This window comes from Virgibacillus ihumii (genome assembly GCF_902726655.1).
In the GTDB taxonomy this organism is placed as follows: Bacteria; Bacillota; Bacilli; order Bacillales; family Amphibacillaceae; genus Lentibacillus; species Lentibacillus ihumii.
This window is the reverse complement of record NZ_CACVAN010000001.1, coordinates 2479872-2536912: the sequence shown is the minus strand read 5'-3', so window position 1 is coordinate 2536912 and position 57041 is coordinate 2479872. Positions and strand designations below refer to the sequence as shown.

Genomic DNA, 57041 nt, shown 5'->3' with positions numbered 1-57041 from the left:
TTTCATAGTTTCAGGCAGGATTTTGTCTCTCGGTGTCGAATAATATATTAACGAGGAGGGGGAAATTAATATGTTGAAAAAATGGCTTGCAAGTGCAGGAATTGGTAATGCAAAGGTTGATACACAGCTTGATAATGATCAGCTGATTCCGGGTGAAGAAGTAAGCGGGAAAATTGTTATTGAAGGCGGCAATGCGGAACAGCAGGTGGATCAGATAAATTTATTTCTGATGACGGAAGCAGCCCGTGAAATTGATGATAAAAAAGTATATGAAAAGTTGAAACTGGAAACGTTTACGATTGGAAATTCGTTCACGATTGGTGTGGGAGAGAAAAAGGAGTTGGACTTCGACTTCACGCTGCCTGTTCATACTCCGCCTACTGTTGGAAAAACCGGAGTTTGGATACAGACGGGAATGGATGTGCCGAATGCCGTAGACCCGAAAGACAGGGACTTTATCAAGGTGGCACCACACCAGAATATGGAAACGATACTGGAGGCGTTTACCAGCCAACTTGGCTTCCGTCTGAAAAGCGCGGAAATGGAGTACTCCAAACGCTACCGGTATGTACAGGAGTTTGAATTCCTTCCGGGTGGTGAATTCCGCGGTGACCTGGATGAGCTGGAAGTGATGTTCTTTATGCATGAAAACCGGGTCGACCTTGTCGTTCAGGTTGACCGTCGTGCAAAAGGACTGGGAGGATTGTTTGCGGAAGCTTTGGAAATGGATGAAAGTTTTGTACGTGTTTCTTTCACAGATACAGAAATCAATCAGGGTGTCCGTTCGATTGCGGATAAACTACGGAGTGCAATTAGACAGTTCAGTTAAGCAAAAATCAGGTTTGGAAAAGTTGCCATGACGCTATTTTCCGAGCATGACTATGATGTGTATAAGAGAGAACTGGCAAAACTGTAAAGTCTCTGTTAATTGGGTTCTAACTGTTCACAGGTAATGGTATAATTATTTCGAATGAAAAACTTTTAAGAAGAAAGGGAGTCACTGTATGTTAAAAAAGTTTGCTTCAGATGCGTTGGGGTTATCAGATATCGGTAAAATTATCGAGCCAAAGGATTACGATAAAACAGATGCCGATGATTATGTAAGACATGAGGATAATGAACAAATATACTTTCTGATTAAGACTAAAATGGATGAGTACTGTTTCACAAATCTGGCTATGATTCATGTCGATGGTGAGAAGGCGTCTTCTTCCAAACGTACATTAAGACGTTTCCCTTATTCCCAGTTTGCGATTTCAGATGTACTGCTTGAAACAGCAGGTACGATTGATATGGATATTGAAATTAAATTTGCACTTGGCAACACCCTTATTAATATCGATGTTCATAAAGATGAGATTGATAAACTGAAAGACTTGTATAAGGCCCTGCTTTATATTTCCGAAACAACACACGAGAACAATATTATTATGGATAAAGCGGAGCAAAGTCTTGATAAAGCAGCAGCAATTTTGCATAATTCACGTACATCTGAAGCAAATACAGCTGATCAATATAAAGCATTGACCGAATTCAGCTTTGAATGGTTTAAAAATGCCCGTGAACAATACCATGAAAAAGACTTCGGGGCAATTTTTGAGAAGTATATAAATAACTAATAGGAATAAATATATAAACCGGACGGTGCTGTTGCGCCGTCCGGTTTTTTGGTTTGGCAGTTACACTGGAAACTTTTCCATTCGAGCAGGATATATGGCTGGTTTTGTCGAAATGAATCTAATGAGTAAAAAGAAGGGGTGGGATTTTTAGTATGGATCGTTACGGTCCTGGTCCTGAGTTTTGGGTGAAACTGTTCGGAATGCTTGGCGGGCTTGTACTGATAATCTTTTTATTTAATATCATCATGCGAAAAGTGCTTCATGTTGAGCGGAAGAAGCCTTTTTCGTACAATCATATCAATGAAACTCACAAGAAAGCGGATTGGACATTGCGGATAATATACATAATTCTTGCCATTGTTTCTATAATTGTCTTCAGTGTCAATTATCAACTCATGAAATATTCAGCAGCGGTATCATTGGGTTTAACTGTGGTGTTTCTTATTTTGGAAGAAGCACTTCGGGCAGTTATGGAATTTAAGTATAAAAAAGGGAAAAATGATTACTTGCTCACTATCAACCAACTTGTATTTGGACTTGTTGTCATGTACTATACGTTGAGTTCAGAAGGATTTGGGATGTTTGATTTGTGGTAAGCACTGATACGGAGGTTACATAAAATGTACCATACAAAAGTAGGCATCGATGCCGGTGGAACACTTATAAAAATTGCTTATCAGAAGAATGGAAGGATAAACTATCAGTCGTTTCCATCACATGCTTTGGATGAAGTTTGTACATGGCTGTCCAATCAATTTGAAAGCCCTAATGTATGTATAACTGGCGGGAAAAGTGCATTGCTGATGGAAAAATGGCAGATACCCGCTAAGACTGTAGTTGAGTTTGATGCGACGACAAAAGGTATAGCATTTCTTGCAAAACAGTATGAACATACACTTGAAGACCCTTTTTTATTCGTTAATGTCGGTACGGGAACATCGATTCATGTTGTGAATGGGGGCAAACAGGAGCGGATTGGCGGTTCCGGCATTGGCGGTGGAACAATAATCGGGCTTGCTCAATTAACGACCGGCATCAATGACTACGAAAAAATTGTTCAGCTTGCCGGCAGCGGTAACAGGGGAAATGTGGATCTCAAAGTAAAGGATATCTTTGAAGGCACACTTCCTCCTATTTCGGGTAATCTGACCGCCAGTAATTTTGGTAAAACAGAAAAAATACTGGAAAACGCTGCTGCAAGCCCGGACATAATAGCTTCGATTATCGGGATGATCGGGGAAGTGATTGTGTCAATTACAATTCCAATGGCAATGCAATATAACGTAAATCATGTCGTGTATATTGGTTCATCATTCCGTTCGAACCCGCTTTTGAGGGAGATTGTCAGTACATACACTAATATGTTGGAAAAGACCCCGATTTTCCTCCAGAATGGTGAATACAGTGGTGCGCTTGGTGCGATGCTTTCAATTGATTAGCGTTTACATTAGATCTAAATCAAAACAATGAAAGCAACAAACATGGCAGAAAGTGAAATCCGCCATGCTTGTTGCTATTATTATACAGCGCCCAAATATTGCTCAAGGGTTATATTTTGGCGATCAATGGCTTGAGCAGCTTCCTTTCCAACATAACGAAGGTGCCAAGGCTCATATTGATAACCGGTGATTGCTGTTTTTCCTTTTGGATAGCGGATAATAAATCCGTATTCGCTCGCATGTTTTTTAACCCATTTCCCTTCATCAGTGTTGGCAAACGCTGTTGTCAAACGATAGTTTATATCAGGACTTGTGACATCCATTGTCAGCCCTGTCTGGTGTTCACTTTCACCTGCCTGCGCACTGAACTGATTGGCTGCTTCTCTGCCGTGTTCACGGGCATTTGCGGCAAAGATTGCTTCCTGCCGGTCGTACGAACGATACCCGGATTGTGCAAACAGATCAACTCCGTCCTGGTCGGCAGCATGAAACATGTTTTCCAGTGCATTTGCTGCGACTTGGCGCATTTGTCTTTTCGGCAAATCCGCATTAAATGGAAAACGGACATTGGGAACAACAAGATTTTTAGGGATATAATTTTCCGGCAGCCGGTTATTTTTGTTTACGAGTACCAAAATACTTGATGGATTGGAAACAACCTGGGACTGATTTTGATTGTTTCGCTCGTTCTCATTGCTATTTTCATTCGTATCGTTGTTCGTCTGATCAGTACTATCAGCCATGCCGCTTCCCGGGTTTACGTTGATTTTTCCATTAACTGCTTTTTTTATATATTTTCTCGTTTCCGGTCCATAAATACCATCCGTCTTTAGAGCAGGAAACTGTGCCTGAAAATCTTTGATTACCCAAACCATCGACCAGTCGAATTTGCTGTTTAATGATAGCGAATATCCTATTTTGTTTAATGTCTGTTGAACTTTTTTTACCTCACTGCCACTATCGTCAAGTTCAAGAATTACATCCGGAAGCAGTTTTTCTTCGCTTTTATGCTTATTTCCGCTCTTGTCCTGGTTTTCCGGTTCTGCAGGTTCCGTATTACTGTTCTCTTTACTGTTTTCGCGATCTGATTCCTTGGAAGAATCTTCTCCATTATCACTGTCTTTCTCATTCTTATCCCCGCTATCAGATTTACTGGAAGAATCGTTTGCTTTATCCGGATGATCTGATTGTGCTTCTTTTTTGTTTGACTGATTCACATCCGAATCGTTTTTTTCTTCAGCCGTTTCTGTGTTCTCCTCGTCACTTGCGGTTTGCTGATTCGAGTCACAGGATGCTAAAAACAGACAAACAAGAACTGTGACAAACAGTAACCCCAATCTTTTAAAATACATTGAATTCACTCCTCTCACCTGGTGTTGGATGATTGCCTGTTTAAGTTTTCAATGGTTCTGTTCTGGATAATCCATTTGTTATTTTGATATTGATAGGTTATGGACAAACGGATTTTTCCGGTTAATTGCGTTTCCTGTGTTTGAGTTAAACTATATTTTTTCGCATTGATTTTTGTTAAATCATAAGCTGCGTCAAAATGAACTGTAGCCGGCCCGTCTGTTGCGATTAACTTCCAACCTTCATCTGTTTTTCGGAAAAACTGATCTGCCATTTGAACGGCTAAGTCACGACTCATAATGTCGGTAAAGGTCTCAATCAGTTCCTGTTTCGAGTTGTAGTTCACCACTTGCGATTGCGTCGAATCCGGTTTGATCAAATTATTATATTGGCTTTCCAGATCTTCCACCGGAGGTTTCGTAGGAGTAATTTTCTGTATTTTGGCAGTTTGATCGGGCGCTTCAACTGTTGATTGAAAGGCTATATATACCGGAATCAAAAACAATAGCAATAGTGCAGCTGTACCTAGTATTCGTATACTCCAGATTGAAAATAAACTTTTTCGGTTTAACGTTGAAATCCGTTCCATTACCTGATTACGGCTCTTATTGGAAAAATCAATCCTGTTCAGCGTTGATTTTTTCGAAAATTCATCGAGTCTATTTTTCATTTCCAGTCTCCCTCCAGTTTTTCCTGCAGCATCAGACGGGCTCTTCTTAATCTTGACGAAACTGTTGGAACCTTTAAATTAAGCAAATCACTTGTTTCCTGGATTGATAGTTCCTGAAAGTAAAAACAAATAATGACTTCCCGGTATTTTACTGGCAAAGAGAGGACTTGTTTTGTCAATTCGTCGTGTTCATTCCTTTTTGATAATTCTTCTTCGGGAGACGGAGCTGTACTTTTAAGCCATTTCGAGAAGTCTACATTCATACGGAGCCGTTTTATCCACCCGCTTCGAAAATGGTCTTTGCACTTGTTCACGGTAATACGGAAGATCCAGGACTTAACCGCAGATTCCTTTTGCAGATGGTGCATTTTTTTGTAGCATTTAATGAAAACTTCTTGGGTGATATTTTCCGCTGTCTGAATATCTTTGACATAGGAATAAGCCAGTCTGGTAACTTGTGATCCGTACTCTGTCATCAATTCCTGGATCAGCTGATCTCTATCGATTTGGTTGTTTTGACTGTTCAACAAGCTCATCCAACGTAACCATCCTTCATGTGGTTTGTTTCTTTCAGTATATAAGACGAAATAAACGATGAAAAAATTCATTTTTGATTATTTTTTTAAGAGAATTCACGAATATTGGACGAACGAAGATACGTATGAAGAATAAAGAAGTTGCCGGGGGAAAGCTGAAGATAACACTTTCGATAGATGTTATTGCGGATTGCTGTAATCATATCAATACTTGTTCACTAAAAGAAGTACGAAGCGGAAGTTGCAGAGATTTTAATCCCAAAACAATAAAAGCACCTTTCCACAATAGAAAGGTGCTCCCATTCAATATCTGTCTGCGTCGTGCCCTTTGTCAACTGCCTGTTCAGGCGCTTTTTCACTGTCTTTATTGCCCAGCGGATTTTTGCTGGATCCGGATTGTTCTGCGTGTTCCAGCCCCTCTCTTAGACGTTTGCCGTATTCGTCATCCGCCTCTTCAGCAAGGGCAACCATTTTTTCCTGAATCCGTTTGTCACATTCAGCAAGGTCACCGACAAGATTGGAAATCAGCTCATCTTTTTCCCAATCCTTAAATTGCCGATACGTTTCGCCTGCCTGTTTGGTGTTGCTTTGGCGGTCGATGGACTCACGCACAAGATTTCCTTCAATTTTTGGCGTATATTCTTTTCCGGATTGTTCTGCTTCTTTTAGTCCGCCAGTTGTTGACGGTTCATAATTGATATGTGGATTATGTTTGGAAGACTTTTCTGACTCATAACGCATTTGTCCGCCTTCCTGATTTGTTGCTACTCGTTTTTTGGCTGCATTAATCGGGAGCTGCAAGTGGTTTGCCCCAGTACGATAACGCTGTGTATCAGAATAGGAAAACGTTCTTCCCTGCAGCATTTTGTCATCAGAAAAATCGAGACCGTCAACAAGTACACCCGTTCCGAATGATGCCTGTTCCACTTCGTTAAAAAAGTTCTCCGGATTTTTGTTCAACACCATTTTTCCGACCGGCAGCCATGGGAACTGATCTTCCGGCCACAGTTTGGTGTCATCCAGTGGATCAAAGTCCAATTCCGGGTGTTCATCATCGCTCATAATCTGTACGAACAGCTCCCATTCCGGATAGTCGCCTTTCTCAATCGCGTCATACAAATCCTGTGTTGCATGATTGAAGTTGGTTGCCTGAATCTCATTGGCTTCTTTTACTGTCAGGTTCTTAATTCCTTGCTTCGGCTCCCAGTGATATTTTACAAGTACTGCTTCACCATCACTGTTTACCCATTTATATGTGTTAACACCAGAACCCTGCATCATCCGATAGTTTGCTGGAATTCCCCACGGTGAATACACAAACGTAACCATATGAAACGTTTCCGGGGAGCTTGAGCAAAAGTCAAAGAAACGTTGACTGTCCTGAATATTGGTGACCGGATCGGGTCTGAAGGCATGAATCATATCCGGAAACTTCATGGCATCACGGATAAAAAAGATTTTGATATTGTTTCCAACCAGGTCCCAATTTCCATCCTCGGTATAAAATTTAATGGCAAATCCACGCGGATCACGAACTGTCTCCGGGGAGTGACGTCCATGTACCACCGTTGAAAAACGAACAAAAAGCGGTGTTTGTTTTCCTTTGTCCTGAAAAACTTTTGCCCTGGTATATTTAGATGCCGGTTCATCACCGACCGTTCCGTACGTCTCAAAATAACCATGTGCCCCGGAACCGCGGGCGTGAACAATTCGCTCAGGCACTTTTTCGCGGTCAAAATGACTTATTTTTTCAATGTAATCATAATTCTCCAGTGTTGCGGGGCCGCGGTTTCCAACTGTCCGGAGGCTTTGGTTGTTCGTCACCGGATGCCCTTGTCTGGTCGTTAAAGTGTCATCCTTTTCATTATTTGTCTTTTTCTCATCAGCCATTTCTTTTTCCTCCATTTCCAATAAATGTTGAGCATAAAATGCATACTAAAAATAGTCTTTCCAGAAATGACCAGGATAATCACAGTTATTGGATTTTTGTGTGTTTGTCATTTATCGAATCGGGAAATATATGGGTATTAACGAATAGGAGAAAAACTATTTTTTTAAAATCATAACCGAGGCTTTCACAGAATGGGAGTTTTATATTTGAAACAAATATCAGTCGGTCTAATCCCCGCTCCTGAGCTGCCTGAGGATATTGTCAATAAGCTAGTTGGAAGACTGGCAGCTGTATTTTCCAAGCAAATTGACAGTGATATTTCATGGAATGTTGAGGTTGTTCGTGATCAACTAACGGGTGCTTCAGGTAGGGGCGATGAAATTATAGAACGAGCAGTAACATTAAAAAAGGAGAACGACTGGCATTATGCGGTATGTCTGACGGACATGCCTATCTTCTCAGATAAAAAGGTTGTGCTGGCAGAAGATGATGACCGATATGGTGTTGCACAGATTTCTTTGCCGGCGTTTGGCGCGTTCCCCTTAAAGACCCGTGTTAAAAAAGCGATTATACAAATGGTCAGCGAATTATATTTTCGTGTGAATGGCGGTAATGGACAGTTTACGATAAAGAATAATAATAAGCTGTTAAGAAGTGATGTTTCTTTATCACCAATAAAGAAAATTTTGCCAAGCGAGCGAAATACCGGTGTTCGGTTTGTCGTGGTACCGAGGATACACGGAATTTTCCGGCTGCTGGCGGGGATGACGTATGCCAATCAGCCATGGAAAATTATCCCCTCTTTTAAAAGTGTGGTTGCAATCGCTTTTGCTTCCGGTGCATATGGACTTGTTTTCACTACACTATGGAGTATTAGTGCAGCATACGGATATTTGCGATTTATTGTACTTATGCTTGTTGCCATGGCCGCGATGGTAATCTGGATCATTTTTGCGCATAATTTATGGGAGAATAGTTCCAGAAGAGTCAGCCGGAAGTTAACAATGCTCTACAATATGATAACAGTATCCACATTAACCACCGCAGTAGTGGCCTATTATATCGGGATGTATGTTTTGTTCCTGATGGCAGTTGCCTTCTTTGTTCCGCCGGATCTGTTTGCAAGCACGGTTGGACTTGGGAAAGATGTGACTGCCGGCCATTTCTTTCAGCTTGCATGGCTCGTCACATCTGTTGCGACTATTGCTGGAGCGATCGGGTCCGGTCTTGAAGATGATAAAGCGGTACGGAAAATCATGTACGGACATCGTCAATGGCAGCGGTATAAAGAAACAGAACATAACGAAGATTTTTTTAAGGATTGACTGGTTAATAAAGAGGCTGGGACAAATCAAAAAGTGTAATTCAAAAAACGAACAATTATAGAAACTAGCGGAGGAAATATGCGTAGACTCCTGCGGGAGGACAGGCCTAGATGAGACCCCGCAGTGCGTAAGCACGAGGAGGGCTCAACAGCCGCCCGCGGTAAAGTAGACACAGCGAAAGTGATTTTCTTGAGCTGATGTCGCACTTATGCTCGAAAGTGAAAGCGAAGTATATTTCCGGAGCGGTTGAACCCACCATTTATTTTGTTTTTTCTTTTGTTAAATCACTTTTTGTCCCAGCCTCTTAATTGGAATGATCACCCTTCTCCCGATTACATAATATACGAAAGGGGAGCAGCCATGACAGATAAGTCCATCGGTTTTTTCATACTCATTTTATTAGTGATTAATCTATCTGGTTGCGGATCAACTTTAAAGGAGGACAGTTCCATGTCTGATAAACTGGCATTCCACACGATTAAAAAAGATGCTGCACCTGATAATGTTCAGGAATGGATTCGGCAAAACGAATCAAAGGAACAAAATAAAGTGTTTCGTCAACAGGGGAAAACATATGCGGTTATTCTGCTGGGTCAAAAGACAACAGGCGGTTATAAAGTGGAAATTGAACAAATCCGGAGGGAAAAGACAGAAACCGGAAATAACATCAATATTGTTACCTACAGTGTGACAGAACCTGAAAAAGGCTCCTTCAACATACAGGTACTCACATACCCTATGGCAATTGCGGGATTAGATGGTGAAGTGGAAGGGGAATTCCGATTCGTGCGAAAAGGCGAGGAAAATTAAAGGATTTTGGCATCTTCCTGCAGAATATATACGAATGAATCCATAATTTTATCCTGGAGGGAATATTAATGGCTAAGAAGATACTGATTATTGCTGGTGATGCGGTAGAAGCGCTGGAAATCTATTATCCGTATTTCCGCTGTCTGGAAGAAGGCTATGAAACGGTGATCGCAGCCAGTTCCGCCAAAAAGCTTCATACCGTTGTCCATGACTTTGTCGGCTGGGAGACATATACCGAAAAAGAAGGCTATCAAATTGATGCGACAGCAGGTTTTGATGAAATCAATCCTGAAGAATTTGATGGACTGATTATACCTGGGGGACGTGCGCCGGAGCATATTCGTCTGAATGAACATATTCCGGCTATTGTCAGTCACTTTTTTGAAACCAATAAGCCGATTGCAGCCGTTTGTCATGCCAGCCAGGTTTTAACGACAGTCAAGGAACACCTAAAAGGACGGGAAATGACTGCCTATATTGCCTGCAAACCGGAAGTGGAAGCAGCAGGATCAACGTATATTGAAGAAGCAAACCACACAGATGGAAACCTCGTCACCGGGCACGCCTGGCCGGATGTTCCGGGTCTGATGAAAGAATTTATTAAACAGGTTAATCGTCAGTAATATTTCAGGCAGCCTAACGCATGTTAGGCTGCTATTTTTAGCAGTTATGATGTTCCAGTATATGATTGAAACTTCATTGGTTTTTGATAGTATTGATTGTAGATTAAATTATAGAAAAATTTACGTGACAGGGGATAATTCAAATGACGGAAAAGGTACATGCAATTCAGGACGAGTATGCGGATGATTTTGCCCATTGCTATGGATGCGGCAGGCTTAATGAAGAAGGATATCATCTCAGAACAGGCTGGGATGGAGATCAGACGGTAACAGTTTATACACCGAGACCCGAACATACAGCAATCCCCGGGTTTGTCTATGGCGGCTTAATAGCATCGCTAATTGACTGCCACGGAACAGGGTCCGCTTCACTTGCGTTGCACCGAAAAAATGGTTATGAACCTGGTGATGGTGTGGAGCCGCCAAGATTTGTAACAGCCTCACTGGAAGTGAAGTTCGTGAAGCCGACTCCAAAGGATGTACCGTTGAAAGCAATCGGTACTGTGGAAGAAGTCCATCCGAAAAAGTTTAAGATCCATACACAGGTTTTTGCTGGTGATGCATGCTGTGCGAAAGGCGAAGTTGTTGCAGCGGTAATGCCTGCAACGTTTGGAGAAAAATAAAGGGTACAGTCGACCTGTTATTTTTAGGAGAGCTTTCCCGAAGTTCTCCTGTATTTTTTGCTTTAATTGTTAACTTTAAATATAATATGGTTTACAATTAGGGTATATTTTATTATAATCTTAATCAAAACAGAAAGGGGTAATCAATTGTGAACCAACAAAGCAATAAATTACGAGCGATTCTTCATTGCGCCATATTTGCCGCAATAACAGCTATACTGGCACAAATTGAAATACCGCTGCCATTAGTTCCAATCAGCGGACAAACACTTGCTGTAGGTATTACCGCCACTATTCTTGGCAGTAAAAAGGGTGCGGTATCCATGGTATGTTATGCAGCGATAGGGGCTATTGGCCTTCCAGTGTTTGCGGGTTTCAGCGGCGGTCCACAAGTTCTTATCGGACCAACTGGCGGATACATATTCGGCTTCATTTTCGCAGCCTTTTTAACAGGATTCATTTTGGAAAAAACCAGGTTTACAATCCCGATGGCAATGCTTGCTAATATCGTAGGGATGGTTGTTATTTTAGCTTTCGGAACAGTTCAGCTTAAATTCATTATTGATTTAAGCTGGAATGAGGCTCTTGCAGCAGGTGTTTATCCATTTATAGCAGTTGGCTTAATAAAAGCTTTTCTAGCAAGCTGGATTGGTATTACAGTACGTAACCGGTTAATAAATGCGAATCTTCATAAGGATTTTGGAAATGTTGCCTGAAGGTAAGCTGGAGTAGTTGAAAGTAAAAATAAGTTCATGTATGAATAGCAGCTTTTGAGCTTGGGTGTCCGGTTCCTGTATGGCGGGGGTCGGATATTTTTTTGTAAAAAGGACTCCAGGCAGGATTTATGACGAGCCAGGTCGAATGGTATAAGACAGGAGGTGGTCGGAATTTCTAAAGGTATTCTGTATGATTATTACGCTGAAAAAGTAGGTGCGGGTGAACCGATTATTTTTCTTCCAGCTGCGGGATTCCCCGGAAATGAAGGACTGAATATAGCTGAGTATCTGGAAGAAGACTTTGTAACACACATGTTGGATTTGCCTGGTTTGGGGAAAAGTATGGGGATCCAGGCTCGTCAGATTACTTCTTTGGAAATGGCCAACTGGGTGAAAGAATATCTGGATCAGCAGCAGATCGATAAAGTGTCTGTTATTGGTCACTCATTAGGGGGTTCACTGGCGTTGGCATTTGCCATTCACTTTCCTTTCAGGGTGAACAAACTTATCCTGCTTGATCAGGGACATAAACCATTTCCACGTATTCCCACACGTGAATTTGGGTTATTCGCATATGCTGTTCCTTTACTGAACATTGCAGGAGCACTGTTTGGAAAGCAAGTTTTTAAATTAGTGGAGCCGGTGTTTTCGAACGAGGACAACTTGGAGGAAAGGATCAAACGATTTTGTGATATTTTTTCCATTGAAGAAAACAGATACATACGAAAGGCATATGAACGAAATATTGATTTTTCGTTGGATATGCTTAACCTTTACTTTGGATTTTATCGGTTAAATATGCCAAAGCTGCTTTCTCAAGTTAATGTCCCGACATATTTGGCTTATGCGACATTTAAAGGTGTAGATGAACAGGAGTGTGAAAACACATCGGAACATGTGGAAAAGCTTCAACAGCATACCTGGCTGCCAATTACATATCGCCCTGTTGAGAGCGGGCATTATGTGCATTGGAGTGATTCTGCTTTATTAGCTGATATTAAGTTGTTTTTAGAAGTGCCGTGAAATAGTAAACATCGCCCAAACAAACACAGGGATTCGTCGTCAAAGTAGTTTTACGCACACATATCACTGGCGTTCGCACGTTTGGGTAGTGACTTCGCACGTTTGCAGGGAGGTTCGCACGTTTGGGTGGTGACTTCGCACGTTTGCAGGGAGGTTCGCATGTTTGCAGGGAGGTTCGCACGTTTGGGTAGTGATTTCGCATGTTTGCAGGGAAGTTCGCACGTTTGGGTAGTGATTTCGCATGTTTGCAGGGAAGTTCATACGTTTTTTAATAAACAATTTTGGCAGAAGCTGCGTTCAAACGATTACTCAGTACCGCCTGGAAATAAACTAAATAAACTTACTAACGAGCTTAAAGGGTTCCTTGGTGAACCGGTGCTGCGGGATAAAATTGCCTATCCGATTCTCAGCACGTGGTTGAACTGGGGCCCCCGGATGCGGGAGGGGCATATGAAACCAGCAATACCATTTTACTCGCTGATCAATATTTTAATACCAAGTGTTTTGGTGTATTGGAGAAAATATTCAAAATGGTACTTGCCATTTCAATACCTGTTAACAGTCACAATTGGCAATAGTATTGCTTTGCTTATGGTTTCACTGGTAACGAATGCCGACTTTGTGTTTTGGCCAATCCTGGTTTTGAATATAACCAATTTGATACTAGGGTGGTTTCCGGTACTGATTGTGGTAAAAATTATTAAATCTATCTTTGAATTTATGGACAATCGGAGCAGTTAGAATGTTAGCGTACAATCAATTTTTCTCAATCGTCCACACACGATCATGATTCGAGTTTTGCGGAAATTTTTCTCCAGACTCCAGTTTAACGATTTTTGGATCACTGACACTTGTTCCGGTTTCACCAATTTCTTTGTACACACCGTTTTTTGGTGCTTTTTGTCCGAAACGAAAATGACTGTATTCACCCATTGATAAACACTCCTTTTTAATATGCTCTGTGATTTATTATAGCCATTCATAAAACAGTTATTCGAAAAGAAAGGATGATTATTATGCCCACTGAAGAAAAAAAGCAAATAGTTGAAACATGGTTCATGGAGGCCTTTACGAAAGGGGATTTGTCCGTGATTGATCGGATTGCATCCAAGGATATGATCACCTACTCGCAAGGCCATGATGAAGGGTTTAAAGGCAGGGAAAATTTTAAAAATTGGCTGGCTTGGTACTGTGAATCGTTTGTGGACCGTAATTGGATTGTTCATGACATTATAGAAGAAGGTGACAAAGTTGTTACCCGTTATACAGGTCATAGCATCTACAAAGGCGGATTACTCGATATTCCATCAACAGACCAGAACGTTAAGGAAACGGGAATTATTATTTTTCGAGTCAACGATGGAAAAGTGGTCGAGCAATGGTGCGAAATGAGTGATTTGCAGGTTGTCCAGCAGCTTGGTGCTAAGATTGAAGTGAACTTTTAAGTTTTAATCGCTTTAAGACGGGAAGTCTTCAAACTCGATCGGCAACCCCCTAGCTCGATCGAGGAGCACTAAAACTCGATCGGGAAGCTCCCAAACTCGATCGATATCCACCCGAAATCATGCAAGCAGCTTTCTAAATAACGTACCAACTGAAAAAACCGTACGGCATTCGTCGTGTCGCACGGTTTTTAACTGTATTTCTATTCTTTTTCACCAACAACAGTAAAACGCCCATTAATATGTTTTGGATCTTCAATTTCATCCACTACTGCTACAGCAAAATCGGCATAGCTGATGTAGCTGTCGCCTTTTGAATTAACCAGAAGCTGATCTTTTCCTGACTGATAATTTCCGGTTCTTTTTCCTTCAGGGTCAAATATTGCAGACGGGCTGATAAACGTCCAGGTGATACCGTCTGTCTCCTGTAATTCTTTCAAGTTCCTGGCCTGTCCGTTTGCAGTCGGTTTAAAAGCATCAGGGAAGTCCGGTGTATCGATTACTTGCGTTGTTTTTCCTTCATCCACATACAGACTTCCGGCACCGCCGACGATGACTGCTTTGGTGCCTGTTCCTTTTAATGCTTCGATTAGTGCGTGACCGGCATCAACATGTGGCTGTTCTTCTCCGAGTGGAGCACCGAATGCGTTGACTACGGCGTCATATTGTTTAATATCTTCTGAGGTCAGGTCGAAAATATTCTTTTCAACAACTGTTACGCTCTCATCGGTGATTTTAGCTGCATTGCGTACAATTGCCGTAACATCATGTCCTCTTTTAGCTGTTTCTTTTAAAATAAAATTGCCTGCTTTTCCACTTGCTCCAATAATGCCTATCTTCATCAAAATCATCTCCTTGTGTATGATTTGTAACAATAATAGTTACATTTAAGTGGTGAAAAAATCCCTTTTATGAAAGCACGGTTAATTCAGATGGGTGACAGTTGTCAACATAATCAATTAATAGAGCCCTTTTCAAAGAGATCTTCCATGACATCAGCCAATGTTTGATTCGCTAATTCATTTTCCATTGCCTGCTGTGCTGCAGCAAACTTTTTTTCAAGTGTATCCTGAATTCGACCCCCGACCAGACAATTTGGATTAGGATTTTCGTGAACAGCAAAAGATTGTCCGCTCTCATCGACTGCCTTATAAACATCCAGTAACGTGATTTCAGCAGGGTCTTTTGTAATGCCTACCCCCGGAATGCCTGCCTGTGAAGTTAATAATCCCGCTTTCTTCAGCATACCGCTGATGCGGCGGATGACTACCGCGTTTGTGTTCACACTGCTTGCAATAAATTCAGAAGTGAGGTAATCCCTTGATTGGCTGTATGTCAATGCCAGAATATGAACTGCAACAGCAAATCGACTGTTTTTCATTATTTTCACCACCGTTTGTAACCAGTATAGTTACATTTGTATTGGAAATCAACTGGAAGGGTTTTTGCATTTTAAATGTGGACGTGCAATATCACCAGGGCTCATCTCATTAAATAATAAAACAAGCACCCCATTAGTATGGAATGCCTGTATTAAATCACTTTTAATGTCGCTTGTTAAGCCATAACACACCTGATTTGGCCAGGCGTGGAAGATACCCCGTGACAGATCGGGTCATCATTTCGCCGAATCCTTCTGAGCTTCCCAGCGAACCGAGCGTTCCTTTTAATTTTATCTCTTTCGGATTATCCGGTTGTTTTCCGTTTAAAACAGCAGTAAGAATTGGCGCAATTCGCTCTCCTTGTTCACCAGCAAGCTGTCCGCTCGGTGAATGTTCGGATGAAGCACAATCTCCGACAACATAAATGTTAGGCGACTCAGGGATTTGGAAAAATTCATTGACAACTAGTTTTTCCTGTCTGTCTTTTTCAAATGGTAGTGAACTTGCAATATGGTTAGGCTTAACTCCGGCAGTCCAAACGGTTACATCGTTCATGTAACAGATGCCATTGTTGCAGACGCCATCTTGTTCCACATATTCCACGTTCGCATGGTGAACTACTTCTACATCTCTTTTCATAAACCAGTCTTCCACATAGTTTTGAATTTTTTTATCAAATGCTTTCAATACGGAAGCACCGCGGTCAAGAAGGCGGATGTTCAAATCCGGTCTGCTTTCCCTTATTTCAGAGGCTACTTCAATACCGCTCAGACCTGCACCTACGATCGTTGCTTTTCCATAGGCTTTCAGATTGCCGATGGCCATCCCGGCACGACGGGCGGCGCCAAATGTTTGAACGCTCTCCGTAAATTTGGATGCACCTTCAATTCCATGATAGTCATCTTCACAGCCGAGCCCGATGACGAGATAGTCGAATGGTACCGGCTCGCTTCGATCGTGGAAAATGATCTGTTGATTTTCGACTTCAATTTCATTAATTTCAGCATAAATATAGCTGACTTTTTCATGTTCTGGAAACGCCATGCGGACATCTTTATCAGCAGATGTTCCGGCAGCAATTGTGTAAAATTCTGTTTTTATTGAATGGTACGGGTTGCGGTCGATGACGGTGATATGAACATCCTCAGGGAGGTTTTGTTCAATGAGTGATACTACAATTCGAAGGCCGCCATAGCCACCGCCTAAGATGACAAGATTTTTCATAGTAAAAACCCCTTATGTACATATAAATGCTCTCACTGTTAAGATTACCAAAAGTTACACCAGAAGACTAGGAAAAGCTTGGAATTGTTGTTTTTTGTCGGATAATGGTAAATTATAGACGGGTTAAAAATGGAGAAAGGAACTGATTGAAATGGAAAAATTAACGTTAGGATCGCTGCTGGACGTGATTGGGGAATTGTTTTCCGATGAAATTTCAATTGCCGTTTCTAATACGAACGAATATATATATTACCGTCCCAGCAAACGGGTAGATTTAAAAATCAGAAGGGGTGATCCTGTCAAAGACGGAACGATTGCCCATAAAGCGTTGCAAACCGAACAAAAGGTGTCTGAGTTTATTAACCGTGATGTGTTTGGTGTGCCCTATCATGGAATGGCTGTTCCATTTCATTATGATGGCGCGCTGCAGGGCTGTGTAACAGCAATTTATCCGGCGTTAACGGAAGGGAAGTCGGTCGTAACGGTAAAAACTGAGGACGGATGGAAACCAATTCCATTTGATGAGGTGAAATATCTGGAAGTCAAAGAAAGAAAAACACATGTATATGCAGCGGAATATATTGGAACCAATAAAAAGGCTCTTCAGGATTTTGAATACATGCTGCCGAAGGAGTACTTCATTCGTTGTCATCGGTCTTTTATCGTTAATGTGAATCATATTGCGGATATTTTTCCTGACACCCATTCCACGTTTTTGCTGTCGATGAATAATGGTGCACAGATTCCTGTCAGCCAGTCCTATTCAAGTTATTTTCGGAAATTGCTCGGATTTTGATGCAAAAATGCTGCTTTAAACATAAATATCCACCTTTCGTAACTCGGATTTTCTATTCACGTCCTAAAAATCCTGCAGCTAAACTTTTTACGATACAATTATTTGTAAAGTTATGAAAGAGGGATGTCATTATGAGTACTACTGCTTATGACCGTATCAGAGCCCCTCATCTGCAGGATCGGGTTGTAACAGCCAAAGAAGCGGCTTCCTGGATTACAGATGGAATGACATTGGGCATGAGCGGATTTACACGTGCAGGAGATGTGAAAGCGGTGCCAACAGCGCTTGTTAACCGAGCTGAAACGGAATCCTTTAAAGTGAATGTATTTACAGGAGCCTCAATGGGTTGTGATATTGATAAATTGTTTGCCGAAGCAGGGATAGTCAATAAGCGATTGCCGTTTCAGGCAGATCCGTCCATGCGAAAAAAAATTAATCAAGGTGAGCACTTATTCGTCGATCATCATTTATCACATACTTCGGAGCTTGTTCGCAGTAATGTACTGGAAACGATTGATTTCGCCATTTTGGAAGCGATTACTATCTCAGAGGACGGTTTAGTAATCCCATCCACCTCAATTGGCAATTCACTTGTTTTTGCTGAACATGCGGAAAACGTAATCATCGAAATCAATCTGGCACAATCGGAATTGCTGGAAGGAATCCATGATCTGTACAGTCCGGGCAAACAGGGTGAGCGGAATCCTATTTCGCTGACTAAGCCGGATGACCGTATTGGCACAGAAGGAATCGCCGTGGCTCCTGAAAAGATTAAGGGGATAGTGTTCACTAATCAGGAGGACTCACCATCAACGATTGTAAAACCGGATGAGGAAACGAAAATCATGGCTGATCATTTACTTGCTTTTCTGCGTGATGAGGTAAAATCCGGAAGACTTACGGAACGTCTTGCGCCTATTCAATCTGGAATCGGTTCTGTAGCAAATGCAGTATTGCATGGTATGGTCGACTCGGAGTTCGAGCACCTTGATGTCTATTCCGAAGTGCTGCAGGATGCGGTGTTTGACCTGATTGATGCAGGGAAAGTGGATTTTGCATCATGCTGTTCGATTACGTTGTCTGATGAAAAAATGAAAACGGTTTTTTCCAATTTTGAAAAGTATAAGGACAAATTGATTATGCGGCCGCAGGAAATTACCAATCACCCGGAAGTTATCCGCCGTCTTGGACTCATTTCCATTAATACGGCACTGGAGTTTGATATTTATGGAAATGTTAATTCCACCCATGTGTCAGGAACCAAAATGATGAACGGAATTGGCGGATCAGGTGATTTCGCTCGGAATGCGAGACTGGCTGTGTTTGTGACCAAATCGATTGCCAAAAACGGGGATGTTTCGAGTATTGTACCGTTTGTGCCGCACGTCGATCATACGGAGCATGACGTGGACATCGTTGTAACCGAACAGGGGTATGCGGATTTGCGCGGGTTGGCGCCGCGTGAACGAGTACCTTTGATCATCGAAAATTGTGCGCATCCATCGTACCGCAAGCAGCTTTGGGACTATTACCAGGAAGCACTGGAACGCGGCGGTCAGACACCGCACGTACTGGAAAAAGCATTATCCTGGCATACTAACTTCAAAGAAAATGGTACCATGCGCGAATTAGTCGCAGAAGAAATGTAATAGAAGAAAAACCCACGTTCCTATGGAGCGTGGGTTTTTAAACTTATTACTGGTTTTTAATGACTTTTTCCATGGAATGAATCCGACCCAGATGGTTTGCTTCATGGAAAGCCGCCATAACAGCCAACTCTCCAACAGTCTCATTCCCAAGTACAGGTTCCGGTAATTTTTCACCGAATTGCTTCGCGGGAATGGCATTAAGCCGTTCAAGTTGCTCTTTCAATTGCGTTTCTAATTTTTCCACCGACGGCACATTATCCGACCAGTCAGCAGGTTTTGACCCTGGTCCAAATAAATCCTTATAGTTGGCCGGAATGTTATCAGTATTTTCCGGAAAGCCAAACATAAATTGTTCGGTTACTGTTAGAATGTGACCGAGCTGCCAGTGGATTGAGTTGTTGAAACCAATCGGCTGGACATCAAGATTTTTTGGATCCAAGTCGCTGATTTTTTTCAAAAGCATATTTCTTGTTGTGTTGAACTGCGTGTACATTAATTCACTCATCGTAATTCCTCCCTTTCTGTCTATCACACTAATTCCTTTCCTATGACAAGTTAAAACATCTTGACCAGGGCAAAATAAAGTCATATAATATAAACAAAAGTTTTAATGGTAAACAAAAGTTTAAAAAGAGGAGGTGGGTTGTGTGAATGAACGGGAAAAAAAGCTGCTGACGTTAATCAGGAAAAATCCGTACGTCTCTCAGCAGGAACTTGCTGATATGCTGCAGATGTCGCGTCCGTCTATTGCAAATCTCATATCTGGTCTTGTTAAACAAGGATATATTCGTGGTAAAGCATATATTTTAAATGACAGCAAACCTGTTGTTTGTATTGGTGGAGCAAATGTCGACCGGAAATTTTTTGTGAAAGATAAGTTGCAGATGGGGACCTCCAATCCAATCCGCGTGAATCAGACAGTCGGTGGTGTTGCACGCAATATTGCGGAGAACTTTGGCCGGCTTGGAATGGATACAACTTTGCTTACAGCTGCCGGCAGGGATGCTGAGTGGGAATTAATCGAAGAGGCATCATCTCCGTTTATGACACTTGATGATGTGATTCATTTTTCTGATCAAAACAGCGGGTCTTATACAGCCATTTTGGATAAGCATGGTGAGTTGGCAGTCGGGTTTGCCGACATGGATATTTTTGACCGGATGGATCCGGAGTGGCTGCAAAACTGTGCTCCAATAATAAATCAGGCTAAATGTATAGTGGCTGATTTGAATTGTTCGAAAGACACGTTGCATTTATTGGCTCAGCTGACGAATGCGCAGGATATTCCGCTTGTACTTGTAACCGTATCGGCTCCCAAAATGCAAAATATGCCGGATTATTTGGAAGGACTGACATGGGTTATAACCAACGTCGCTGAATCGGAAGCATATTTTAACTGCGGGTTGACAAAGGAAGAGGCAGTTCAGAAATGGCTTAACGCCGGTGTGGAAAATGTTGTGGTCACAGAAGGAAGTGATGGGGCGGCCGTCGGCAATCATGCGGTTGGTGTTCACCTTGTCCCGGCACTGAAGATCGATGAAGTAGCGGATGTAACTGGTGCCGGAGATGCGTTTTCAGCGGCGGTAACGTATACATGGATGGAAGGTGAGGATATCTTAAGTGCAGTAAAGGCCGGAATAGTCAATGCGAGCAGAACGTTGCAATCCTCATATACGGTTAGGCAGGATTTATCAGCAAAAAAATTACGAGAAGATATGGAGGAAATGATATGAGGGAATATTTATCGTTATCTGAAGAAGTTATGGAAGCCAAGGAACATGGGAAGCCGGTTGTTGCATTGGAGTCAACCATCATTTCGCATGGGATGCCGTATCCGCAAAATGTACAAACTGCACGGGAAGTCGAACAGATTATTCGTGACCGTGGTGCAGTTCCGGCGACTATTGCAATCCTTGACGGAAAAATAAAGATTGGTTTGAGTGATGAGGAACTGGATGATTTTGGCAAAAGTGAAGGAGTGGCAAAAGCATCAAGGCGTGATTTGCCATATCTGTTGGCGACCGGACAAAAAGGCGCAACAACAGTTGCTGCAACAATGATTTGTGCTGAGCTTGCCAGTATCCGTATTTTTGTAACAGGAGGAATTGGCGGGGTGCATCGCGGTGCTGAAACATCGATGGACATTTCTGCTGATCTGGAGGAATTGGCTAAGACGAATGTTGCGGTTGTCTGTGCTGGTGCTAAATCGATTCTGGACCTTGGCCTGACAATGGAATATCTTGAGACAAAAGGTGTACCCGTTATAGGCTACCAGACGAATGTTCTGCCGGCTTTTTACACACGAACAAGTGATTTACCAGTGAATTTCAGGGCAGATGATCCCGACACAGTTGCCCGGACATTGGCAGCAAAGTGGGATTTGCATCTTAACGGTGGAGCGGTGATTGCCAATCCAATTCCGGAAGAACACGCAATGGACGAGCGGGAAATTTCGGCCATTATTGGTACGGCGTTGCAAGAGGCAGCAGACAATAATGTCTCAGGCAAAGAAGTAACACCTTTTCTCCTTGCCAAAGTTAAAGAGCTGACCAACGGCAAAAGCTTAGATGCCAACATAGCATTGGTCAAGCACAATGCTGAGGTTGGAGCGGATATTGCTGTAAAACTTGGTAGATAAGCGGCTGAAGTGCGGGCTTTCTGTCCCACCATACGCTGTATAATTCGCAAAAGCCGCTGTATTTTTAGCGGAACCCGCTGTACAAGGACTGATCTGCGCTGTACTTTGTGTTTATCCCGCTGTATTTTGAACCAAACCCGCCGTACCAAACGGAACTTTGCTTAATACAGATAGCGGGGCAGATGCAAGATCGAATTGCTAATCCCTTGATCTCATACCAAAAAGCCACCCCATAGTTTGATTAACAACTTATAGGGTGGTTTTCTTACTGCATAGGTGCAACTGAAGGCTTGGCGATAAGACAAGTTTTCCAATGTTAATACGCTTTATTCCATTAACTCACTGACAATCTCGTACGACCGTTTACGCGCTTCATGATCATAGATTTGTGCGTTTACTATTAATTCATCTGCCTGTGTTTCCTCAATGAATTTTTCCAAACCGGCTTTAACTGTTTCCTTGCTGCCGACAATGGTCGCGCTTGATTCAATTGATTTTGCGACGGCTGCCTTTTCCATTTCAGACCAGACACTGTCAATGTTTTCAATCGGTGGCTGCAGTTTGGTCGGCTGACCTCGGCGGATACTTAAAAATTGCTGCTGTTGTGAAGTTGCAAGATACTTGGCTTCTTCATCCGTATCAGCGGCTATAATATTGACACCAAGCATGGCATACGGCTTTTCCATTTTGTCGGATGGTTTAAAGTTATCGCGGTACAAGTTCACTGCAGGGATGGTGTAATCCGGGGCAAAGTGACTTGCAAATGAAAACTGCAGTCCGAGTTCTGCGGAAAGTTGCGCGCTGAATCCACTTGAACCAAGCAGCCAGATTGGAATATCCAGTCCTTCCCCGGGAACTGAGCGGACCCCGGCTGTTCCTGCAAAATAGTTCTGTAGTTCTTCAACCTGCATTGGAAAATCCTCGACACGCTGATTTAACGTACGGCGCAAAGCGTATGCTGTAGCCTGATCACTCCCTGGTGCACGTCCAAGTCCGAGGTCAATGCGTCCCGGATAGAGACTTTCCAGAGTACCAAACTGCTCGGCAATTACAAGCGAGGCGTGGTTTGGCAGCATAATTCCTCCTGATCCTACGCGGATATGATCGGTGACTCCAGCGAGATGCCCGATAAATACGGATGTTGCTGAGCTGGCAATTCCCGGCATATTATGATGCTCAGCTACCCAATACCTGTTAAATCCAAATTTTTCTGCAGCCTGTATTAAATCAGCACTGTTCTTAAAGGATTCAACGGGTGTGCTTCCTTCCAAAACAGGAGCCAGATCGAGTACAGACAATGGTATATTTTGAAATGTTTTCATGAAAATTCACTCCTTATGAAGAAATGATACGTGCTTTCAAATGGATGTTCCAATTTTTTGCCTGAAGGGAAAATATAATGTCGTACTATCTCCATATCACATATTAACTCTTTCATTTGCCACATTGCGACTCATCCATTAATATAGTACAATATAAGAATTGTAACGTTTGAAATGAGGGTAAGCACTATGAGTAAACCATCCATTTATGGAATGACATATGAAAAGTTGACTGACTGGCTTTTGGACTATGGTCAACGCCGCTTCCGGGTTGATCAGGTTTGGAACTGGTTGTATAAAAAGCGAGTGGCATCATTTGCTGATATGAAAAATGTCAACAAAGAGACAATTGAACTACTGGAAGAAAATTTTGTTCTGCATACACTTGGTGAAGAAATTAAGCAGGAGTCATCTGATGGTACGATTAAATATTTATTCAGATTGGCAGATGATAATGTAATTGAAACGGTATTGATGCGGTTTAATTATGGCCTTTCGGTTTGTGTGACAACACAAGTTGGCTGTAATATCGGATGTTCTTTTTGTGCAAGCGGCCTTTTGAAAAAAAGCCGTGATTTATCCGGTGGAGAGATTGTTGAACAGATTATGAGTGTTCAGAAGCACCTGGATGAAAAAGGAGAAGGGGACCGTGTCAGTCATATTGTAGTGATGGGTATCGGTGAGCCTTTCGATAACTTTAACAACTTAATGGACTTTATCAATGTGGTGAACGATGATAAAGGACTTTGCATAGGTGCCCGGCACATTACCGTGTCAACAAGTGGACTTGCCCATAAGATTTATGAGTGGGCGGACACTGGTACACAGGTTAACCTGGCAATATCGCTGCACGCGCCAAACAATGAACTCAGAACACAGATTATGAAAATAAATCGGGCATTTCCGATTGAAAAATTAATGGCTTCGGTTGATTATTATCTGGAAAAAGTGAACCGTCGGATAACGTATGAATATATCATGCTGAAAGATGTGAACGATCATAAGTCGGAGGCACGGCAATTAGCCAAATTGCTTCAGGATAAGCGACATCTGAGTTATGTGAATCTGATCCCATATAATTCGGTAGATGAGCATAACCAGTACCAACGAAGCGATTCTGCTTCAATTCAGGCGTTTTACGAAACACTGAAGGAAAACGGTATAAATTGCGGCGTCCGCTGGGAGAATGGTGCAGATATTGATGCTGCATGCGGACAGCTTAGAAGTAAGCAGATAAAAAAGAAGAATGCAGTATAAGAAAAAAGGCGCCTGATGATCGGGCGCTTTTTTAGCAGTTAAGAAAGTATAAAATCCTTTCTTACTGCATAAGTGCAACTAAGGCTGTCACCCAAAGGCTTGGTGACAACCAAGTTTTCTAATGTAGATAGGAAAGTATAAATCTTTCCTATCTACATGTTTGTCACTACAAATTTTGTCGAATTCCAACGTTCTATCATAACGTTGGAAGGTATAAGGTAAGGATTTCTTTATAAGACAAACTTCGACACTCGCTATAGGAGGAGATAAATGCCGAAGTTTTTCTAATGTTGTCAGCGGCCCAAATTTTGAAGTTATTTATAGTTATGTGACCAATTATGCGGTTCGATGCAAAATATCGCATTCCTATGAAGAAAGACTGCTATAAAGCCTTCTGTCGTTGTTCTTCAGCAAATTTTTTAATAATTATTCCACTTTATCTTTGATCTATTATATATGGAAACTTTTTATATCCCCTTCATTTTTAAAATTCTCGTCAATTACTCATCCAGTTTTCTTAAAGTTTTAATTAAAAATAATTGCACTATTTTTATTCAAATAGTAAATCATGCTCCAAAACATTTGTACACAATTATGTTTTCTTGCACACATATATGTTTACAAATGTACACAAAACTGTTTTCTTGTATACAAAAAAGTACGCATACTGTTTTAATAGCGTTTACGTTAATGTATACAAGTTTACAAAAAAGAATGCGCTTAAAGTCTGATTGCAATTTTGTATACAATCTATTATTCTGAGATAGAGATTATATTTTTGAGAGGAGAATTATGATATGGCAAAATCAAGAATCGCTGCAGTTGATGTTGGAAATGATGCATTAAAAGCGAACTTTGGAAAAATGGAAAACAGTGTTTATATACCAAATGTAATTGCAAGAGACATTGAAGATCGCCCGGTAATCGGGATAGAAGACCTGGACGAGAAAGAACCATTAGACAATCTACATATCAGGGTTCATTCCCCTGCCCTGGAAGAAAATAATGCAATCTACCGTGTCGGGAATCTCGCCACAAAAACGAATAACTCTACAGAACTTGATCCGGGAAGCAGCAAATCAGAATCAGATCAGACGCTGATTATGTTATTTGCATCCATTGCATTAGATGCAGTCAGTGGAGAAACATTCAAAGCTGGGAAGAATGATGTGATTGATGCAAATTACACATTGGGAACTGGACTTCCACTCAGAGAAGTTAAAGAAGGAAAAGATGTCGGATACCGTTCACAATTACTCGGGTCTGTTCATCAGGTTGAGTTTTTGGTAACACCAAAACACCAAGGTAAAAAGGTCAACATTAAATTTGATGAAGTGAAAGTTTATCCGGAAGGCTTTGGTGCATATGTCAATTTAATTATGGACAATGAACTGAACGTAATTAATAAGGATCTGATTGATAAGCAAATTTTGATTCAGGATATTGGCGGCCTTTCCACAGATATTGCCGTAATCCGTAACCGTAATGTCGATGATGATAAGGCACAAGGCTTTCATTTGGGTGTCGCTGAATCATTGGAGGAGATTCGTGAAGAAATACGTTCCAAACATGGAGTTGAACTGGATAGCAGGCGCGATGTAGTCGATATCATAACCAGAAAAAATGATCGTCACCATATCATGGTAAAAGGAAGTCGGACAAACGTACACGATATTACTGATCGGATTTTGCTGGAACTTGCCAAGAAAGAATACAGATATCTTCGCAATGTATGGCAAAAGAATTCCCAATCGGAAATCTGCTATTTTGTCGGTGGTGGATCAGCAGTTCTTAAAGATTATATAAAGGCTCTTAATAATAAACTTGATGGCTTCAATATCGACTTTTTTGAAGATGAAAATGAAAGCATCTGGATGATGGCGAATGCGTATTATAAGCTAATTACACAGCTTATCGGGCAAAGTGCCCCTCAAGAGGAGACGAAGGGGAAAACAGCAGCATCAAAGGAGAAATAGGGTGATGTGGTATGCGTGAAGCGAAAAAGAGTATTGAACGGGGGCAGTCAATAACCTTTCGTGTCCCGTCAGATACACCTGATTACCTGTTAAAGCAATTGCAGAAGTTGAAGGAGACGGAGCGACGCAATTTTTCCAGTGAAATAGCCAAATTTGTGTTGCGCGGTGTGAATGAAACTTACACGAAAAAGAAGGAAACACTGACTGTTCCTCTTCCGAAACAACTGACAAAAGAGCAAAAAAGCTGGCTGAAACATGAACATTCCGAAGCGATGATTGGAACCATTTTATATCAGCTGCTCCAGGATCCAATCCGTGCCACTTCGCTGCTGGCATCTTTTAGCAGTGATTCTCCGGTAATGGATATGCCTTCACTTGACCAATTTGATGACCAGACTGAAACTGCAGCAGCCGTGGAAGAAAGCAGCAGTTCGATGAATCTGGATGATGTCAATCTGGATAATATGGAGGATATACACGTAAAGGATGAAGAAGAGCCGGAACAGGAAGAAGAGAATCCGCTCAGCGATTTTTTCTCCAGAATGAATAAATAAAAAAGGAAGTCCATTGTGGGCTTCCTTTTTTATTGAGTAATGAAAAGAATCGATTTTAATGTAAGATACCAATCGTTGATTCACGTCTGGATAAAGCGGCTTTCCTTCTACATAAGAAAGAAACCGGCTGCGAGATAGCCAGCGATTGATATACCTGCACCAATCGCGCAAATTTTCAACTTATAGCGTGCATATTCGACAAGCGGCATTTCCAAAATGGATGCGGTAGTGATGGTCGTATCGCCAAGCGGGGAAGTCATTGCCCCAAATGAGCCACTGGCAAATACCGCTCCGACCGTCATTGCAACGGATGCATCCGCGGAGACTGCCAAAGCAATGCCGAGTGGCATAATCAGGCCCCATGTACCAAAGGATGAACCGATGAAATAGCTTACAGTAGCCCCAATTGCAAAAATGATAGCTGGTATGGTAAAGTCCGGCAAAAATGATCCGAGTGTTGAGCTGATAAATTTGGAAAAACCCAGATCCTCAGCGACAAGTGACAACGACCAAACGAGAACAAGCAGAATAATTGCCTGCATTAGCTGATTCCCTCCATCGAAAAAGTGAAAAATCAGCTCGTCCAGCGGCTGCCGCCGAATGACATAAAAAACAAATGTGATAATAAGGGTAATGAAAATCGCCAGCAGCATGACAAAGGTGGCATCTGCCTGCGAAAAGGCTTCAAAGACTGTATTTGCCCCATTGGATATGCCATCCTCCCAAAGCAGATAGAGGGTTAAAACAAGAATCAGGAACAGTGGCACAATCAGGTTCCATGGCTGCGCTTTTACCATGGACAATTCTTTTTTGATTCCTTTTCGGTGCAAGTCCTGCTTTTCCTTCCCCTTGTCCTCTTTCTTCTTTTTGTCCTTTTCGGAGGAAGACTTGAATGTCCAAATTAACCCGATAATCAGCATCGCAATGGCGTAGAAATTAAATGGGATACTGAGTAAAAATACCTGATATGGATCCAGGTCAAGATTATATTTTTGGATACCCCCGGAAATAAGTGAAATCATGAAGCCGACAAATGCAGTTGCTACAGGCAGAAGAACAATAACAGAACCGGTTGAGATGTCCATGGTGAAACCGACTTTTTGTTTGCTCAGCTTCATTTTTTCCATCAGTGATTTCATAACGGGGCCAATCATCATGATGCGGAACATCGGCATCATGAACGTAAATGGCAGTGTCAGCCATATCAAGCCGAGCAGTCCGCGCTGTGACTCAATCCGTTCACCGATCCACTCCGAGAAACCTTTTATTCCGCCCGATATACGCATCATTCCAATAAGTCCACCGAACAAATAGAGAAAACCAATAATTTTTATATTATCAGCGTTTGATAACGTCGAAACAATGTATTCAACCGATTGCTGCGATCCGCCCAGTATACGGAAATTTACGAGAAATGCTCCGACAAGCAGCCCCAGTACAAGCCCGGGCAATATTTTTTTTAGCCAGATCGACAGTCCGATCACAATGATAAAGGGAATTAATGACATCCATGCCTGCTCCATTTTTCCCGCCTCCTTCCACTGTTAACTTTTCCAAAATGAGCTGTTTCATGCGGAATAACGAGTGGATTTTTATGAGGATGGGATATAAGAAAAAAGTTTGATAATGGTCATTTATTACGCTATATTGGAAATTATAAGACAATTTATAAAATGGGGGTCGTCAGTTTGCATAAAGAGATAGAACGATTAAAAAAGAGTATCGGAAAAGTTCTTTTAGGGAAGGAGAAAACAGCTGAACTGGTGATGATCGGGTTACTCTGCCGCGGACATGTGCTTTTGGAGGATGTGCCCGGAACCGGTAAAACGATGTTGGCGAAAAGTATGGCGAAATCGATCAGTGGAAAGTTTAAGCGGATTCAGTTTACACCGGATGTCCTGCCAAGTGATGTAACGGGGATACAGTTTTTCAATCCAAAGGAACAAAGCTTTGAATTGCGCCCTGGGCCTGTTATGACAAACATTTTACTGGCTGATGAAATAAACCGTGCCACACCAAGAACCCAGTCCAGTTTACTTGAGGTGATGGAAGAACAGCAAGTGACGATTGAGGGAGAAACGCTGTCAATTGAGCCGCCATTTATTGTGCTGGCAACGCAGAACCCTATTGAATCTCAAGGTACTTTTCCGCTCCCCGAAGCACAGATGGATCGCTTTCTGATGCAAATTCGAGTCGGATATCCTACGCGCGATCAGGAAAAAGAGATGATGCACCGGTACCGGAATCAGGAACCGATTAATGCACTGGAAGAGATTTTTTCACTTGAGGAAATCATAAATTTGCAGAAACAGGTGAAGGAAGTGGAGATTTCAGATGTGGTGGAAGATTATCTGCTGTCAATTGTGCGGGGGACAAGGAAATCGGAGTTGACCGATACCGGCGTTAGTCCGCGTGGAACACTTGCTTTTATGCGGGCAGTCCAGGCAAAGGCGTTTGTACAAGGCAGGAATTATGTCATTCCGGAAGATGTAAAAGAAATGGCGCCCATTGTGCTTGCCCATCGCCTCGTCCTTTCACTTGAGGGGGAAATGAGCAAAACAAAACCGCAAGTACTGGAAATGCTGCTTGATGAAGTCGAAGTTCCGGTGGAATCAGGGGCGGTCCAGCAATGAATTGGCACCGGACCATAAACGTTTTATTTGCAATGCAACTCTTAACTGCTGCAGCTGTATTATTTTTTATTTCACTGTACCAGCAAAAGCCGATGCTCGTGTTGCTGGCATTTCTGATAGTGCTTGTCATTGCACTTCCGCATTTGTATTTGAAAAGAATTTCAAACACCATCCATTTGGCAAACCCCGAGCAACAGGTGAAATTGTTTAGCGGACAGGAAGATGGCATGCACATTACCCTTGAGAACCGCAGCAGACTGCCGATTTTCAGCGGGAAATTGCTGTTCAGTATTCAGGATAATATCATGTTTGTAAATTTAAAGCAGGAAGGACAAACGAAAAAAAGAAGTCATTTTTCTCTCCGTTTTAATCTTGCCGGTAAGCAAAAGGCGGATTTTAAGTTCCAGGCAAGCGGACTGAAAAGGGGTGTTGGCCGTGTGAGCGGCATTAACATGACGATTCGTGATCTGCTTGGGGTTGGAACGCTGCAAATGGGATATGATTCATTTTTTCACTCGGAGGTTATTGTGTTTCCTGAATTAAGAGCTGTTGGAGGACTTCATCAGCTGAAAAAATTTGAACAAGGTGTACAGCCGATGCAATTTTCATTGTTTGAGGATGTAACAGCTTCAATTGGCAGCAGGGGCTATGCACCCGGGGATCCTTTTAATAGGATCCATTGGAAGGCGAGTGCTAAATCAACTCAGCTCCAGACAAAACAATTCGAGAAAACGACTGGCATGGAATGGATGTTTGTGCTTAATTTGAGCAGAGATAGGATAGATCTTGCTAATAAATCGGACGACCTTGAAAGAAACATCAGTTCCATTGCGTACATGTGCAAATACGCCACTGCCAGAGGGATTCCCTATGGCATTTTTACAAATATCAAAGTACGCGGACAGGATTTTATTATGCAACTGAAGCCGGGTGAAGGCAGGAACCAGCTTTCCAGGGCCCTTGAGTTGTTGGCGCGAATTAACTTTAACAGTATAACGGTCAAACAGGAAATGTTGTTTGCCTATGTGGACAGGGTGATGTTCCGGCCGCCGGTTGTTATTTTATTTAATTGTGGCAGGCAGGAACAGGAATTGCGTTATTATCAGAAATGGGAAAAGAGAGGTGCAGCATTATTTGAAGTGGAACATAAGGCTGATGCCTCCTATATTGTAAAAGCCTCCAGGAAAAGGGAGGCAATTTCATGAGAATCACAAAACGCTTGCTTGACTTCCTGTATGAATGTTTTTTTCTATTTACCCTTATGGAAATTCTGTACATTATTGCACATGGACATGCTCCTGTATTGCCGCTAATACTTGTTACGGTTCTGAATGCCGTGTTCTTTTTACCTTTTCAGCGGAAAAAAACGGTTTCCGTACCAATGTTTTTTGTCCTGATTATAGGAAGTCTGCTGCTGGGTTTCTTCACATGCCTGAACGCGTATGCCTCCGTGCTTTGGACAGCACTGGTTGTCTGGCGTGCTTTTGTTCATTTTGTAAAGGTGGATATTGAGCATGAAAATCAGCATGCTTTATTTATTGTGTCGTTGGTGCTTTGTTTAATTGTTTATTTTCCGATGACAAACGGAAATAATGAAATTCTGCTCATGCTGCCGTTTATCCAATTTGTATTTTTAATCACACTTAAGGTTCTTGACATGGTGGGAAGTCAGCTGAATTCCAGCAGCCGCAGCTATATGCTGTGGGGAATTGGAACGATCGGAACGGCGGTTGTCATTTCATATCTTGGCATTTATTTATTTCCAGCGGTTAAAACAGTTCTGATGAGTTTGTTTGCCGGAATTGGTGCTGTGATGGGTTTGCTAATCTATCCAGTTCAATGGTTTTTGAAGCTGCTGATTGATGAGGATGAGGAGCTTTTGGAACGGGACGAGTCTAAAGACAAACATTCCAAGAATCAGGAAAATCAGGATCAGTTGCAGAACCAGACGGATGATCCATCATTGTTTTCGGACGAACTGATTGTACTGGCAGTTGTGGTTCTTGTTCTAGTTGGCCTGGGCATTTATTTTTACAAGCGAAAAATCAGTATTGAGATGGAGGCAGCCGGTTCCAATCAGATTTTCAAGCAGACATCAAGCAGTGGGGTTATACGCCGGTTTCAACGAAGTCGTCCTCCTAAAAGTGCTATTCGCAAAAAGATGTATCAACTCCAGAAGACACTTGCCAAAAAGGGCTATCCGCGTTATCAGCATGAATCCATTGAGGAGTGGTTTGACAGACTTGATTTTAACGTTGCGGCGCTTAATGCTGTTAGCACCGGGTATCGGAAGACGCGATATGGCGACCAGGAACTGACCGCTTCGGAAAGGAAGAAATATGAAAAAGGAATGAAACAGCTGACCGAGGAAGCTAAATCCCGTAACAAATAAAAACCATGAGGCTGGGACAAAAAGGTTTTATCAAAAGAAAAAACGAATGAAAGTTGGTGGGCTCAGCCGCTCCGGAAATATACTTCGCTTTCCGCGGGCGGCTGTTGAGCCCTCCTCGTGCTTACGCACTGCGGGGTCTCATCTAGGCCTGTCCTCCCGCAGGAGTCTACGCATATTTCCTCCGCTAATCCCTAAAATTGTTCGTTTTTATGAATTACATTTTTGATTTGTCCCAGCCCCATGAATTATCTAGTCCTCAATATTCTTATCCTGCATTGCCTCAAGTGCTGAGCGTTTTCGCTTTGTTTCTTTACGACGGCGTATTCGCTCCAGAATCTCACGGCGATTGATATGAATGGTTGGCGGTTCATAATCTTTTGATTCCCTGATGTCACTGTTGGATGCCTTCATAAAGGACCATGCGAGTAGTCCCATGATAAAAATAACAGGGAATCCAGCGACAATACTGGCTGTCTGCAATGTTTCCAGGTCACCGACAAACATCAGTACAAGCGGCAATAGGCATAATGTGAACGCCCAAAAAAGCCGGTTCCAGCGAAGTGGTTCATTCCTTACCTCTTTCTGCACGACCGCCGCTAGAATGTAGGAAGATGAATCAAAGGTCGTTGCCAGGAAGATAATTGCCAGTACAGTAAACAAAGCAACCATGACATTAGCCATTGGCAGCTGATGCAATATAGCAATAATCGCTGCCGGTGCACCATTCTCATTCATAAAACCGATCACATCAAAGCTTCCGGTAAGTTGTAAATACAAGCCGAAATTCCCCATAATACCGAAAAACAGAATACAGCCAATTGTTCCATATATCATTGTTCCCAGAACCATTTCACGAATCGTCCGGCCCCGGGAAATCCGGGCAACGAATAACCCGACAAATGGTGCATAAACAACCCACCATGCCCAGTAAAAGATCGTCCACGCTTCCGGAAATCCGGTTTCATGAAATCCGCTTAGATTCGCGAATGGTTCCAGCCATGTGGCCATTTTGAAAAAGTTATCCATAATCAGCCCGATACTTGTAAAAGTTGTTTCACTGATAAACAATGTCGGACCGAATACAAAGATAAACAGGAGTACAAAAATAGCAAGCCACAGGTTGATGTCACTGAGAATTTTAATGCCGCGTCGGATGCCAGAGTAGGCGCTGACAGCAAAGATAGCAGTACATACCAGCATAATGACAGCCTTCATGCCAAGCGTTACCGGAATACCGGTAATGTCATTCACCCCTTGGGCAATCATCGGTGTTCCCAGTGCAAGTGTTGTACCTGCACCGCCCATGAGTCCGAACATAAACAGAACGTCTACAATAACGCCAACCGGACCATCAACGAGTCTGCCCAACACTGGTCTGGACGCCTCACTTATTTTTAAAACCGGTTTTTTGCGGACGTAATAAAAATAGGCAATAGGTAATGCCGGCAAGGTGTAAATCGCCCAGGCAATTGGCCCCCAGTGGAAGATTCCGTAGCTGGACGCCCATTCCACAGCTTGTTTCGAACCAGCCTCGATTCCGAACGGAGGTCCCTGATAGTAGTAAGCCCACTCGATCATCCCCCAATAAAGAATACTTGAACCGATCCCCGCGGCAAACAGCATAGCAGCCCATGAAAAGGTTCCAAATTCTTTCTCGTCTTCTGCATCGCCAAGTTTTACCTGTCCATTTTTACTGAATGCAACGAAAATAAGGAATGCAAATGCTGCAAGGCCGGTCAACAGATATAAAACCCCAAAATGCCCAGTCATAAAATCGTTTGCCATATTAACGAATTCTTTACCTGCATCAGGATACATAATCAGTGGAATAGTAACGAGGAGCAGCAGACACAGGGCTCCTATAAATGTAGGCCAATCGATTAATTTGGTATTCATGCGCTTTCAGTCCTTTCTTGTAGTTAGTATTTCGTGAAGTATAGAACTCATGCATAGTTCCATTTGGAAACAGTTATTTTTTAATGGTAATGGCTAATGTGCAGTTTGTGAAATTTATAAACTTTATATTTTACGAGGGTTAGAGGTAAGTTGCTTGGATTTTCTCTTGATTTCTTTCGGTATCGATAAATTTTGTCATTTTGTGTTTTATTATCCATGTGATATATTTCCGGTAGTATAGTTGTAAAAGGGTGGTGGTATCAATTGGCTAATAAAGAAGGAAAATTAGATGAAATAAAAGACCAGTTTATTGAAAAAATTGCGGATAACATGCATTCGTTTGGTGTTGCTACAAGTGTCGGGCGTGTGCTTGGCATTATTTATATGCATGGAGCTCCGATGACGCTGGACGAACTTTCTGCGGAGACGGGGATGAGCAAGACAAGAATGAGTCAGGTTGTCCGGGAAATGATGGAATTGAATATTGCTGAAAAGGTTTTTAAAAAAGGCGTTCGTAAAGACTTATATCAGGTTGAACAGGATTATTTCCAGACATTCATATCGCTATTTACATCAAATTGGCAAAAAGCAATCAGTAAAAGCAGGAATTTTGAAAACAGACTGTACCGACAGCTTGATAATCTGCAGCAAAAAGATAAGTTGACAGATGAGGATGAAGCAGCAGTTAATGAAATATTGGAAGAGATTCATGAATGGACTTCTTATTATGATTGGATTCGCCGTTTAACTGAATTTTTTGAGAGCGGAGAGATTTTTAAGCATGTACCAAGGACGGTTGAAAAGGAGTAGGCTGAAATTATGAGGGGTAATCCGAAAAAAAGCATATCAGTCGCAAAATCGCGCATATCCGGAGAAAAACCGCGCATATCACAGGCAGAAACGAGCATATCCGGGTTAAAATCGCGCATATATTTTTGAAAGCAAAGCTCTCAGCGACAAACTGTGCATATATTTATGAAAGTAGCAAAAACGCTCAGAATGATTCTGGGCGTTTTAATTGATCAAAGCCCCATAGACTCCGGCAATAATCAGTAAAGCAGCAAATCCGATCAAAATGTATAAAACAAAACGAATTCCCCGCGGCAATTGATTTACCGACGTTTCTAAAGATACGGATTTCCTTCAATCTTGTTCATATGGTCAATCGCGTCATTAAATGGCTCGTCATATGGTGGTTCTATATAATCCTCACTTGTATATGTTGCAGGTTCTTCCTGCACATAGGCATGTTCACGGGTGGTTTCGCCGGGCGGCTGTTCTTTTCCATAGGAGTTGACATTTCCGTCAAAAATATCACTTGCCGGGGTGTAGTTTGTTCCATCGGATGATTTTTTCCCCTTGAATCGATTAACAAGAGCAGTAATCGGCACAGCCAAAATCAGCAGGGTGATGACGATTTCCATCTGATAGCACGCCTTTCTGTGAACTGTCCTGTATTTATTTTATCATATTTCTGTTGCAGGAAATAGTTTCTTATGATAGTGTTGCAGTACAATATATTGTAAGTTTTTTAACTATAACAACTATATCTAGTGTTTTGAGTTAAGGTGACACACGTTGTCTGAAAAGGGAATCCGGTGAAAATCTGGAGCTGTCCCCGCAACTGTATGTGTGGACGAACGGGAAATCCACTGTATCACAAGCTTTACGGCGATGATACGGGAAGGACCCAAGTAGGCAGAAACACAAGCCAGGAGACCTGCCATAACTCGGTTAGTTTCGATTCCTCGGGGTAAGAGAAGGTGAAACGATAGAGTACATATATGTGGCTTTCTATCGTTTTTTGCCGTTCATCCAGGGCACCGGGATGAACGGTTTTTTAATGTGAAAAGGAGGATAATTGAATGATAACAAAGCAGATGAATTATACTTCACAATTAATTGAACAGGCAACAGAAGGTCTGAATGTGGATAAGAAGGCATTTCTGGAGAAGTCATCCCGAGAAAATTCGCATGAAAGCCTGATAAAATTTGCTTTGGAACAGATGGATGAAGCAGCTCCGGACTGGACTTTTACGGCAAGCAGGATCTACCTTGATCAACTATATAAAGAAGCAGCAGCCAACCGGGGGAATGATGTCGGTTACGGGGATTTTCATTATTTACTGGAAACTCTGACTGAGAAAGGAATCTACACTGACCAGTTACTGCAAATATACACGAAAGATGAGATTGAGATTTTGGCTGAACAAATCAAGCCGAAGCGGGATAATCTATTTAACTATTTGGGACTTTATACGTTGGCAACAAGGTACTTGGCACGCGACCACGATAAAAAAATATACGAGCTGCCCCAGGAACGGTGGATGGTCATCGCGATGCACCTTATGCAGAATGAGGATCCCATCCGGCGTATGGAATTTGTGACCGAAGCGTATTGGGCATTGAGCAATTTGTACATGACAGTGGCAACACCGACCCTTACGAATGCCGGTAAGACACATGGGCAGCTATCCAGCTGTTTCATTGATACAGTCGATGACAGCTTACAGTCCATTTACGACAGTAACACGGATATCGCCAAGCTTTCGAAAAATGGCGGTGGAATTGGTGTATATATGGGAAAAATCCGCAGCCGCGGCAGTTCGATTAAAGGTTTTAAAAATATGTCCAGCGGGGTCGTACCATGGATCAAGCAGTTGAATAATACGGCGGTAAATGTTGATCAGCTTGGCACACGAAAAGGTGCAATTGCCATTTACCTTGATGTGTGGCATCAGGATATTGAGGCGTTCCTTGATTTGAAGCTGAATAATGGGGATGACCGCATGCGTGCGCACGATATTTTTACAGGAGTATGTTTGCCCGACTATTTCATGGAACAGGTGGAAAAGCGGGGAGACTGGTATTTGTTTGACCCGCATGAGGTAAGGCAGGTAATGGGCTATTCCCTCGAAGATTTTTTTGACGAGGAATCAGGAGCGGGAAGTTTTCGCGAACGGTATCTGGAATGTGCCGCATCGCCGTTGTTAACAAAACGAACAGTACCTGCGATTGACATTATGAAGCGGATTATGAAATCACAGCTTGAATCCGGGACGCCGTTCATGTTTTACCGTGATGAAGTTAACCGGCACAATGCGAACCCGCATAAAGGTATGATTTATTGCTCTAATCTGTGCACTGAAATCACACAAAACCAGTCACCGACTGAGTTTTTGGAGGAATATGTGGAGGCAGAGGATACGATTGTACAAAAATATAAGTCCGGAGATTATGTTGTCTGCAACTTGAGTTCCATTAATTTGGGACGTGCGGTGCCGGATGATGTGCTGGAGCGGCTTATTCCAATCCAGGTCCGTATGCTGGATAATGTGATTGACATTAATACATTGCCGATTAAGCAAACGCGCTTAACTAATCGGAAATATCGGGCAATAGGGCTTGGCACATTCGGTTGGCATCATTTGCTTGCCAAGAAAGATGTGCATTGGGAAACAGATGAAGCGGTATCGTATGCTGATCAACTTTACGAAAAAATAGCGTATTTGGCGGTTCGGGAAAGTATGGAACTGAGTAAGGAAAAGGGAAGCTATCCGGCTTTTGCGGGAAGTAAATGGGCATCCGGCCGTTATTTTTCTGATAAAAATTACACCGGTGAAGCGTGGGATGCACTAAAAGCAGAAGTTGCCGAACATGGTATCCGAAATGGTTACCTGATGGCTGTTGCACCTAATTCATCAACGTCGATGATTGCCGGATCGACTGCCAGCATTGATCCTGTTTTTAAGCCATTTTATTTTGAAGAAAAAAAAGACTTTAAAATAGCTGCTGCAGCACCGGAACTTGACCATCAGACATACGATATTTACCGGAAATCAGCTTATATACTTGATCAGCGCTGGTCAATCCGCCAGAATGCTGCACGGCAGAAGCACATTGATCAAAGCATATCGTTTAATTTTTATGTGCCAAATACAATCAAGGCATCGGTACTGCTTGATTTACATCTTTTGGCCTGGAAAGAAGGGCTGAAGACGACGTATTATGTCCGGTCCACTGCCAATGATATCGAAGAATGTGTGTGGTGTGAAAGTTGAGAAGTGTGATTGCATATTTATCGTACAGTGGAAACACGAAGGAAGTGGCGGAGCTGATAGAGGAGCACTTGCTGCGGGATGGCATGGCAGTTGATTTACACCGGATTGGCCTTGATCCGCCGATAGATGCTTCCCGCTATGACTGTATTTTTGTCGGAACGTTTACATGGGACAAGGGATCGACCCCGGATGAAGTGAAGGATTTTGTTCTGGAGGTTGGTTATAAACCTGACCGTATCGCAGTGTTTGGCACCGGAGACACACAATTTGGCGGGGACGAGCTGTTTTGCCGTGCAGTCGATAAGCTGGCTTTCTTTTATGGGAGCAGCTGGCCGGGGCTGAAAATCGAGCAATCACCACGTGGCTCACAGGAACAACGTGTGGAAAATTGGATCGAAGGAGTGTTACATGATGTCAAAAGCCTTGCTTGAAAAAGCGAAGACATTGGAGCCGTTAAATCCGAATAAATCAACAGCATTGTTTGGCGGAGAGTCAAGCGGAATTCTGAACTGGAATAATATTGCTTATCCGCATTGGTATAAATTATATAAGCGGCTGATCGGTAATTACTGGCAAGCTGATGAAATCAACATGTCAGCCGACGTGAAGCAATTTTCCGATCTGACGGAGAGTGAACGTGACGCTTACTTGAAAGTGATTGGCTTACTGTCGACGTTGGATGCACCACAAACCAGGACGGCGCTCTTAATCTCTCTGTACGCGACAGATCCGTCCGTGCAGTCGATCATGGCAGTCATCGCGCAGCAGGAAGCGGTGCATAATGAAAGCTATTCGTATGTGCTGTCATCGGTCGTATCATTGGATGAGCAAAATATGGCGTTCGAGCTTGGGCGACAGGATTCAGTGCTGCTGAAGCGGAATGAGCGGCTGACACAACAGTACAACGCTTTTGTGGAGAATCCGTCCATTGAAAACCTGCTGAAAACATTGGTCTATACTGCACTGTTGGAGGGGATGTTTTTTTATTCCGGGTTTGCATTTTTTTACAACCTTGCCCGGCAAAATAAAATGGTCGGTACGTCGACAATGATCAGCTATATCAACCGGGATGAGCTGGAGCATGGGCGCTTTATTTCCGAGCTGTTTCGAGCTGTTTTGGCAGAAAATCCGGAACTGAATAATGCTGATTTTTGCGAATGGGTTTACGGGCAGTTTCGCCAATCGGTCGAACTGGAGGTGGAATGGTCGAATTACGTTCTGGCGGATGTTGACGGTATTGATTCGGATGAAATGACAGGATACGTCAAATACCGGGCGAATAAGATGCTGCGGATGATGGGGCTGGATGAAGTTTATCCTGATTTCACCGACAACCCGATGAAGTGGATTCGCGCATATGTCGATAATTTTGACGGAACAAAAACCGACTTTTTCGAACAAAAATCTCGCCAGTACACAAAAACGAGCGATTTGAATGGATTTGACGATTTGTAGAAAACTCGGGAGGCGAGGCATCTTTTTCGACAAGCCTCATCTCCCGAATTTTGTTGAAATGCTGAGGTTCACTTTTAAAACAATATAAAATCGCTCAGAAAAATTGACATGCGAATCAGGTCGAATTATGGTAAACGGGCGCACGATTATATATTCGACATCTTTACATAAATATTTGTTGACGCGGAGTACAATTTTCCGTGCATTTTTTAAACCTTAACATAAAAGCGGTGTGCACCACTGAAAAATGCACACCGCTTCAAATTTATAACATATTCAATAGAACCGTTTCCCCTGTCACTGCATCGACAGCATACGCACAATCCAGTTTGCCGCATAAAATATATTTTCCTGTCGCATCATCGTACACATACACAGGTTCCATTTCCATATGCTCCCGCAATTTCTCAAACGCTTCCGATTCAGTAACAACTGCGGAATCCGCCTCCTGAAAGCCGTTAAACATCTTAAGTAGTTTCGCGTTATCGATATAATCGACTGGAGTTAGCTGGTCGGGGTCAATGATTACTTTAATTTTACGTTCAAAAACATGCCCTGTTTGTTCGGTCAATTGCAATTCAGCAATTAGATACCCTTTTTCCCGCATCAAAGCGGTGAGCTTCCAGTTCCCGCTGTCATCCGGATAAACCTTTTGCAAAAATTGAAGCGTCTCCATCGCACAGGTCTTCTGCTCGTCTTCGGTAATCGGCAGTGTGTCCGGATGGGCTTCATTCCTTAAAGCCGTCTCAACCGTCACTTCCGTGGAAAAGTCAGTTTTCCCCATCTTAAAAGCTTCATCAATCGGCTCAGGAGAGTCCCACTCCATGACCATATCCAACCTTACAGTGGAGTTTTCGTCCCTGACAAACGGAATCATCTGTTTACCATCATTTGTAATGAATGCTTCCTCTATCCCATAATAAGCCTTCCATTTTTGCTGATTTTCATCAGGGATTTTCAGTAGCTCGCACTGCTTCCTGGCGTGTTGCTCAAATTTTTCCGGTGTCAGATTAAACGGCTCCCACTCAATCTGATTCTCATCCGGAAAGTTGCCGCTAATCCAGAAATTGGTTAGCTGCCCCTGTTCATTAAAAGCAATTTCAATCGTTCCGGGAGGGGAAACCGGGATATTGTCAACTGCCGCCCCAAAACTTAACGCGTCAGCCGCATCATCAATCAGCAAAAATTGACGGCCGAATGTCAGGCCTGTTTGCGCCTCAATCCATTCAATTGCACTTTCCGTGTCAGACGAAGGGTACTTTCCAGGATTAGCATGACTGATACCTCTTACAAATGTAATCTGCGTAAATTCTCTCGTATGAAAATTAATATCAACAACTGCTGCACCAGCAGGATTACCATCTTCTGCAACTTGTGTACCATCCGGCATCCATTCCGTGCTCAACGTATAGGTTGTCTTATTGAAATGGTCGATTTCGCGAAAAATATGGTGCCGCTCCAGGTTATAATGCTGCAATCCCAATTCCTCACGTATGTATTCGGTGATGTTCCGAAGCTGCTTATTCATGTGGCATTCCTCGTTTCATTGCAAATTATGTCCAGTATATCAAAGTTTCCCCTGTTACCCTATTTTTTAAAAAAACACTTTACATTAACGTAACGTCAACGTTTATAGTAGTAAAAGAAGAAAGGGGCTGCAATCATGCATATTAAAGAAGTCGCAAAACAACTCAACACAACATCACGATCGATTCGTTACTATGAACAGAAAGGATTGATTTCACCGAAAAAAGAAGCAAACAATGATTATCGCACATTTTCAGAAACAGACATTCTCCGCCTAAGTACTATTCTTGCATTGCGGGAAGTCGGCATGTCGCTGGAAAAAATCAAACACGTTCTGCACAACCCAAACATGAGCATGAACGATTATTTAAATGTACAGCGGTCAGCATTGTTTGAAAAGTGGATGGAAATGAAAGATATGATTGGGACAATTGATAAAATGATCGCACAAACAGCGGACGGCCAATATTCTGCAACCGAAATATTCGAACTGTCACAGCACCTGAAAAATTTAAAAGGATTGCGGAAAAATTGGGAGGACAAGTGGAATTTTGACAAGCAGGCTGACGGTTATGACCAGAATATTAAAATGGCGGGATATCGTTTCAATGTGCATCAGGATTATGAAAAGGCTCTTTCCAAAGCCGCTGATATGGTTCGGTTGGAAAACAATGACATATGTGCTGATATTGGCGTTGGAACCGGTAATCTGGGCGCACGTTTTCTTCATCAGGGGGTAAATGTAATCGGAATTGACCAGTCAGAGGGAATGCTGAAAGTTTGTCGTGAAAAACACCCCGATATCGAAACACGAAAAGGACATTTTCTTGCACTGCCGCTAATGGATCAACAAGCCAATTCTGTCGTATCAAGCTATGCGCTGCACCACCTCCCCGATTCGGAAAAACTTTTGGCATTGGAGGAAATGTCCCGGGTGCTTACGGATAATGGACAAATCTGTATTGTGGATTTGATGTTCCAAGATGAAGCGCACCGCAGTCAGGTCATCAACCGGTTTCGTGTTGAGAGAAATACCGAGGCCATCTATGCAATTGATGATGAATTTTATGCAGATCAGTCGAAGTTAACCAATTGGCTTGAAGAAAATGATTTTAGTGTGAAGACTCACCGGTTCAATGATATATTGAGTATGATTTACGCGGTTAAAAATTAATCTGGTGTTTCACACAGAAAAATTATTTCCCGGGAAAAGATGAAATCGAATGTGCATTAATCACGGCAATTCGAAAGCTCAAAACTGTATGTGAAACGGGTTCACCGTGTAATAGAGCGAAAGGGTGAACAACTGATATTGCATAAAAAAACTGCCCATCAACGTTAATGTCTGATGGACAGTTTTTTATTTATTCATTAAAATAATTCAATAATCCTTGGACAATTCCATCCGCTGCATTGTTTTGATAGGCATTTGTCCGGGCTGTTGCCAGGTCGTTAGGATTGGTGATGAATCCCAACTCGACGAGCACAGCCAAATCACTGTTTTCGCGCAGCACGTGATAATCACTTTGCATAATCCCGCGGCTGTACAGCGAAGTATTCTGTCTCAATCCGGACTGAATGTCAGTCGCCAGTTGACGGTTCTTTCCGCCTGCATAAAAATGTGTGCTAAAACCGTTAATTCCCAGGATCGGGTATGCATTATAGTGGAGACTGATGAATGCATGTGTATTGTATGCATTGCTCAAGTCCACCCGCTCCTCAAGTGAAAGGAAATAATCGTTGTCACGCGTTAAAATCACGGTTGCACCTGCAGCACGTAATTCACGGGCTACATTATCTACTGTGTTCATAATAACGTTTTTTTCAAAAACACCGCCAATACCGATTGCACCTGGATCCTTGCCGCCATGACCTGGGTCCAGTACAATATTGTAACCTTCCAGTGAACCATTGGCAGGATTGCTGCTCTTCGGTTCGGTGTCGTTATTGCTGGTTGAATTACTGTTGTTTGTATCGTTTTTTGGTGCAGGGCTGTTTCCATTACTGTGGTCTGTCAGCCACCCAGCAATCCAGCCTGATGATCCATCACCGAGCACTACTTTGTTCCAATTATTAGTTGACTTAACCAGGTTGTATGTATCTCCGTTGGAAGTGTAGCCAATGATGTCATGGTTTGTTCCGGGACCGGTTCTTATCCTGACTTCAGTTGCCGTCACGGTGATTTTTTCCGGGGTACTATTGGATACTGTCGCAGAGCCGGAATTGGCGTTTGACTGACCATTTGCGGGGTACAAAAATTGTGACGCTACCCAAGCTTCCTGACCTCCATAATAGGTTTGCACCCATCCAAAAGCCTTTTGGAAAACTACTACTCTGTCACCATCATTTAATTGCCCGATAACCTGGGCGCTGTGAGATGGCGCTGTTCGTACGTTCAAATTGTTTGCTCCAACTTCATAGGTTTTGCCGCTGTCAGCGTGCACAGCCGGTATAAAAATGAAAAATAATAACATCAAACTAATACCTGCTGTAAACGAACGCATTTTCATGTAGACACCTCCTTCATTTTATAATATATGATAATTACCCATATGACCAGATACTAAACTAATATTCTACAAAATTCGCACAAAAGAACTAGATATAATTGGGAAAATATCTGAACTCAGCAGAACATTATTTCAAACCAATGTCCCATTCCTCATACGTTTTTCTGTACCCGTAAAATGGCCGGTAGTCCAACTGTGCATAAAAGGACTGCGATGTACTTGTGGCAAGCAGCTCCATTCGGGTTGATGGATATAAACTGTGAATTAATTTCAGCAGTTCCCGGCCGGTACCTTGGCCTCGATAATCCTTGTCTATCAGTACTTCGCAAATAAATAGTGTAATTGTTTTATCTGTCATTCCCCGGATAGATCCGACAAAACTCTTGTCCTCATCCAGTACGACGTATGCAATATTGGAGTTATTCCAGGCCTGCATTGTCTTCTTCTTTTGTTTAACGAGATTGTTCCAATTTTCGGTAGCATTTAACTGATGAATATTTTCAAAATCACTTTCTCTGTATTCCCTGACATACAACGATGTTCCATTTTTTAAGATAAGTTCCACCTTTAAAACTCCTCATATGTTAATTTTCGTTATCTTCGCAGCCACCATTCGCCAAAAGCAATAAACAGCACTGCTGTAATAATAACAATGTAAATGAAAGGACCATCTGGTATTGTCAAATAACCATAATCCATTTACATCCTCTCCCGTTTTCGTTTTTATTTATTGCTGACATGCGGAATTTTGATCGTTCAAATTCTCTTTTTCCTCAATTACAGATTTTTTTGCAGTTTCCCAGCGCCATATTCATACTGGGTTCATCGTAACACAGAAGATTTCTATTTACTGAAAATTTTAAAAGGATTTTGGGTTTTTTTATAGAATAAATATAAGTGGTACAGAATGAATGAGAAATAAGAAATCCCAGACATGAATATATATAAAGCAGAAGATGAATGACGTCTGCGAGGGGGATTTTATGGACTTTCTTGTTCAGGTGCTGCTTGGTGTAGGACTTATTTATTTCGTGTGCTTTTCATTTTATCTGTTTATTGTTATCAAAAATAAAAAGTAAGGGTGTTTTAGGTGAACGTTCTAAAGGAGCAATATGAATTAGTAAAGCATACAAGGGAGCTTTTGTTTCAATTTTGCGAGACGTTGGATACTGCGGACTATACGAAAGAACTGGAAGGGTTCGGATGGGGGTCTGTCCGTAACCTGCATGTGCATATTGCTGAATGCTATCAAAATTGGCTGGGGAGATTTGGGCTGCGGGAAAGTTTGTTGCTCATAGAACCCAGTCAGGTGCAGAGTGTGAGTGATATGCGGGGCGCATTTAAACAGGTGGATCTGTTGGTACACCGATTTTTAGATGAATTTGAGGGGAGGTATAATGCCAAGGTCGAAGGTACGGTTCCATGGCAGGAAGACAATACTGAATTGTCAGTGCTGTGGCTGTTCACGCATACACTCACTCACGAATTTCACCATAAAGGGCAAATCGTGACAATGGGTCGGCAGTTAGGCTATATTCCAACGGACACCGACCTGATTTTACCTGAGGAAATTGTAAAATGAAAAATTCGCGCGGCAGATGGCTAAACGCCATAGGATGATTTTCGGCGGATGCCGAAAATCTTTTTTAAAAGAGGGAAGAGCCCCAAACTCGGGAGAGAGCATCACCCAATAAACAAAAAGGAGGATGATTTAATGGAAAAGGAAAAAACTGCACAGCCAATTCCGATTAAAAATGAGATGTGTGGCGTGTTCATTCACGTCACGGATCTGAAAAAATCGGCGCAGTGGTATTGCGATGTTTTGGGGCTGGAGCTGGATCCGGACAATGTGGAGTCACCTGTATATAATGTGCCGGTCAACGGTCCCACCAGTCTGACATTGGATGATCACGCATTTGATAAAAGCTTTGTGCACCGGACAAATCCAAGTCCGATTTTCAATTTTCGCGTTACAGACATTGATAAGGCCTATACATATATTAAGGGTAAGGACATTCAAATTGTTAGGGAGATTGAACGGGTAGGAGATAATTTTGCCTGGTTTAACTTTGCCGATCCGGATGGGAATGTGATTATGGCTTGTACCTGCTGAAAAATTTAAGGGGGGATTTTGTGAATAGTTTTAGAGAATTTATAAATCATTATATGAATAGTTGGCGGTCATCCTCGCTGGTCGAAATGGAGAAGGTTATTTCAAAAGATTTTCATGCACGGGAGATCAGGGACGGTGAAGCAACTGATTATGGGTACGAGCAGTCGGTGACCGGATGGGAGCAAGGTTTCCATTATGCAATCGAATCAGGATCAGAATGGGATTTGCATGAATTAGCTGTATTTCCATTGCACAATGCTGAAATGATGGCGATCATATCAGCATCCATGATTATCGATGGAAGAAAGACTACTAATGCCAATCTGTTTTTTAACACGTTCAGAAAAAACGAAGATAACGGGTGGAAACTTGTCCGAAGCTACATTGAAGCCGGTGTTCCAACTGAAAACTTAAATAAAGTACAAATTAATCTGTAAATATCAAGAGGCTGGGACAAATCAAAAAGTGTAGTTCAAAAAACGAACAATTCTAGAGACTAGCGGAGGAAATATACGTAGACTCCTGCGGGAGGTAAGGCCTAGATGAGACCCCCGCAGTGCGTAAGCACGAGGAGGGCTCAACAGCCGCCCGCGGAAAGCGAAGTATATTTCCGGAGCGGTTGAATTCACCATTTAATTCGTTTTTTCTTTTGTTAAATCACTTTTTGTCCCAGCCTCTTTTTGCAGGAAATTCTAGGCTGGATGCAGAATATATAAATAGAACAAAACTCCCAAAAGGAGACAAAAGTATGATACAAAAACACGAAAAGCTGTACGATAACTGGATGGCGATCTGGAACGGTGACTTTAGGAAAATTCCGGACATGATACATAAGGACTTTGTCGGTCACTGGCCGGATCATGATGTGGAAGGGATTTTCGGCCTGGAGGAAGCTGTCAAAATGGGAAGAGCTTATTTTTATGATATTAGGTTCGAGCCGGTTATTCCTCCTATTTGTGATGGAAATCGTCTGTCGGGCTATTGGAAGATGACTGCGCATTATCTGGGAAATATGGAAGATGCAAAAGCTGATAAAGGAACACCGGTTATATTTAAAGGTATGGACATTCTTGTTTTTGAAGATGGAAAATGCATGGAATATTATGTAATTTCTGATACAATGTCGCTAATGAAACAGTTGCAGATTGGTTAGGTGCAAATATATGGAGAATGTTAACACAGTATTGAAGTAAAAGTGGGGACAAGATTCGTGAATTTAGAAATTTCTGGGGCTCTGGGCGCATTCCGGTATTGATGAACCGGGTAAATACGGTTACGATTATCATATAGAGAAAATGCATGTTTGTCTGGCAAATTGAGGATGAAAAGTGGAAACTGGTAAGGGAATATATCGAACTGGCAAGATAACGGAACTGCCACACATCAGGAATGGAGATAGCCATGGGTATTAATGACATAATTATTTTGATTGTAGTCGGGTTTATGTGCGTTGGTGCACTTGATAAATGTATAGGGAACAAAATGGGGCTGGGTGATCGGTTCACGGATGGCTTTATGGCAATGGGGACGCTCACACTGGCGATGGTTGGAATTATCTCCCTGTCACCGGTCATTGCCGGATTGCTGACACCGATTGTTGCGCCTGTATATCACCTGATTGGCGCAGACCCTGCTTCATTTGCAAATACAATACTGGCGATCGATATGGGAGGGTATTCCCTTGCGCAGGAAATGTCGGTCAGTGAGGAGTCTGAGCTCTTTTCATGGGTCTTTTTGGGCACGATGATGGGCCCGACAATTGTTTTTACGATTCCTGTTGCTTTGGGAATAATTGAAAAAGAAGATCAGCCATATTTTGCGAAAGGGATTCTGGTGGGGTTAATCACGGTGCCTTTAGGCTGTCTTATCGGCGGGCTTACCGGTGGACTGGGCCTCGTCATGATCCTGAAAAATCTGCTGCCGGCAATCTTGTTTTCGGCTCTGATTGCCATTGGGTTGTGGAAGAAACCAGGACAGATGATTTACGGATTTTCCATTTTTGGCAAGTTCATTGAGATCGTTGCAATTGTTGGACTGGCGGCAATTATTGTGGAGACACTGACTGGCATTACTGTGATCGAAAACATGCTGCCAATAAGTGAAGGCATCCAGATTATCGGAATGATTGCCATTTTTCTGGCAGGTGCTTTCCCGATGGTTGCGTTCATTTCAAAGGCCTTCAAAAAACCGTTGGAAAAATTCGGATCTGCACTTGGGATCAGTAACACATCGACAACCGGACTGGTGGCATCATTAGCACACGCTATTCCCATGCTCGTACTTGTCAAAGAAATGGAACCAAGGGGGAAAGTGATCAATATCGCCTTCGCGGTAAGCGGTGCGTTTGTATTCGGCAGCCACCTCGGTTTTGTTGCGGGAATAAACCGTGAAATTGCGTTCGCTATGATTGTGGGTAAACTTGCCGGGGGAATCAGCGCAGTACTGCTGGCAATCTTGTTATTGCCAAAGACGGAGACGGAAATAAATAAAAGGAGTGACACAGTTCATGTATGAATTGAAAACGAAACCAAATGACGAAAGTGTTATTGATTTTATTGAGCAAGTGGAAAGTCCTAAAAAGCGTGAAGATGCATACAGGTTATTGGATATTTTTACTGAAACAAGTGGTTATGAAGCCACGATGTGGGGACCAAGTATCATCGGTTTTGGATCGTATCATTACAAATATTCTACCGGCCACGAAGGTGATGCGCCGTTAGTCGGTTTTTCCCCGAGAAAAGCACGATTCAGTCTGTACTTTGCAACAGGTGATACGGATCGTGAGAATTTGCTTGGCAAGCTGGGTAAACATAAAGCTGGTAAAGCATGCGTGTATGTAAACAAGCTGGCTGATATTGATGTGGAAATATTAAAAGATTTAATTAGGCGGTCAATCACTTTTTTGCGCGAAACATATCCTGAAAAATAACGAAAGGACGAAGCGAATGCAGACATTACAGATAAAAGAACTTGAATCAAAGCAGGAAATAACGGCAGCATTCCCAGTCATCATACAACTGAGGAAGCATCTGGATAAAGATACATATCTTGATCTGGTTTTGGATGCCAAGGTGAACGACAACTATCGGATGTTTGCCCTGTATAATCAGGATCGAATTGCTGCCGTTGTCGGGGTCAAACCGATGATTACGCTGTATTATGGCAGATTTGTCTGGGTTTGTGATCTTGTAACAGATGAAGCCAGCCGATCAAAAGGATTAGGTGAGAAATTGCTTTCTTATGTACATACATGGGCCAAAGAAAATAACTACGAAAGTGTAGCACTTTCTTCGGGACTGCAACGTGAGGATGCTCACCGGTTTTATGAAACGAAAATGGATTATGATAAAGTGAGTTATGTATTTAAGCATCCGCTGACATAAGCAAACGGGGTGTGTATCGTGAATCGTAAAAAAATGATAATCGCGATTATCGGGCTGGTTCTTTTTGGGGTGGCGGCTTTTTGGATAACAAATGACGGAAGCAGAGAAGTCATTGAACACGACTATACATTTACCGGCGAAGATAAAAACTGGAAAGCTACATTTCATATAAAAGGGCAGGAAGTTTTTTACGTAAAGGACAATGTTGTACAGTATGAAAGTAATTATGATACAACATTCAAGTTAATCTACAAAGGTGATCTCAGTGACCTTTCGGAATTAAATGAGCTTCAGTATGGATATGTAACTCCCTTGAGTCATTTCAAGGCAACAAAGCATTTTGACACCCCTTCTAAGAGGAAAGTCTTTGTAGAAAATGGGAGCGGCTCCGGTAATATCATCAGACCGGAAGAACGAATATTCGTCACAGTTCAATGGGATGCTCAGATTGAAAAATTCACACTTACATCTGCCAAAGACAGTACTGACTCTGATTAACAAGGGGAAAAACAAATGAAAAAGACACTGGTAATTTTTGTTGTACTTGCCGTCATAATGGTTTCTTTTTTTGTAACGATTGAAATAATCGGTTCGGAAGGCAGCGCGTCCAGTCAAAATGACACCAAAAAGCCCAAAACTCCGCCTGTATCGTTCCAGCCTGATGGGGAAGTGGAGCAGCTTTCATCGCACAGTGAAGACAGAATGAGCGAGCAGGAGAAAATTGAAACTAAACTGGCGGAACAATATGTCAAAGAGCCTCATTCCATTAAAAATCCGTTTGTAAAGCTTGATCCGTATGGTGTTGCACCATTGGCAGCAGTTGCTATGTTTGAAACCGAAGAGCCGTCACAGGTGACCATTACGGTCGAAGGCAAGGATAAATATGGGGATGTCACACATACATATGAAAAATATAAAACTGAGCACACCGTATCCATTCTAGGTCTTTATCCTGGCTATCAAAACACGGTCACTATTACAGCGACAACTGAGTCCGGGGATACAGTGTCGGAAACTGTCTCTATACAGACGGAAGCCTTACCGGATGATTTTCTGACTACCGAAACGGTGGAAGCCCATCCTGAAAAAATGGAAAATGGCATGACGTTCATTATCCCTAGTACAAGGTATGTGTATGCGGTTGACCATCGGGCAAATGTCCGATGGTATTCCACCCACTGGAATTCGCACGTATTTCAGCGGCTTGATAATGGCCATCTTCTTTATATCACAAAAGAAGAAGGGCAGAATAAGTACAACGAAATTTTAGAAATGAACATGCTCGGCAAATTGTATAATTCGTATCTGATCAATTTGGACAACTATGAGGCTACCAATGTGGTGCACCATGATGCAATAGAGCTGCCGAGCGGGAATTTGCTGGCAACTGTTCATGATACCAATTCAGGCTACATTGAAGATGAGATGATTGAAATTGACCGGGAGACAGGCAAAACAGTACGTGACTTTAGTTTTCGCGATGTGTTTCCGGAAAGTTTTTACCAGGAATATGATGGCCCGAGCGAGGATGAAGGTGATTGGTTCCATCAGAACGCCGTGTGGTATATGAAATCGGATAAATCCATCCTGGTCTCCAGCAGGCATCAGGACCTGGCCATGAAGATGTCATATCCGGAAGGTGAAGTGGAGTGGATTCTGGCCGCCCATGAACTATGGCCGGATTCATATGAGCGGTATTTGCTTGAGCCGATAGGTGAGGATTTTAAATTCCCCGGCGGACCGCATGCAATCATGCCGCTTCCTGATATGGACAATAATAAACAAACGACAGACTATTTGTTGTTCGATAATAATATCGTGATAACACGAGGTGATGATCCGCAAAGTGAAGACTTCAGCCGTATGGTGCAATACCGTATAAATGAGGAGAAAATGACGGTGAGAGAAGTGTGGTCATATGGTGAAGAACGTGGTAAAGAACTGTTCTCATCAATCGTTGGTGATGCGAATTATCATTATGACACCGGGAACCGAATGCTCACTTCCGGCTATATCGAAGCCGAAAACGGCATGAACAGCCGGATAATCGAGGTGAATGATGAACAACCGGCAGATGTAATCTATGAAATTGTCATCTCCGGCTTTAAAGAAGACAGTCACAGGCAGGCATACCGGGCAATGCGACTGCCGTTATACCCGGAAAAATACTGATAAAAAAACGCTCAGCTTACGTACTGAGCGTTTTTTCATTACGGGTGGTTTCCCTGTCTCATACTGAAACGCCTGTCTGTCACTTGTTCATTTTTCAATCACACCGCAGGCAATCCGCTCACCTGCATCACCGGAGGGCTGTGAAATATAGTCATCAGGCTGCGAATGAATAATCAAAGCAGAACCATCTTCATCAAACAGTGAATTTTGCTTCCCTTCCATCAGCGTAACCATGTCGTTGACACCTTTAGCATTAACTTTTCCTTCCTCATTTACTACAATATTCGGCAGGTCACCGGCATGCGGACCTTTTGGATGTTTGAATCCATGTTTTGCATCTGTGGGATTAAAATGCCCGCCGGCTGATTCAAAACTTGGTGCCTCACAAACTCCTGTTTCATGGATATGAAACCCGTGTTCCCCTGGTGGCAGGTTTTCGGCATCAAGCGAAATTTCAACTTTGTCGTGCAATTGTTTCAGTTGTGCAGTACCCACTTTTTCTTTATCTTTGTTAAATAGTGTAACAGTCGCCCTCTCGGTTGGCTCCTTCATTTCATGGGCACTTTTCATGCTTTGCTTGTCGAACGTCCATGCACCGAGCAGCAGAAATATACCAAGTGGTAACATCAAAAGCCATTTCTTCATAGTTGCGATTCTCCTTTATCCTGTTTTCAGCACTAGCTTGTGCAAAACTGGAAAGGATATGTATAACCGCAAATAGTTGGAACGAAATTAGTTATAATCCTTGGGAATAGTTTGCCTGGGGCTGGTGAATAGATATCGGGAGAAGAACTAATATATCGAAAAGTCCCAGGTGGTATATCGTTTAAAATTACCGTAACATTACAAAAGCTGATCGGATTTTTCCGATCAGCTTTCTCCTGTTTCTCTATTTTGGAAATTCATGAATATCACAATGATGCTCGCAAATACAATAAATATGGTTTCAATTCCCAGGCTGCCGATAAAATAAAAACAGACAAAGGGGACAACTGCCGCGATTATCAGACTGATATTTGGATTTCGTTTCAAAAGATATACTGCTAAAAATAAAGCTGCCATTGCCGCCATTGCCAGAATTAATCCCATTATCGTTCACCTTCCTGCTGTACAATCAATAACTGAATTCCATATAAGCAAATAGTATTGTAACATTTCCATTACATTTTGGAAACAATTAGATTTCATTTTTTACAATACATTGTTAATATATTTTATATAATGGCAAAAAAATGACATAAAATAATGGAACCATTTTAAATGGATAAACGTAATAATACTGGTGATTAAAAAGGCAGCGTTGAAAATTTGCGAATATACAGGGGGAACATTTTTAATGGAGACGGTTCTTGCAGTAGATTCATTGGAAAAGTCATTTAAAGAAAAACAAATTTTGAAGAAGGTGTCCTTTGAGGTCCGCAAAGGTGAAATTATGGCAATTCTGGGACCAAACGGAGCGGGTAAATCGACGACGATCCGGAACATTATGGGCATCATGTACCCGGATGCCGGCACGGTTTCGTTTCAGGGATATGGGGAAATCCCCCGGCATAAAATCGGATATTTGCCGGAAGAGCGCGGGTTATACAAAAATGTCAAAGTAATGGATATCCTGCTTTATTTAGCAGAGTTAAAAGATTATCCACTAAAACAAGCAAAGGAACGTGCCCTTAGCTATTTAAAAAAATTCGACCTTGAAGGAATGGAAAATGTTTCAGTTGAGGAACTATCAAAAGGGATGGGGCAAAAGGTACAATTCATTTCTTCCATTATACATGAGCCGGATTTGTTGATTTTGGATGAACCTTTTTCCGGACTTGATCCGGTTAGTCAGGAACTTTTCAAGCAGGAAATCCGTAATCTGGCTGAGAATGGGACTGCTATTCTATTATCCTCCCATCAAATGAATCTGGTCGAGGAAATGTGTGACAGATTGTTTATGATGGCGAACGGACAAAAGGTTATTTATGGAGATATGGATGATGTAAAGACAGAGTATGCTAACTTTAAATGCACCATTCGCGGCAAAAATGACCGGAGTATGCTGGAAGCCCTTCCCGATGTACAGCGGGTTGAACAGGATGAGGATACGTCAATTCTGTATCTTACCAAAAATGTAGAAGCAGCTTCCTGGTTGAAAAATCTTCCGGACAATTTAATGGTTCATGAGCTGTCCATTGACCGTATATCACTGCACGAAATTTTCATTGATATCGCCACAGATAAAAATTTACTTCAGGAAGCGGGTGAAGTTTATGCGTAACGCAATGAAGGTTGCCAAATGGGAAATTAAACGGAACATGAAAAACAAGTCGTTTCTGATCGGACTTTTTTTGACACCTGTATTGTTTTTAGGATTCATGTTTTTCGGAAGTCTGTTTGGTGGGGAATCAGAATCGGAAACAACAACCGTTTTTATCAGTGACGACTTAGGTGTTTATGACAGTCTGCAGCAAACTGTCCAGCAACAGGACCTGAGCTGGGATATGCAAAAGACGGACATCGCCCAGGATGAAATGAACGAAAAACTTGATTCCACCGAAGATACAGCATATATTTTCCTGAACCAGGATTCTCTGCAAAGTGGCACAATCCCGGTGTATACAAGTGAAGATATCGACAGTTCGTTTATGCAACAGGTTCAGATTCTGGCAGGACCAATTCGCACTTCCCAACTGCAAGAAATCGGCTTAACGGATGAACAGCTTGCCACCGTCGCAACAGGTGTTCATTTTAAGGAAACATCCGCTGAAAACCTCGGAAGTGGTACAGAATCCTCGGAGTCCGGACCATTCACCGGGAATGTGCTTGAACGAGTGATTCCGGTTGCTTTTGCCGGAATTATTCTGCTTTCCATTGTATTTTCAGGGATGTATATTTTTCAAAGTGCATCCAATGAAAAGAAAGATAAAATTGCTGAAATAATCCTTTCGTCACTTACTCCAGGTGAATTGATGCAGGGGAAAATCATCGGTTATTTTGTACTTGGTATGATTCAGGCAGTTGTGTTTCTTGCATTTGCTGTGCCGATTGCTATTTGGAAGCTGGATGTTCCGATTCTGGAATACCTGCTTGTTCCGGAATTGATGTTGTATATTTTCATCGCCATCCTTGGTTACTTCCTGTTTGCAGCTATATTTGTGGGAATTGGCGCAACGATGGCAGATATGTCATCAGGAAGCAATTTTCAGGGGATGGTCATGATGCTGCCGTTTTTACCGTTCGTATTTATCGGACCAGTTATCAGTGATGCGGCAGGACTCGTTGCACAAATTGGCTCGTATATTCCCTTCACAGCACCTGGCGTGTTATTGCTTAGACTGGCTGTATTAGAGGAAGTTCCAACGGTGCAAATTATTATTTCACTGGCAATTCTCATCGTCAGCATATGGATCTGTATGAAGATTGCCGGCAAAATATTTAAGACTGGAATTCTCATGTATGGGAAGAATGCAACACCTGCTGAAATCTGGAAATGGATCCGGGCTTAGATATATATAAAGCGCTTGGATCGATTAAATCCAGGCGCTTTCATATCGAAATGGTAACTGGAATGAAAAGTACATTAAGGAACATATAGAGGGTTTAGCTTAAGGATGCTTGTCAAAAATAAACTTTTCATCATGATAATTGTTTGTCTGTCGGTAAAACAATTGCGGCAATGATGTACACTAATAACAGAAACCCACTTGTAACGAAGGTTAAGATCACTGTAATGATCCGAAGTATGCTGACTTCAAGGTTATATATTTCGCTTAGTCCGCCTAACACTCCGGATAATTGTCTTTCCCGGGTTGACTTATAGAACTTTTTCATTTCCATCCACCTCTCCATAATCTGCATTCAGTTTAACATAATTTACAATAACTTTTGAGCGTTGCATATCACATAATAACACCATTTGATAAACTGGGTAAGGAAGTAAAAATGCTGGCGGGTGTTCTTTTGGAAACTATCTTATTATATGCAGTCATTATTTTAATAGCTTCGGTTCTGCAAACAAGTACCGGGTTTGGTTTTTCTATTGTGGCGACACCATTTTTACTTGTCATGTTTGAACCGCGGGAAGCGATACAAATTAATCTGATTTTGTCATTGCTAATATCAGTCGCACTCATCTTAAAAATCAGGAAAGATATTGATACAGGGATTTTAAAGCGATTAATAACAGGAAGTCTGGTCGGACTGCCAATCGGGATTTCCATATTTCTGGTGATGCACATGACTCTGTTAAAGCTTGGAGTGGGGGCTCTGATTATACTCCTGACGGTTTTGTTGATGATGAAATTCCGCATCCGTCAGAACCCGAAACGTGATCTGGTGATTGGCGGTGTTTCCGGTGCATTCACAACCAGCATCGGCATACCGGGTCCACCGATTTTACTTTATTTTTCCGGTACTGACACATCTAAAGAAAAACTGCGGGGCACCACATTGGCTTTTTATCTATGGATTTATGCGGTCAGTCTGGTCATTCAGATTATTTTTGCGGGAACATCAAAAGAAATCTGGCAAACAGGTGCAGCTGCATTGCCAATCGTCATTATCGGACTGTTGCTTGGGCAGCTGCTTTTTAAGTGGATCAGTCAGGAATTGTTCCGTAAGCTGACATACGTCCTGTTGTTTTTCTCCGGGATATATTTATTTGTCCAGCAATTATAGGAGGGGGTGAGGATTTGGGTATTATGCTCATCATTCAGTGTTTACTGGTGTTGTTATTTTTAGGTATTGCTTATCTGATTTTAAATAAGAAATTCTATCATTTTCTTTCCGGATTTAACCGGAGAACCAGGGAAGAGCAGAATGTATTGACAGAACGGGGTTATCCGCAAGCATTGGGCAAACATTTTCTTCTGCTTGCAGGTATCGTAGCAATCGGGTTGCTGCTGACTTTATTCGGTGTCCCGTACGGTTTCGAAGCTTCAATGGCTGCCATGGTGCTCGTAATCTGCGGCGGACAATTTTATGTGCAAAAATATGAACTTCCTGAAAAGAGAAAAAAGGGTTATGGGATGGCAGTATTAACATCGTTTGTCACGATAGGTATTATTGGCTTTGTTATCAGTACAGGTTTTCAGGAAAATAACCTGTCGATTGATAACTATTCATTCACAATTTCAGGTCCTTATGGTGTGGAATGGCCAGTGGAAACGGTTGAAAAGGTGCAACTTCTTGATGAGTTCCCTGAAGTTAAAGTCCGGACAAACGGATACTCCTTTGCCAATCGACTGAAAGGACATTTTAAGCTGCAAAATCATGGTGAGGGACTGCTGTTTATCCATGGTAAAGAATCCCCGTATCTGTTTATAAAAAGAGAAAAGGATTACATGATTATTAACGGCCAGAACAGTGAACAAACACAAAAATGGTACAACGAGATGTCTGCTGCAATTAAATAACTTTCTGTATATTACTATCGTCACCTTCCTGAAAAGGGTGGCTTTTTTACTTTATGAAAAGTTTCTTGCCACCTTTCGCCCGTAACTTTCGATTGTAGGGTGAAGGGAGGTGATGAAAATGGCAGTTTCACAAATGACCGACAGCCGCCTGACACTGGTTTTGGATGACGGCGATGACATGATGACGGGTAAAACTATCTATAAGTCAAAGAGTTTCAACAATGTTAAAACATCAGCAACCGCAGATCAGCTGTTTGCTATTGCTACGGCTGTAGCAGGACTTCAGCAGCGACCGCTTTATACCATTGAACGGAGTGATAATTCCGAAATTACCCAGGCATAACGGGTTAAAAAATAATGGAGAGGAGGATCCAGAATGAAAAAACTTGAACTTAAATTTTTGAACGCTGACGGCAAAACTGTAACATACTCATTAGATAAGCCGGTTGAACCGGTTGATCCCGCAGCAGTAAAAGCTGCAATGGACGAAATTATCGCGCAAAACGCATTTTCTTCATCAGGCGGCGATTTGTTGTCCATCAAAAGCGCACGTGTTGTTGAACGAAATGTAGTTGATATTGAACTGGCATAATGATATGGAGGAAATTCGATTACCTGTTCACTCGGACCAGCGG

General features: G+C 42.2%; 61 protein-coding genes and 1 riboswitch. Of the genes, 42 read left to right on the top strand and 19 right to left on the bottom strand.

Annotated features, from left to right (window positions below; genetic code table 11):
- Positions 1-70 precede the first annotated feature (70 nt).
- From HUX68_RS12220 to coaW, 4 genes are all read left to right on the top strand, one after another.
- A complete protein-coding gene (locus tag HUX68_RS12220) occupies positions 71-829 on the top strand; it encodes a sporulation protein (protein ID WP_174615098.1) in 759 nt (252 codons plus the stop codon).
- A 175-nt stretch (positions 830-1004) separates the two neighbouring features.
- The gene (locus HUX68_RS12215) at positions 1005-1619 is read left to right on the top strand and encodes a PH domain-containing protein (RefSeq protein WP_174615097.1); all 615 of its coding nucleotides are present in this window, start codon (positions 1005-1007) and stop codon (positions 1617-1619) included.
- Positions 1620-1771: 152 nt separating this feature from the next.
- Positions 1772-2215, top strand: coding sequence for a DUF4181 domain-containing protein (locus HUX68_RS12210; protein ID WP_174615096.1), 444 nt, complete (start codon positions 1772-1774; stop codon positions 2213-2215).
- Between the two features lie 24 nt (positions 2216-2239).
- On the top strand, positions 2240-3058 hold the full coding sequence (coaW, locus tag HUX68_RS12205) for a type II pantothenate kinase (RefSeq protein ID WP_174615095.1): 819 nt from the start codon (positions 2240-2242) through the stop codon (positions 3056-3058).
- Positions 3059-3138: 80 nt separating this feature from the next.
- On the opposite strand, the gene HUX68_RS19325 is transcribed toward coaW, so the two are convergent.
- The 4 genes from HUX68_RS19325 to HUX68_RS12185 all read right to left on the bottom strand — a co-directional run bounded on the left by HUX68_RS19325 (position 3139) and on the right by HUX68_RS12185 (position 7504).
- Positions 3139-4410, bottom strand: a complete 1272-nt coding sequence (locus HUX68_RS19325; protein ID WP_246206673.1) for a D-alanyl-D-alanine carboxypeptidase family protein — start codon at positions 4408-4410, stop codon at positions 3139-3141.
- 14 nt (positions 4411-4424) lie between these two features.
- On the bottom strand, positions 4425-5078 hold the full coding sequence (locus HUX68_RS12195; protein ID WP_174615094.1) for a hypothetical protein: 654 nt from the start codon (positions 5076-5078) through the stop codon (positions 4425-4427).
- Entirely contained in the window at positions 5075-5614 is a 540-nt protein-coding gene (locus tag HUX68_RS12190) for a sigma-70 family RNA polymerase sigma factor (protein WP_174615093.1), read from the bottom strand. Before HUX68_RS12190 ends, HUX68_RS12195 begins: the two co-directional genes overlap by 4 nt.
- A 303-nt stretch (positions 5615-5917) precedes the next feature.
- The gene (locus tag HUX68_RS12185) at positions 5918-7504 is read right to left on the bottom strand and encodes a catalase (RefSeq protein ID WP_174615092.1); all 1587 of its coding nucleotides are present in this window, start codon (positions 7502-7504) and stop codon (positions 5918-5920) included.
- 207 nt (positions 7505-7711) lie between these two features.
- Here HUX68_RS12185 and HUX68_RS12180 point away from each other — a divergent pair, with 207 nt between their 5' ends.
- The 7 genes from HUX68_RS12180 to HUX68_RS12150 all read left to right on the top strand — a co-directional run bounded on the left by HUX68_RS12180 (position 7712) and on the right by HUX68_RS12150 (position 13366).
- Positions 7712-8830: a hypothetical protein gene (locus HUX68_RS12180; protein ID WP_174615091.1), complete on the top strand. Its 1119-nt coding sequence runs from the start codon at positions 7712-7714 to the stop codon at positions 8828-8830.
- A gap of 450 nt (positions 8831-9280) precedes the next feature.
- Complete coding sequence (locus tag HUX68_RS12175; protein ID WP_174615090.1) at positions 9281-9640, top strand: protease complex subunit PrcB family protein; 360 nt, start codon at positions 9281-9283, stop codon at positions 9638-9640.
- Positions 9641-9708: 68 nt separating this feature from the next.
- Positions 9709-10263: a DJ-1/PfpI family protein gene (locus HUX68_RS12170; protein WP_174615089.1), complete on the top strand. Its 555-nt coding sequence runs from the start codon at positions 9709-9711 to the stop codon at positions 10261-10263.
- A 143-nt stretch (positions 10264-10406) separates the two neighbouring features.
- Positions 10407-10886, top strand: coding sequence for a PaaI family thioesterase (locus HUX68_RS12165; RefSeq protein WP_174615088.1), 480 nt, complete (start codon positions 10407-10409; stop codon positions 10884-10886).
- A gap of 149 nt (positions 10887-11035) precedes the next feature.
- Positions 11036-11602, top strand: a complete 567-nt coding sequence (locus tag HUX68_RS12160; RefSeq protein WP_174615087.1) for a biotin transporter BioY — start codon at positions 11036-11038, stop codon at positions 11600-11602.
- A 162-nt stretch (positions 11603-11764) separates the two neighbouring features.
- Positions 11765-12625, top strand: a complete 861-nt coding sequence (locus tag HUX68_RS12155) for an alpha/beta hydrolase (RefSeq protein WP_246206672.1) — start codon at positions 11765-11767, stop codon at positions 12623-12625.
- Between the two features lie 183 nt (positions 12626-12808).
- Positions 12809-13366 carry a hypothetical protein gene (locus HUX68_RS12150; RefSeq protein ID WP_174615086.1) on the top strand — a complete coding sequence of 186 codons (558 nt, stop codon included), beginning with the start codon at positions 12809-12811 and terminating at the stop codon, positions 13364-13366.
- A gap of 15 nt (positions 13367-13381) precedes the next feature.
- On the opposite strand, the gene HUX68_RS12145 is transcribed toward HUX68_RS12150, so the two are convergent.
- On the bottom strand, positions 13382-13558 hold the full coding sequence (locus HUX68_RS12145) for a YjzC family protein (RefSeq protein ID WP_174615085.1): 177 nt from the start codon (positions 13556-13558) through the stop codon (positions 13382-13384).
- 83 nt (positions 13559-13641) lie between these two features.
- Here HUX68_RS12145 and HUX68_RS12140 point away from each other — a divergent pair, with 83 nt between their 5' ends.
- Entirely contained in the window at positions 13642-14070 is a 429-nt protein-coding gene (locus HUX68_RS12140) for an ester cyclase (protein ID WP_174615084.1), read from the top strand.
- A gap of 200 nt (positions 14071-14270) precedes the next feature.
- Here the strand turns inward: HUX68_RS12140 and HUX68_RS12135 are convergent, their stop codons facing one another.
- The 3 genes from HUX68_RS12135 to HUX68_RS12125 form a co-directional block, all read right to left on the bottom strand.
- Positions 14271-14909 (bottom strand): NAD(P)-dependent oxidoreductase, encoded by a 639-nt coding sequence (locus HUX68_RS12135; protein ID WP_174615083.1) that lies wholly within the window; start codon positions 14907-14909, stop codon positions 14271-14273.
- A gap of 113 nt (positions 14910-15022) precedes the next feature.
- Positions 15023-15448, bottom strand: coding sequence for an Rrf2 family transcriptional regulator (locus HUX68_RS12130; protein ID WP_174615082.1), 426 nt, complete (start codon positions 15446-15448; stop codon positions 15023-15025).
- A gap of 163 nt (positions 15449-15611) precedes the next feature.
- The gene (locus tag HUX68_RS12125; protein ID WP_174615081.1) at positions 15612-16673 is read right to left on the bottom strand and encodes an NAD(P)/FAD-dependent oxidoreductase; all 1062 of its coding nucleotides are present in this window, start codon (positions 16671-16673) and stop codon (positions 15612-15614) included.
- A gap of 151 nt (positions 16674-16824) precedes the next feature.
- Here HUX68_RS12125 and HUX68_RS12120 point away from each other — a divergent pair, with 151 nt between their 5' ends.
- A complete protein-coding gene (locus tag HUX68_RS12120; RefSeq protein ID WP_174615080.1) occupies positions 16825-17469 on the top strand; it encodes a LytTR family DNA-binding domain-containing protein in 645 nt (214 codons plus the stop codon).
- A gap of 131 nt (positions 17470-17600) precedes the next feature.
- Positions 17601-19118 (top strand): succinyl-CoA:acetate CoA-transferase ScpC, encoded by a 1518-nt coding sequence (scpC, locus tag HUX68_RS12115; protein WP_174615079.1) that lies wholly within the window; start codon positions 17601-17603, stop codon positions 19116-19118.
- A 46-nt stretch (positions 19119-19164) separates the two neighbouring features.
- On the opposite strand, the gene HUX68_RS12110 is transcribed toward scpC, so the two are convergent.
- Positions 19165-19623, bottom strand: a complete 459-nt coding sequence (locus HUX68_RS12110) for a DinB family protein (RefSeq protein ID WP_174615078.1) — start codon at positions 19621-19623, stop codon at positions 19165-19167.
- Between the two features lie 142 nt (positions 19624-19765).
- Here HUX68_RS12110 and HUX68_RS12105 point away from each other — a divergent pair, with 142 nt between their 5' ends.
- Positions 19766-20851, top strand: coding sequence for a PfkB family carbohydrate kinase (locus HUX68_RS12105; RefSeq protein WP_174615077.1), 1086 nt, complete (start codon positions 19766-19768; stop codon positions 20849-20851).
- Positions 20848-21756: a pseudouridine-5'-phosphate glycosidase gene (locus HUX68_RS12100; RefSeq protein ID WP_174615076.1), complete on the top strand. Its 909-nt coding sequence runs from the start codon at positions 20848-20850 to the stop codon at positions 21754-21756. The genes HUX68_RS12105 and HUX68_RS12100 overlap by 4 nt, the downstream gene beginning before the upstream one ends.
- A gap of 326 nt (positions 21757-22082) precedes the next feature.
- Here HUX68_RS12100 and HUX68_RS12095 read toward each other — a convergent pair whose 3' ends face one another.
- Positions 22083-23078, bottom strand: coding sequence for an LLM class flavin-dependent oxidoreductase (locus tag HUX68_RS12095; RefSeq protein WP_174615075.1), 996 nt, complete (start codon positions 23076-23078; stop codon positions 22083-22085).
- A gap of 189 nt (positions 23079-23267) precedes the next feature.
- On the opposite strand from HUX68_RS12095, the gene rlmN reads away from it, so the two are divergent.
- The 3 genes from rlmN (at position 23268) to HUX68_RS12080 (ending at position 26865) form a co-directional block, all read left to right on the top strand.
- On the top strand, positions 23268-24335 hold the full coding sequence (gene rlmN, locus HUX68_RS12090) for a dual-specificity RNA methyltransferase RlmN (protein WP_174615074.1): 1068 nt from the start codon (positions 23268-23270) through the stop codon (positions 24333-24335).
- A 797-nt stretch (positions 24336-25132) separates the two neighbouring features.
- Positions 25133-26311: a ParM/StbA family protein gene (locus tag HUX68_RS12085; RefSeq protein WP_174615073.1), complete on the top strand. Its 1179-nt coding sequence runs from the start codon at positions 25133-25135 to the stop codon at positions 26309-26311.
- An 11-nt stretch (positions 26312-26322) separates the two neighbouring features.
- Positions 26323-26865: a hypothetical protein gene (locus HUX68_RS12080; RefSeq protein ID WP_174615072.1), complete on the top strand. Its 543-nt coding sequence runs from the start codon at positions 26323-26325 to the stop codon at positions 26863-26865.
- A gap of 107 nt (positions 26866-26972) precedes the next feature.
- Here HUX68_RS12080 and HUX68_RS12075 read toward each other — a convergent pair whose 3' ends face one another.
- The gene (locus HUX68_RS12075; protein ID WP_174615071.1) at positions 26973-28388 is read right to left on the bottom strand and encodes a Na+/H+ antiporter NhaC family protein; all 1416 of its coding nucleotides are present in this window, start codon (positions 28386-28388) and stop codon (positions 26973-26975) included.
- A gap of 150 nt (positions 28389-28538) precedes the next feature.
- Here HUX68_RS12075 and HUX68_RS12070 point away from each other — a divergent pair, with 150 nt between their 5' ends.
- Genes HUX68_RS12070 through HUX68_RS12060 form a run of 3 tightly spaced genes read left to right on the top strand, consistent with a single transcriptional unit; the run spans position 28539 to position 31890 of the window.
- Positions 28539-29498 carry an AAA family ATPase gene (locus tag HUX68_RS12070; RefSeq protein ID WP_174615070.1) on the top strand — a complete coding sequence of 320 codons (960 nt, stop codon included), beginning with the start codon at positions 28539-28541 and terminating at the stop codon, positions 29496-29498.
- A complete protein-coding gene (locus HUX68_RS12065; protein WP_174615069.1) occupies positions 29495-30703 on the top strand; it encodes a DUF58 domain-containing protein in 1209 nt (402 codons plus the stop codon). Before HUX68_RS12070 ends, HUX68_RS12065 begins: the two co-directional genes overlap by 4 nt.
- Positions 30700-31890, top strand: coding sequence for a hypothetical protein (locus tag HUX68_RS12060; protein WP_174615068.1), 1191 nt, complete (start codon positions 30700-30702; stop codon positions 31888-31890). The genes HUX68_RS12065 and HUX68_RS12060 overlap by 4 nt, the downstream gene beginning before the upstream one ends.
- A gap of 249 nt (positions 31891-32139) precedes the next feature.
- Here the strand turns inward: HUX68_RS12060 and HUX68_RS12055 are convergent, their stop codons facing one another.
- Entirely contained in the window at positions 32140-33786 is a 1647-nt protein-coding gene (locus HUX68_RS12055) for a BCCT family transporter (RefSeq protein ID WP_174615067.1), read from the bottom strand.
- Between the two features lie 264 nt (positions 33787-34050).
- Between HUX68_RS12055 and HUX68_RS12050 the strand changes: the two genes are divergently transcribed.
- On the top strand, positions 34051-34596 hold the full coding sequence (locus HUX68_RS12050) for a GbsR/MarR family transcriptional regulator (RefSeq protein ID WP_174615066.1): 546 nt from the start codon (positions 34051-34053) through the stop codon (positions 34594-34596).
- 314 nt (positions 34597-34910) lie between these two features.
- Here the strand turns inward: HUX68_RS12050 and HUX68_RS12045 are convergent, their stop codons facing one another.
- The gene (locus tag HUX68_RS12045) at positions 34911-35210 is read right to left on the bottom strand and encodes a hypothetical protein (protein ID WP_174615065.1); all 300 of its coding nucleotides are present in this window, start codon (positions 35208-35210) and stop codon (positions 34911-34913) included.
- 125 nt (positions 35211-35335) lie between these two features.
- Positions 35336-35528, top strand: a riboswitch (cobalamin riboswitch).
- A gap of 123 nt (positions 35529-35651) precedes the next feature.
- Here HUX68_RS12045 and HUX68_RS12040 point away from each other — a divergent pair.
- Genes HUX68_RS12040 through HUX68_RS12030 form a run of 3 tightly spaced genes read left to right on the top strand, consistent with a single transcriptional unit; the run spans position 35652 to position 39302 of the window.
- The gene (locus tag HUX68_RS12040) at positions 35652-37847 is read left to right on the top strand and encodes a ribonucleoside-diphosphate reductase subunit alpha (RefSeq protein ID WP_174615064.1); all 2196 of its coding nucleotides are present in this window, start codon (positions 35652-35654) and stop codon (positions 37845-37847) included.
- Positions 37844-38278: a flavodoxin gene (locus HUX68_RS12035; protein WP_174615063.1), complete on the top strand. Its 435-nt coding sequence runs from the start codon at positions 37844-37846 to the stop codon at positions 38276-38278. The genes HUX68_RS12040 and HUX68_RS12035 overlap by 4 nt, the downstream gene beginning before the upstream one ends.
- Positions 38259-39302: a ribonucleotide-diphosphate reductase subunit beta gene (locus HUX68_RS12030; protein ID WP_174615062.1), complete on the top strand. Its 1044-nt coding sequence runs from the start codon at positions 38259-38261 to the stop codon at positions 39300-39302. The genes HUX68_RS12035 and HUX68_RS12030 overlap by 20 nt, the downstream gene beginning before the upstream one ends.
- A 265-nt stretch (positions 39303-39567) precedes the next feature.
- Here the strand turns inward: HUX68_RS12030 and HUX68_RS12025 are convergent, their stop codons facing one another.
- Positions 39568-40830, bottom strand: coding sequence for a hypothetical protein (locus HUX68_RS12025; RefSeq protein WP_174615061.1), 1263 nt, complete (start codon positions 40828-40830; stop codon positions 39568-39570).
- A 135-nt stretch (positions 40831-40965) separates the two neighbouring features.
- Between HUX68_RS12025 and HUX68_RS12020 the strand changes: the two genes are divergently transcribed.
- On the top strand, positions 40966-42003 hold the full coding sequence (locus HUX68_RS12020; RefSeq protein ID WP_174615060.1) for a MerR family transcriptional regulator: 1038 nt from the start codon (positions 40966-40968) through the stop codon (positions 42001-42003).
- Between the two features lie 190 nt (positions 42004-42193).
- Here the strand turns inward: HUX68_RS12020 and HUX68_RS12015 are convergent, their stop codons facing one another.
- Together HUX68_RS12015 and HUX68_RS12010 are read right to left on the bottom strand one after the other, a co-directional pair.
- On the bottom strand, positions 42194-43339 hold the full coding sequence (locus tag HUX68_RS12015) for an N-acetylmuramoyl-L-alanine amidase family protein (RefSeq protein ID WP_174615059.1): 1146 nt from the start codon (positions 43337-43339) through the stop codon (positions 42194-42196).
- Between the two features lie 127 nt (positions 43340-43466).
- Complete coding sequence (locus HUX68_RS12010; RefSeq protein WP_174615058.1) at positions 43467-43904, bottom strand: GNAT family N-acetyltransferase; 438 nt, start codon at positions 43902-43904, stop codon at positions 43467-43469.
- 525 nt (positions 43905-44429) lie between these two features.
- On the opposite strand from HUX68_RS12010, the gene HUX68_RS12005 reads away from it, so the two are divergent.
- From HUX68_RS12005 to HUX68_RS11965, 9 genes are all read left to right on the top strand, one after another.
- On the top strand, positions 44430-44921 hold the full coding sequence (locus tag HUX68_RS12005; RefSeq protein WP_174615057.1) for a DinB family protein: 492 nt from the start codon (positions 44430-44432) through the stop codon (positions 44919-44921).
- 132 nt (positions 44922-45053) lie between these two features.
- Entirely contained in the window at positions 45054-45452 is a 399-nt protein-coding gene (locus tag HUX68_RS12000; RefSeq protein WP_174615056.1) for a VOC family protein, read from the top strand.
- Positions 45453-45472: 20 nt separating this feature from the next.
- On the top strand, positions 45473-45889 hold the full coding sequence (locus HUX68_RS11995; RefSeq protein ID WP_246206671.1) for a flavoprotein: 417 nt from the start codon (positions 45473-45475) through the stop codon (positions 45887-45889).
- 311 nt (positions 45890-46200) lie between these two features.
- Positions 46201-46605, top strand: a complete 405-nt coding sequence (locus tag HUX68_RS11990) for an ester cyclase (protein ID WP_174615055.1) — start codon at positions 46201-46203, stop codon at positions 46603-46605.
- 248 nt (positions 46606-46853) lie between these two features.
- Positions 46854-47966 carry an ethanolamine utilization protein EutH gene (gene eutH / locus HUX68_RS11985; protein WP_174615054.1) on the top strand — a complete coding sequence of 371 codons (1113 nt, stop codon included), beginning with the start codon at positions 46854-46856 and terminating at the stop codon, positions 47964-47966.
- On the top strand, positions 47959-48381 hold the full coding sequence (locus HUX68_RS11980) for a DUF1801 domain-containing protein (RefSeq protein WP_174615053.1): 423 nt from the start codon (positions 47959-47961) through the stop codon (positions 48379-48381). The genes eutH and HUX68_RS11980 overlap by 8 nt, the downstream gene beginning before the upstream one ends.
- A gap of 16 nt (positions 48382-48397) precedes the next feature.
- Positions 48398-48835, top strand: a complete 438-nt coding sequence (locus HUX68_RS11975) for a GNAT family N-acetyltransferase (RefSeq protein ID WP_174615052.1) — start codon at positions 48398-48400, stop codon at positions 48833-48835.
- 18 nt (positions 48836-48853) lie between these two features.
- The gene (locus tag HUX68_RS11970; protein ID WP_174615051.1) at positions 48854-49333 is read left to right on the top strand and encodes a hypothetical protein; all 480 of its coding nucleotides are present in this window, start codon (positions 48854-48856) and stop codon (positions 49331-49333) included.
- Positions 49334-49348: 15 nt separating this feature from the next.
- Positions 49349-51007: an aryl-sulfate sulfotransferase gene (locus tag HUX68_RS11965; protein ID WP_174615050.1), complete on the top strand. Its 1659-nt coding sequence runs from the start codon at positions 49349-49351 to the stop codon at positions 51005-51007.
- 87 nt (positions 51008-51094) lie between these two features.
- Here the strand turns inward: HUX68_RS11965 and HUX68_RS11960 are convergent, their stop codons facing one another.
- Entirely contained in the window at positions 51095-51652 is a 558-nt protein-coding gene (locus HUX68_RS11960; protein ID WP_174615049.1) for a superoxide dismutase family protein, read from the bottom strand.
- Between the two features lie 225 nt (positions 51653-51877).
- Positions 51878-52096, bottom strand: coding sequence for a hypothetical protein (locus HUX68_RS11955; protein ID WP_174615048.1), 219 nt, complete (start codon positions 52094-52096; stop codon positions 51878-51880).
- A 247-nt stretch (positions 52097-52343) separates the two neighbouring features.
- Between HUX68_RS11955 and HUX68_RS11950 the strand changes: the two genes are divergently transcribed.
- Positions 52344-53270 carry an ABC transporter ATP-binding protein gene (locus tag HUX68_RS11950; RefSeq protein WP_174615047.1) on the top strand — a complete coding sequence of 309 codons (927 nt, stop codon included), beginning with the start codon at positions 52344-52346 and terminating at the stop codon, positions 53268-53270.
- A complete protein-coding gene (locus tag HUX68_RS11945) occupies positions 53263-54498 on the top strand; it encodes an ABC transporter permease (RefSeq protein WP_174615046.1) in 1236 nt (411 codons plus the stop codon). The genes HUX68_RS11950 and HUX68_RS11945 overlap by 8 nt, the downstream gene beginning before the upstream one ends.
- 130 nt (positions 54499-54628) lie before the next feature.
- Here HUX68_RS11945 and HUX68_RS11940 read toward each other — a convergent pair whose 3' ends face one another.
- On the bottom strand, positions 54629-54823 hold the full coding sequence (locus HUX68_RS11940) for a PspC domain-containing protein (protein ID WP_174615045.1): 195 nt from the start codon (positions 54821-54823) through the stop codon (positions 54629-54631).
- A gap of 111 nt (positions 54824-54934) precedes the next feature.
- Here HUX68_RS11940 and HUX68_RS11935 point away from each other — a divergent pair, with 111 nt between their 5' ends.
- From HUX68_RS11935 to HUX68_RS11920, 4 genes are all read left to right on the top strand, one after another.
- Complete coding sequence (locus HUX68_RS11935) at positions 54935-55669, top strand: sulfite exporter TauE/SafE family protein (protein WP_174615044.1); 735 nt, start codon at positions 54935-54937, stop codon at positions 55667-55669.
- A gap of 23 nt (positions 55670-55692) precedes the next feature.
- On the top strand, positions 55693-56406 hold the full coding sequence (locus tag HUX68_RS11930) for a DUF3784 domain-containing protein (RefSeq protein ID WP_246206769.1): 714 nt from the start codon (positions 55693-55695) through the stop codon (positions 56404-56406).
- Between the two features lie 118 nt (positions 56407-56524).
- Positions 56525-56749, top strand: coding sequence for a DUF1659 domain-containing protein (locus HUX68_RS11925; RefSeq protein WP_174615042.1), 225 nt, complete (start codon positions 56525-56527; stop codon positions 56747-56749).
- Positions 56750-56782: 33 nt separating this feature from the next.
- Positions 56783-56998 (top strand): DUF2922 domain-containing protein, encoded by a 216-nt coding sequence (locus tag HUX68_RS11920; RefSeq protein ID WP_174615041.1) that lies wholly within the window; start codon positions 56783-56785, stop codon positions 56996-56998.
- The last annotated feature ends 43 nt before the right edge of the window (positions 56999-57041 follow it).

Coding starts and splice junctions, on each gene's coding strand:
- eutH (WP_174615054.1), top strand. CDS start 46,854: ATGGGTATTAATGACATAATTATTTTGATTGTAGTCGGGTTTATGTGC.
- HUX68_RS11980 (WP_174615053.1), top strand. CDS start 47,959: ATGTATGAATTGAAAACGAAACCAAATGACGAAAGTGTTATTGATTTT.
- HUX68_RS11975 (WP_174615052.1), top strand. CDS start 48,398: ATGCAGACATTACAGATAAAAGAACTTGAATCAAAGCAGGAAATAACG.
- HUX68_RS12175 (WP_174615090.1), top strand. CDS start 9,281: ATGTCTGATAAACTGGCATTCCACACGATTAAAAAAGATGCTGCACCT.
- HUX68_RS12095 (WP_174615075.1), bottom strand. CDS start 23,078: ATGAAAACATTTCAAAATATACCATTGTCTGTACTCGATCTGGCTCCT.
- HUX68_RS11925 (WP_174615042.1), top strand. CDS start 56,525: ATGGCAGTTTCACAAATGACCGACAGCCGCCTGACACTGGTTTTGGAT.
- HUX68_RS12110 (WP_174615078.1), bottom strand. CDS start 19,623: ATGAGTGAATTAATGTACACGCAGTTCAACACAACAAGAAATATGCTT.
- HUX68_RS11945 (WP_174615046.1), top strand. CDS start 53,263: ATGCGTAACGCAATGAAGGTTGCCAAATGGGAAATTAAACGGAACATG.
- scpC (WP_174615079.1), top strand. CDS start 17,601: ATGAGTACTACTGCTTATGACCGTATCAGAGCCCCTCATCTGCAGGAT.
- HUX68_RS12215 (WP_174615097.1), top strand. CDS start 1,005: ATGTTAAAAAAGTTTGCTTCAGATGCGTTGGGGTTATCAGATATCGGT.
- HUX68_RS11950 (WP_174615047.1), top strand. CDS start 52,344: ATGGAGACGGTTCTTGCAGTAGATTCATTGGAAAAGTCATTTAAAGAA.
- HUX68_RS11955 (WP_174615048.1), bottom strand. CDS start 52,096: ATGGGATTAATTCTGGCAATGGCGGCAATGGCAGCTTTATTTTTAGCA.
- HUX68_RS12195 (WP_174615094.1), bottom strand. CDS start 5,078: ATGAAAAATAGACTCGATGAATTTTCGAAAAAATCAACGCTGAACAGG.
- HUX68_RS12060 (WP_174615068.1), top strand. CDS start 30,700: ATGAGAATCACAAAACGCTTGCTTGACTTCCTGTATGAATGTTTTTTT.
- HUX68_RS12135 (WP_174615083.1), bottom strand. CDS start 14,909: ATGAAGATAGGCATTATTGGAGCAAGTGGAAAAGCAGGCAATTTTATT.
- HUX68_RS11940 (WP_174615045.1), bottom strand. CDS start 54,823: ATGAAAAAGTTCTATAAGTCAACCCGGGAAAGACAATTATCCGGAGTG.
- HUX68_RS12020 (WP_174615060.1), top strand. CDS start 40,966: ATGCATATTAAAGAAGTCGCAAAACAACTCAACACAACATCACGATCG.
- HUX68_RS12015 (WP_174615059.1), bottom strand. CDS start 43,339: ATGAAAATGCGTTCGTTTACAGCAGGTATTAGTTTGATGTTATTATTT.
- HUX68_RS12185 (WP_174615092.1), bottom strand. CDS start 7,504: ATGGCTGATGAGAAAAAGACAAATAATGAAAAGGATGACACTTTAACG.
- HUX68_RS12190 (WP_174615093.1), bottom strand. CDS start 5,614: ATGAGCTTGTTGAACAGTCAAAACAACCAAATCGATAGAGATCAGCTG.
- HUX68_RS12165 (WP_174615088.1), top strand. CDS start 10,407: ATGACGGAAAAGGTACATGCAATTCAGGACGAGTATGCGGATGATTTT.
- HUX68_RS12100 (WP_174615076.1), top strand. CDS start 20,848: ATGAGGGAATATTTATCGTTATCTGAAGAAGTTATGGAAGCCAAGGAA.
- HUX68_RS12120 (WP_174615080.1), top strand. CDS start 16,825: ATGGAAAAATTAACGTTAGGATCGCTGCTGGACGTGATTGGGGAATTG.
- HUX68_RS11965 (WP_174615050.1), top strand. CDS start 49,349: ATGAAAAAGACACTGGTAATTTTTGTTGTACTTGCCGTCATAATGGTT.
- HUX68_RS12145 (WP_174615085.1), bottom strand. CDS start 13,558: ATGGGTGAATACAGTCATTTTCGTTTCGGACAAAAAGCACCAAAAAAC.
- HUX68_RS12030 (WP_174615062.1), top strand. CDS start 38,259: ATGTCAAAAGCCTTGCTTGAAAAAGCGAAGACATTGGAGCCGTTAAAT.
- HUX68_RS12210 (WP_174615096.1), top strand. CDS start 1,772: ATGGATCGTTACGGTCCTGGTCCTGAGTTTTGGGTGAAACTGTTCGGA.
- HUX68_RS11990 (WP_174615055.1), top strand. CDS start 46,201: ATGATACAAAAACACGAAAAGCTGTACGATAACTGGATGGCGATCTGG.
- HUX68_RS12070 (WP_174615070.1), top strand. CDS start 28,539: ATGGGGGTCGTCAGTTTGCATAAAGAGATAGAACGATTAAAAAAGAGT.
- HUX68_RS12000 (WP_174615056.1), top strand. CDS start 45,054: ATGGAAAAGGAAAAAACTGCACAGCCAATTCCGATTAAAAATGAGATG.
- HUX68_RS11930 (WP_246206769.1), top strand. CDS start 55,693: ATGCTCATCATTCAGTGTTTACTGGTGTTGTTATTTTTAGGTATTGCT.
- HUX68_RS11920 (WP_174615041.1), top strand. CDS start 56,783: ATGAAAAAACTTGAACTTAAATTTTTGAACGCTGACGGCAAAACTGTA.
- HUX68_RS12170 (WP_174615089.1), top strand. CDS start 9,709: ATGGCTAAGAAGATACTGATTATTGCTGGTGATGCGGTAGAAGCGCTG.
- HUX68_RS12045 (WP_174615065.1), bottom strand. CDS start 35,210: ATGGAAATCGTCATCACCCTGCTGATTTTGGCTGTGCCGATTACTGCT.
- HUX68_RS12130 (WP_174615082.1), bottom strand. CDS start 15,448: ATGAAAAACAGTCGATTTGCTGTTGCAGTTCATATTCTGGCATTGACA.
- HUX68_RS12075 (WP_174615071.1), bottom strand. CDS start 28,388: ATGGAGCAGGCATGGATGTCATTAATTCCCTTTATCATTGTGATCGGA.
- HUX68_RS12140 (WP_174615084.1), top strand. CDS start 13,642: ATGCCCACTGAAGAAAAAAAGCAAATAGTTGAAACATGGTTCATGGAG.
- rlmN (WP_174615074.1), top strand. CDS start 23,268: ATGAGTAAACCATCCATTTATGGAATGACATATGAAAAGTTGACTGAC.
- HUX68_RS12025 (WP_174615061.1), bottom strand. CDS start 40,830: ATGAATAAGCAGCTTCGGAACATCACCGAATACATACGTGAGGAATTG.
- HUX68_RS12220 (WP_174615098.1), top strand. CDS start 71: ATGTTGAAAAAATGGCTTGCAAGTGCAGGAATTGGTAATGCAAAGGTT.
- HUX68_RS12055 (WP_174615067.1), bottom strand. CDS start 33,786: ATGAATACCAAATTAATCGATTGGCCTACATTTATAGGAGCCCTGTGT.
- HUX68_RS12040 (WP_174615064.1), top strand. CDS start 35,652: ATGATAACAAAGCAGATGAATTATACTTCACAATTAATTGAACAGGCA.
- HUX68_RS12125 (WP_174615081.1), bottom strand. CDS start 16,673: ATGAAAAATCTTGTCATCTTAGGCGGTGGCTATGGCGGCCTTCGAATT.
- HUX68_RS12085 (WP_174615073.1), top strand. CDS start 25,133: ATGGCAAAATCAAGAATCGCTGCAGTTGATGTTGGAAATGATGCATTA.
- HUX68_RS19325 (WP_246206673.1), bottom strand. CDS start 4,410: ATGTATTTTAAAAGATTGGGGTTACTGTTTGTCACAGTTCTTGTTTGT.
- HUX68_RS12065 (WP_174615069.1), top strand. CDS start 29,495: ATGAATTGGCACCGGACCATAAACGTTTTATTTGCAATGCAACTCTTA.
- HUX68_RS11960 (WP_174615049.1), bottom strand. CDS start 51,652: ATGAAGAAATGGCTTTTGATGTTACCACTTGGTATATTTCTGCTGCTC.
- HUX68_RS12080 (WP_174615072.1), top strand. CDS start 26,323: ATGCGTGAAGCGAAAAAGAGTATTGAACGGGGGCAGTCAATAACCTTT.
- coaW (WP_174615095.1), top strand. CDS start 2,240: ATGTACCATACAAAAGTAGGCATCGATGCCGGTGGAACACTTATAAAA.
- HUX68_RS11935 (WP_174615044.1), top strand. CDS start 54,935: ATGCTGGCGGGTGTTCTTTTGGAAACTATCTTATTATATGCAGTCATT.